56 protein-coding genes and 2 tRNA genes (2 of these 58 running past the window's edge) are annotated in these 55,569 nt (G+C 56.3%); 23 read left to right on the forward strand and 35 right to left on the reverse strand.

All coding sequences use genetic code 11. The features are described from left to right. The 9 genes from MFLA_RS02810 to napH all read left to right on the forward strand — a co-directional run. Positions 1 to 446 carry the 3' portion of a methylamine utilization protein MauF gene (locus tag MFLA_RS02810; protein ID WP_229407143.1) on the forward strand. The gene continues 406 nt to the left of window position 1, outside the view, so only the last 446 of its 852 coding nucleotides appear in the window; its start codon lies off the left edge, out of view; its stop codon occupies positions 444 to 446. A 61-nt stretch (positions 447 to 507) separates the two neighbouring features. Beyond that, on the forward strand, positions 508 to 1,710 hold the full coding sequence (gene mauB / locus MFLA_RS02815; protein WP_011478915.1) for a methylamine dehydrogenase (amicyanin) large subunit: 1,203 nt from the start codon (positions 508 to 510) through the stop codon (positions 1,708 to 1,710). A gap of 12 nt (positions 1,711 to 1,722) precedes the next feature. Beyond that, complete coding sequence (locus MFLA_RS02820; RefSeq protein ID WP_011478916.1) at positions 1,723 to 2,289, forward strand: MauE/DoxX family redox-associated membrane protein; 567 nt, start codon at positions 1,723 to 1,725, stop codon at positions 2,287 to 2,289. After that, positions 2,282 to 2,899, forward strand: coding sequence for a methylamine dehydrogenase accessory protein MauD (gene mauD, locus MFLA_RS02825; protein WP_011478917.1), 618 nt, complete (start codon positions 2,282 to 2,284; stop codon positions 2,897 to 2,899). Before MFLA_RS02820 ends, mauD begins: the two co-directional genes overlap by 8 nt. 23 nt (positions 2,900 to 2,922) lie before the next feature. Then, the gene (gene mauA / locus MFLA_RS14300) at positions 2,923 to 3,483 is read left to right on the forward strand and encodes a methylamine dehydrogenase (amicyanin) small subunit (protein WP_011478918.1); all 561 of its coding nucleotides are present in this window, start codon (positions 2,923 to 2,925) and stop codon (positions 3,481 to 3,483) included. 28 nt (positions 3,484 to 3,511) lie between these two features. Next, entirely contained in the window at positions 3,512 to 4,513 is a 1,002-nt protein-coding gene (mauG, locus tag MFLA_RS02830; protein WP_011478919.1) for a tryptophan tryptophylquinone biosynthesis enzyme MauG, read from the forward strand. A gap of 69 nt (positions 4,514 to 4,582) precedes the next feature. After that, on the forward strand, positions 4,583 to 4,993 hold the full coding sequence (locus tag MFLA_RS02835) for a methylamine utilization protein (RefSeq protein ID WP_195742059.1): 411 nt from the start codon (positions 4,583 to 4,585) through the stop codon (positions 4,991 to 4,993). A 9-nt stretch (positions 4,994 to 5,002) separates the two neighbouring features. Continuing rightward, on the forward strand, positions 5,003 to 5,707 hold the full coding sequence (napG, locus tag MFLA_RS02840) for a ferredoxin-type protein NapG (RefSeq protein WP_011478921.1): 705 nt from the start codon (positions 5,003 to 5,005) through the stop codon (positions 5,705 to 5,707). A 5-nt stretch (positions 5,708 to 5,712) separates the two neighbouring features. After that, entirely contained in the window at positions 5,713 to 6,564 is an 852-nt protein-coding gene (gene napH / locus MFLA_RS02845; RefSeq protein ID WP_011478922.1) for a quinol dehydrogenase ferredoxin subunit NapH, read from the forward strand. A gap of 132 nt (positions 6,565 to 6,696) precedes the next feature. Here the strand turns inward: napH and azu are convergent, their stop codons facing one another. Then, positions 6,697 to 7,143: an azurin gene (azu, locus tag MFLA_RS02850; RefSeq protein ID WP_048811529.1), complete on the reverse strand. Its 447-nt coding sequence runs from the start codon at positions 7,141 to 7,143 to the stop codon at positions 6,697 to 6,699. 267 nt (positions 7,144 to 7,410) lie between these two features. Between azu and yddG the strand changes: the two genes are divergently transcribed. Continuing rightward, on the forward strand, positions 7,411 to 8,328 hold the full coding sequence (gene yddG / locus MFLA_RS02855; protein ID WP_011478924.1) for an aromatic amino acid DMT transporter YddG: 918 nt from the start codon (positions 7,411 to 7,413) through the stop codon (positions 8,326 to 8,328). A 75-nt stretch (positions 8,329 to 8,403) separates the two neighbouring features. Here the strand turns inward: yddG and MFLA_RS02860 are convergent, their stop codons facing one another. After that, the gene (locus MFLA_RS02860) at positions 8,404 to 9,516 is read right to left on the reverse strand and encodes a DNA topoisomerase IB (RefSeq protein WP_011478925.1); all 1,113 of its coding nucleotides are present in this window, start codon (positions 9,514 to 9,516) and stop codon (positions 8,404 to 8,406) included. Positions 9,517 to 9,767: 251 nt separating this feature from the next. On the opposite strand from MFLA_RS02860, the gene MFLA_RS02865 reads away from it, so the two are divergent. After that, the gene (locus tag MFLA_RS02865) at positions 9,768 to 10,244 is read left to right on the forward strand and encodes an Hsp20 family protein (protein ID WP_229407146.1); all 477 of its coding nucleotides are present in this window, start codon (positions 9,768 to 9,770) and stop codon (positions 10,242 to 10,244) included. 264 nt (positions 10,245 to 10,508) lie between these two features. Here the strand turns inward: MFLA_RS02865 and moaA are convergent, their stop codons facing one another. The 5 genes from moaA to MFLA_RS02890 form a co-directional block, all read right to left on the reverse strand. Continuing rightward, positions 10,509 to 11,498: a GTP 3',8-cyclase MoaA gene (gene moaA, locus MFLA_RS02870; protein WP_011478927.1), complete on the reverse strand. Its 990-nt coding sequence runs from the start codon at positions 11,496 to 11,498 to the stop codon at positions 10,509 to 10,511. Continuing rightward, on the reverse strand, positions 11,498 to 12,865 hold the full coding sequence (locus tag MFLA_RS02875) for an FAD-dependent oxidoreductase (protein WP_011478928.1): 1,368 nt from the start codon (positions 12,863 to 12,865) through the stop codon (positions 11,498 to 11,500). The genes moaA and MFLA_RS02875 overlap by 1 nt, the downstream gene beginning before the upstream one ends. Positions 12,866 to 12,881: 16 nt before the next feature. Continuing rightward, positions 12,882 to 13,187: a ferredoxin family protein gene (locus MFLA_RS02880; RefSeq protein WP_011478929.1), complete on the reverse strand. Its 306-nt coding sequence runs from the start codon at positions 13,185 to 13,187 to the stop codon at positions 12,882 to 12,884. A 27-nt stretch (positions 13,188 to 13,214) separates the two neighbouring features. After that, the gene (locus MFLA_RS02885; protein WP_011478930.1) at positions 13,215 to 15,344 is read right to left on the reverse strand and encodes a molybdopterin-containing oxidoreductase family protein; all 2,130 of its coding nucleotides are present in this window, start codon (positions 15,342 to 15,344) and stop codon (positions 13,215 to 13,217) included. A 70-nt stretch (positions 15,345 to 15,414) separates the two neighbouring features. Then, entirely contained in the window at positions 15,415 to 15,789 is a 375-nt protein-coding gene (locus tag MFLA_RS02890) for a nuclear transport factor 2 family protein (RefSeq protein WP_011478931.1), read from the reverse strand. Positions 15,790 to 16,011: 222 nt separating this feature from the next. Between MFLA_RS02890 and MFLA_RS02895 the strand changes: the two genes are divergently transcribed. After that, the gene (locus tag MFLA_RS02895; protein ID WP_011478932.1) at positions 16,012 to 17,493 is read left to right on the forward strand and encodes a PLP-dependent aminotransferase family protein; all 1,482 of its coding nucleotides are present in this window, start codon (positions 16,012 to 16,014) and stop codon (positions 17,491 to 17,493) included. A 390-nt stretch (positions 17,494 to 17,883) separates the two neighbouring features. On the opposite strand, the gene MFLA_RS02900 is transcribed toward MFLA_RS02895, so the two are convergent. The 10 genes from MFLA_RS02900 to mog all read right to left on the reverse strand — a co-directional run bounded on the left by MFLA_RS02900 (position 17,884) and on the right by mog (position 26,208). After that, positions 17,884 to 17,960: transfer RNA gene (locus MFLA_RS02900), tRNA-Arg, on the reverse strand. Positions 17,961 to 18,040: 80 nt separating this feature from the next. Next, a tRNA-Ser gene (locus MFLA_RS02905) sits at positions 18,041 to 18,134 on the reverse strand. A gap of 64 nt (positions 18,135 to 18,198) precedes the next feature. Next, positions 18,199 to 19,425, reverse strand: coding sequence for an aspartate kinase (locus MFLA_RS02910; protein WP_011478934.1), 1,227 nt, complete (start codon positions 19,423 to 19,425; stop codon positions 18,199 to 18,201). A gap of 66 nt (positions 19,426 to 19,491) precedes the next feature. Next, positions 19,492 to 22,116 carry an alanine--tRNA ligase gene (gene alaS / locus MFLA_RS02915; RefSeq protein ID WP_011478935.1) on the reverse strand — a complete coding sequence of 875 codons (2,625 nt, stop codon included), beginning with the start codon at positions 22,114 to 22,116 and terminating at the stop codon, positions 19,492 to 19,494. Between the two features lie 64 nt (positions 22,117 to 22,180). Further along, positions 22,181 to 22,648: a recombination regulator RecX gene (gene recX / locus MFLA_RS02920; protein ID WP_011478936.1), complete on the reverse strand. Its 468-nt coding sequence runs from the start codon at positions 22,646 to 22,648 to the stop codon at positions 22,181 to 22,183. Continuing rightward, positions 22,629 to 23,663, reverse strand: coding sequence for a recombinase RecA (gene recA / locus MFLA_RS02925; protein ID WP_011478937.1), 1,035 nt, complete (start codon positions 23,661 to 23,663; stop codon positions 22,629 to 22,631). The genes recX and recA overlap by 20 nt, the downstream gene beginning before the upstream one ends. A 44-nt stretch (positions 23,664 to 23,707) precedes the next feature. Beyond that, the gene (locus MFLA_RS02930; RefSeq protein ID WP_195742060.1) at positions 23,708 to 24,211 is read right to left on the reverse strand and encodes a CinA family protein; all 504 of its coding nucleotides are present in this window, start codon (positions 24,209 to 24,211) and stop codon (positions 23,708 to 23,710) included. Beyond that, positions 24,187 to 24,678, reverse strand: a complete 492-nt coding sequence (locus MFLA_RS02935) for a phosphatidylglycerophosphatase A family protein (protein ID WP_011478939.1) — start codon at positions 24,676 to 24,678, stop codon at positions 24,187 to 24,189. Before MFLA_RS02935 ends, MFLA_RS02930 begins: the two co-directional genes overlap by 25 nt. After that, complete coding sequence (gene thiL, locus MFLA_RS02940; RefSeq protein ID WP_011478940.1) at positions 24,662 to 25,618, reverse strand: thiamine-phosphate kinase; 957 nt, start codon at positions 25,616 to 25,618, stop codon at positions 24,662 to 24,664. Before thiL ends, MFLA_RS02935 begins: the two co-directional genes overlap by 17 nt. A 2-nt stretch (positions 25,619 to 25,620) precedes the next feature. Continuing rightward, positions 25,621 to 26,208: a molybdopterin adenylyltransferase gene (mog, locus tag MFLA_RS02945; RefSeq protein WP_011478941.1), complete on the reverse strand. Its 588-nt coding sequence runs from the start codon at positions 26,206 to 26,208 to the stop codon at positions 25,621 to 25,623. Positions 26,209 to 26,324: 116 nt separating this feature from the next. Between mog and MFLA_RS02950 the strand changes: the two genes are divergently transcribed. Continuing rightward, entirely contained in the window at positions 26,325 to 27,080 is a 756-nt protein-coding gene (locus tag MFLA_RS02950) for a PDZ domain-containing protein (protein ID WP_011478942.1), read from the forward strand. 70 nt (positions 27,081 to 27,150) lie between these two features. Next, complete coding sequence (locus MFLA_RS02955; RefSeq protein ID WP_011478943.1) at positions 27,151 to 29,199, forward strand: site-specific recombinase; 2,049 nt, start codon at positions 27,151 to 27,153, stop codon at positions 29,197 to 29,199. An 8-nt stretch (positions 29,200 to 29,207) separates the two neighbouring features. Here the strand turns inward: MFLA_RS02955 and MFLA_RS02960 are convergent, their stop codons facing one another. From MFLA_RS02960 to yjgA, 7 genes are all read right to left on the reverse strand, one after another. Further along, complete coding sequence (locus MFLA_RS02960) at positions 29,208 to 29,576, reverse strand: Na+/H+ antiporter subunit G (protein WP_011478944.1); 369 nt, start codon at positions 29,574 to 29,576, stop codon at positions 29,208 to 29,210. Continuing rightward, the gene (locus MFLA_RS02965) at positions 29,573 to 29,842 is read right to left on the reverse strand and encodes a K+/H+ antiporter subunit F (RefSeq protein WP_011478945.1); all 270 of its coding nucleotides are present in this window, start codon (positions 29,840 to 29,842) and stop codon (positions 29,573 to 29,575) included. The genes MFLA_RS02960 and MFLA_RS02965 overlap by 4 nt, the downstream gene beginning before the upstream one ends. After that, positions 29,839 to 30,330 (reverse strand): Na+/H+ antiporter subunit E, encoded by a 492-nt coding sequence (locus tag MFLA_RS02970; protein ID WP_011478946.1) that lies wholly within the window; start codon positions 30,328 to 30,330, stop codon positions 29,839 to 29,841. Before MFLA_RS02970 ends, MFLA_RS02965 begins: the two co-directional genes overlap by 4 nt. After that, positions 30,327 to 31,859, reverse strand: a complete 1,533-nt coding sequence (locus tag MFLA_RS02975; protein ID WP_011478947.1) for a monovalent cation/H+ antiporter subunit D — start codon at positions 31,857 to 31,859, stop codon at positions 30,327 to 30,329. Before MFLA_RS02975 ends, MFLA_RS02970 begins: the two co-directional genes overlap by 4 nt. After that, complete coding sequence (locus MFLA_RS02980) at positions 31,856 to 32,185, reverse strand: Na+/H+ antiporter subunit C (RefSeq protein ID WP_048811530.1); 330 nt, start codon at positions 32,183 to 32,185, stop codon at positions 31,856 to 31,858. Before MFLA_RS02980 ends, MFLA_RS02975 begins: the two co-directional genes overlap by 4 nt. Then, positions 32,173 to 35,073, reverse strand: coding sequence for a monovalent cation/H+ antiporter subunit A (locus MFLA_RS02985; RefSeq protein ID WP_011478949.1), 2,901 nt, complete (start codon positions 35,071 to 35,073; stop codon positions 32,173 to 32,175). The genes MFLA_RS02980 and MFLA_RS02985 overlap by 13 nt, the downstream gene beginning before the upstream one ends. Positions 35,074 to 35,212: 139 nt before the next feature. Next, positions 35,213 to 35,755, reverse strand: coding sequence for a ribosome biogenesis factor YjgA (gene yjgA, locus MFLA_RS02990; RefSeq protein ID WP_011478950.1), 543 nt, complete (start codon positions 35,753 to 35,755; stop codon positions 35,213 to 35,215). 98 nt (positions 35,756 to 35,853) lie between these two features. Between yjgA and pmbA the strand changes: the two genes are divergently transcribed. After that, a complete protein-coding gene (pmbA, locus tag MFLA_RS02995) occupies positions 35,854 to 37,152 on the forward strand; it encodes a metalloprotease PmbA (RefSeq protein ID WP_011478951.1) in 1,299 nt (432 codons plus the stop codon). A 73-nt stretch (positions 37,153 to 37,225) separates the two neighbouring features. On the opposite strand, the gene MFLA_RS03000 is transcribed toward pmbA, so the two are convergent. Continuing rightward, on the reverse strand, positions 37,226 to 37,963 hold the full coding sequence (locus tag MFLA_RS03000) for an MlaA family lipoprotein (protein ID WP_011478952.1): 738 nt from the start codon (positions 37,961 to 37,963) through the stop codon (positions 37,226 to 37,228). A 212-nt stretch (positions 37,964 to 38,175) separates the two neighbouring features. Here MFLA_RS03000 and MFLA_RS03005 point away from each other — a divergent pair, with 212 nt between their 5' ends. Next, positions 38,176 to 39,171, forward strand: coding sequence for a class 1 fructose-bisphosphatase (locus MFLA_RS03005; protein WP_011478953.1), 996 nt, complete (start codon positions 38,176 to 38,178; stop codon positions 39,169 to 39,171). 404 nt (positions 39,172 to 39,575) lie between these two features. Here MFLA_RS03005 and MFLA_RS03010 read toward each other — a convergent pair whose 3' ends face one another. Then, positions 39,576 to 40,484 (reverse strand): AraC family transcriptional regulator, encoded by a 909-nt coding sequence (locus MFLA_RS03010; RefSeq protein ID WP_048811829.1) that lies wholly within the window; start codon positions 40,482 to 40,484, stop codon positions 39,576 to 39,578. Between the two features lie 236 nt (positions 40,485 to 40,720). On the opposite strand from MFLA_RS03010, the gene MFLA_RS03015 reads away from it, so the two are divergent. The 3 genes from MFLA_RS03015 to MFLA_RS03025 all read left to right on the forward strand — a co-directional run bounded on the left by MFLA_RS03015 (position 40,721) and on the right by MFLA_RS03025 (position 42,989). Continuing rightward, complete coding sequence (locus MFLA_RS03015; protein WP_011478955.1) at positions 40,721 to 41,464, forward strand: SDR family oxidoreductase; 744 nt, start codon at positions 40,721 to 40,723, stop codon at positions 41,462 to 41,464. A gap of 37 nt (positions 41,465 to 41,501) precedes the next feature. Beyond that, positions 41,502 to 42,359: an SDR family oxidoreductase gene (locus MFLA_RS03020; protein ID WP_011478956.1), complete on the forward strand. Its 858-nt coding sequence runs from the start codon at positions 41,502 to 41,504 to the stop codon at positions 42,357 to 42,359. Between the two features lie 72 nt (positions 42,360 to 42,431). Beyond that, a complete protein-coding gene (locus MFLA_RS03025; protein ID WP_011478957.1) occupies positions 42,432 to 42,989 on the forward strand; it encodes a flavin reductase family protein in 558 nt (185 codons plus the stop codon). Between the two features lie 515 nt (positions 42,990 to 43,504). Here the strand turns inward: MFLA_RS03025 and MFLA_RS03030 are convergent. Genes MFLA_RS03030 through panD form a run of 4 tightly spaced genes read right to left on the reverse strand, consistent with a single transcriptional unit; the run spans position 43,505 to position 46,169 of the window. Continuing rightward, positions 43,505 to 44,950, reverse strand: a complete 1,446-nt coding sequence (locus MFLA_RS03030; protein ID WP_011478958.1) for a cryptochrome/photolyase family protein — start codon at positions 44,948 to 44,950, stop codon at positions 43,505 to 43,507. Positions 44,951 to 44,953: 3 nt separating this feature from the next. Continuing rightward, positions 44,954 to 45,421 (reverse strand): 23S rRNA (pseudouridine(1915)-N(3))-methyltransferase RlmH, encoded by a 468-nt coding sequence (gene rlmH / locus MFLA_RS03035; protein WP_011478959.1) that lies wholly within the window; start codon positions 45,419 to 45,421, stop codon positions 44,954 to 44,956. 8 nt (positions 45,422 to 45,429) lie between these two features. After that, positions 45,430 to 45,789: a ribosome silencing factor gene (rsfS, locus tag MFLA_RS03040; protein WP_011478960.1), complete on the reverse strand. Its 360-nt coding sequence runs from the start codon at positions 45,787 to 45,789 to the stop codon at positions 45,430 to 45,432. Continuing rightward, positions 45,789 to 46,169: an aspartate 1-decarboxylase gene (gene panD, locus MFLA_RS03045; RefSeq protein ID WP_011478961.1), complete on the reverse strand. Its 381-nt coding sequence runs from the start codon at positions 46,167 to 46,169 to the stop codon at positions 45,789 to 45,791. The genes rsfS and panD overlap by 1 nt, the downstream gene beginning before the upstream one ends. 93 nt (positions 46,170 to 46,262) lie before the next feature. Here panD and MFLA_RS03050 point away from each other — a divergent pair, with 93 nt between their 5' ends. After that, positions 46,263 to 48,005, forward strand: a complete 1,743-nt coding sequence (locus tag MFLA_RS03050; RefSeq protein ID WP_011478962.1) for a DUF4153 domain-containing protein — start codon at positions 46,263 to 46,265, stop codon at positions 48,003 to 48,005. A 54-nt stretch (positions 48,006 to 48,059) separates the two neighbouring features. Here the strand turns inward: MFLA_RS03050 and panC are convergent, their stop codons facing one another. Genes panC through pcnB form a run of 5 tightly spaced genes read right to left on the reverse strand, consistent with a single transcriptional unit; the run spans position 48,060 to position 52,199 of the window. Then, positions 48,060 to 48,896 carry a pantoate--beta-alanine ligase gene (gene panC / locus MFLA_RS03055; RefSeq protein WP_011478963.1) on the reverse strand — a complete coding sequence of 279 codons (837 nt, stop codon included), beginning with the start codon at positions 48,894 to 48,896 and terminating at the stop codon, positions 48,060 to 48,062. A 4-nt stretch (positions 48,897 to 48,900) separates the two neighbouring features. Next, the gene (panB, locus tag MFLA_RS03060; RefSeq protein ID WP_011478964.1) at positions 48,901 to 49,689 is read right to left on the reverse strand and encodes a 3-methyl-2-oxobutanoate hydroxymethyltransferase; all 789 of its coding nucleotides are present in this window, start codon (positions 49,687 to 49,689) and stop codon (positions 48,901 to 48,903) included. A gap of 14 nt (positions 49,690 to 49,703) precedes the next feature. Then, positions 49,704 to 50,351: a deoxynucleoside kinase gene (locus MFLA_RS03065; RefSeq protein WP_011478965.1), complete on the reverse strand. Its 648-nt coding sequence runs from the start codon at positions 50,349 to 50,351 to the stop codon at positions 49,704 to 49,706. Next, positions 50,348 to 50,839 carry a 2-amino-4-hydroxy-6-hydroxymethyldihydropteridine diphosphokinase gene (folK, locus tag MFLA_RS03070; protein WP_011478966.1) on the reverse strand — a complete coding sequence of 164 codons (492 nt, stop codon included), beginning with the start codon at positions 50,837 to 50,839 and terminating at the stop codon, positions 50,348 to 50,350. The genes MFLA_RS03065 and folK overlap by 4 nt, the downstream gene beginning before the upstream one ends. Position 50,840: 1 nt before the next feature. Then, positions 50,841 to 52,199 (reverse strand): polynucleotide adenylyltransferase PcnB, encoded by a 1,359-nt coding sequence (gene pcnB, locus MFLA_RS03075; protein ID WP_011478967.1) that lies wholly within the window; start codon positions 52,197 to 52,199, stop codon positions 50,841 to 50,843. Between the two features lie 170 nt (positions 52,200 to 52,369). Between pcnB and MFLA_RS03080 the strand changes: the two genes are divergently transcribed. From MFLA_RS03080 to cas8c, 3 genes are all read left to right on the forward strand, one after another. After that, positions 52,370 to 54,607: a CRISPR-associated helicase/endonuclease Cas3 gene (locus MFLA_RS03080; RefSeq protein ID WP_011478968.1), complete on the forward strand. Its 2,238-nt coding sequence runs from the start codon at positions 52,370 to 52,372 to the stop codon at positions 54,605 to 54,607. Positions 54,608 to 54,713: 106 nt separating this feature from the next. Continuing rightward, positions 54,714 to 55,391 (forward strand): type I-C CRISPR-associated protein Cas5c, encoded by a 678-nt coding sequence (cas5c, locus tag MFLA_RS03085; protein ID WP_011478969.1) that lies wholly within the window; start codon positions 54,714 to 54,716, stop codon positions 55,389 to 55,391. Beyond that, positions 55,388 to 55,569, forward strand: the beginning of a protein-coding gene (cas8c, locus tag MFLA_RS03090; RefSeq protein ID WP_011478970.1) for a type I-C CRISPR-associated protein Cas8c/Csd1. It continues 1,633 nt past the right edge of the window; the window shows 182 of its 1,815 coding nt (coding positions 1-182); it begins with the start codon at positions 55,388 to 55,390; its stop codon lies off the right edge, out of view. The genes cas5c and cas8c overlap by 4 nt, the downstream gene beginning before the upstream one ends.

Raw genomic sequence — 55,569 nt, forward strand, 5'->3', positions numbered from 1 at the left:
TCTCGTCCCTGCCTTTCAGCTACATGGTCGCAGGCATGGCGGTGCTGGCGCTGGGATATGGCGCGCACCAGTTCGGCTTCATGAAGATGCCTTATCCGCAGCGCCGCGCGCAGGTGCCGCATGATGCCCGCTTCCGCTTCCGTTCTTCCGTGATCGGCCTGTTGTACGGCTATGCACTGGGCATGAATTACCTGACCTATGTGCAGACCCCGATCCTCTACATCGTCACCGGCGTCGCGCTGTTCTGCGGCGACGTGAAGACCGCGATCGTGATTATCGGCATCTTCAATATCGGCCGCTGCCTGCCTGTCGCCGTGAATTTCCTGCCGGTCAAGAACGTGACGGTGCAGGTATGGCTGGCCCGTTGGCAGGAACGCGCTGTCGAGGTGGACGGTTTCCTTCTGCTGTCTGTCGGCTCCGCTGCATTGATGCTGCTGGTGCTGTAAGGGCAGGGGTTTAGTGAAGTAGAAGTGCATTGATAAAACATTAATAATGTCTGGAGGAAATATGACAACATTCCAACCTGGTCGCCTGGCCGGGCAACTCGCTGCCACAGCACTGCTGGCAGCCACGTGTTCGGCATTTGCGGCTGATGCGCCGACGACAGTACCTAGCTCATTGGGTGCGATAGGCACGACTCCAACGCTGGATAACATCACGATGGAGCCAGGGCTTCCATCTGATGCCAAGCGTGTGTATGTGCTGGATCCCGGTCACTTCCATGTGACGACGACGGTCTACACCATTGATGGCAACAAGAACAACCTGCTGGGGATGACCGATACCGGCAAGCTGGCCAACGTGATGCTGAGCAGCGATGGTAAGTTCTTCGTGACCTCGAATACCACCTATAGTCGCATTGCCCGCGGCAAGCGCGATGACTATGTCGAGGTGATTGATGCGCAAAGCCATAAGGTGCTGGCCGATATTGACATTCCTGAAGGTCGGTTCCTCACGGGCGTGATGAATCGCATGGCATCTCTTTCCACCGATAATAAGTACATGCTGTTCCAGCAGTTTGCGCCGTCTCCTGCCGTTGGTCTGGTTGATCTGGAGAAGAAGAGCTTCGTCAAGATGATGGATATACCTGATTGCTACCAGATTTTCCCTGTGCCCAATCAGAGTTTCTATATGCACTGTCGTGATGGTTCCTTGCAACAGTTCGGCTATGACGATAAAGGTAATCTCAAGCCAATGAAGCCTACCAAGGTGTTTCATGGCGAAGATGATTATCTGTTCGTGAATCCTTATTACTCCAACGGTTCTGGTCGGCTAGTATGGCCCACTTATGAAGGCCGCATATTTCAGGCTAAGTTGACGGATAAGAAAGTCGATTTCATGAAGCCTTTCGAATTGTTCACTGAAGCGGAAAAGAAAGCTAATTGGCGGCCGGGGGGCTGGCAGGTGGTGGCATATCACAAGGCAAGAAATGAAATCTATGTGTTGGCAGATCAACGTGCCAAATGGACGCATGTGACTGCAAGCCGTTATGTGTTCGTTGTCGACGGCACCACCGGCAAGCGCCTGCGCCGCATCGACCTCGGCCACGAGATTGACGGCATCAGCGTCACCCAGGATGCCAACCCCAATCTCTATGCGGTGTCTGCCGAAGCCAAGACCCTGTTTACCTTCAATGCGGTGACCGGCAAGGAAACCGGCAAGGTGGACGAGCTTGGCCGCGCGCCAACCATTTCTCTGACAATGGATTAAGAGAGCGCAACCATGAGCTGGCTTATTAACGATCCAACTGCCGCGGTGCTGGCCTCGCTGTTCATCGGCATTGTCCTGGCGGCGGCGGCCATCCCGAAGTTTCGCCACCCGGATGAGTTCCAGGGGGTGGTGGCAAATTACAAGTTATTGCCATCGTTCCTGGTCGCGCCGGTTGCCAAGCTTCTGCCGCTGGTCGAGTTGCTCTGCGCAGTTGCCTTGATGATCCCGCCCGCCCGAGAAATTGCGGCATGCGTTGCGGCCGGGCTGTTCATCGTGTTCGCGCTGGCACTGGCCATCAACGTCGGCCGGGGTCGCACCCATATCGATTGCGGCTGCGTACGCCGCCCCACCAGCATGAGCCGCATCGGCATGTTCCATGTCATGCGGGCCATCGCGCTGGCGGGGGTAAGCCTGTATGTGGCTGCTGTGCCCGTGGAGTTTTCCAGGATTTCAATCGAATCCGGACTGATGGGATTGGCTGCCGCGGCGATGCTGGCCTTGCTGTACATGGGAGCGGACATGCTGGTGGGCTTCCCCAATTCAAAGAACGACTTACTCAAAGGAAATACAAATGACTAGTGGAATTATGATTGCATCCAACGTGCTGCTATGGGGGGCTTTCCTCGCCCTGGCGGCGCTCATGCTCGGCGTCATCAGGCAAATCGGCCTGCTGCACGAGCGCTCGGCTCCGCTCGGCGCCATGATGATCGATCACGGCCCGGATATCGGCGAGCGTTCGCCGGTGTTCAGCATGACGACCATCGACGGCGTGCCCGTGACCGTGGGCCGCGCAGTGTCGCCAGGCCGTCCAAGCCTGCTGATGTTCACCGGCCCTTCCTGCCCGATCTGCCAGAAACTGCTGCCCATCATCCGCTCTGTCGCCGCTACCGAAGGCGCCGACGTGATCCTGATCAGCGACGGCACGCAGGCCGAGCACCGCGAGTTCCTGCGCAACCATCCACTGGACGGCGAACACTACGTCGTTTCCGCCGAGATCGGCATGCGCTACCAGGTCTCCAAGGTGCCGTACGGCGTGCTCCTGGACAAGGACGGCGTCATCCAGGCCAAGGGCCTTTGCAACACCCGCGAGCATGTCGAAAGCTTGTTCGAGACAACGCGCGTCGGCCACTCGACTTTGCAGAACTTCCTTAAGCACGGCGTAGAAGATGCGTCGAAACATGTGCATTAATTGACGGAGAAGGGAAACAAAATATGAAAAAAAATACAGGATTTGATTCGGGCATCGAAAAACTGGCCCGTAAAACCGCCAGCAAAACAGGACGCCGTAGCTTTATTGGCAAACTAGGGGGCTTTTTAGTTGGCTCAGCCTTGTTGCCCTTGCTGCCGGTGGACCGCCGGGGACGCATGAATGAAGCGCACGCGGAGACCAAAGGCGTGCTGGGCAGGGAGGGCTACAAGCCACAGGATAAGGACCCCAAGTCTTGCGATTACTGGCGTCATTGCTCAATTGATGGCAACTTGTGTGACTGCTGCGGTGGTTCTTTGACATCTTGCCCTCCGGGCACAGAGCTGTCGCCAAGTTCATGGGTAGCAAGTTGTTTCAATCCAGGCGACGGTCAAACTTATCTGATAGCGTATCGTGATTGTTGTGGTAAGCAGACTTGTGGTCGTTGCAATTGCGTGAACGTGCAGGGTGAGCTTCCAGTCTATCGACCAGAGTTTAACAACGACATCGTCTGGTGCTTCGGCGCCGACAACGATGCCATGACCTACCATTGCACGGTCTCCCCGATCGTCGGTAAGGCCAGCTAAGCAGACAATGTGAAGGGCTGTGCCAGGTATGCGTTTTTGCAGTGTGTTTCTGGTGTTTGGTCTGGCGGCGGCGATGGGTGTCAGCCACGCCGCTGATCTTCCTCCGCGGGAATCCTATCAGCGTCCGGCTGACATTCCATCGCCGCCGGACAATCCATTGACCATCGAAAAGGCCGCCCTGGGCAAAACCCTGTTTTTCGACCCCCGTCTCTCGCGGGACGGGTCCATGTCTTGCGCCACCTGCCACAACCCGGGCATGCGCTGGAGCGACGGCCGGATATTGCCGCTGCGGGCGGATGGCGTGGAACATGCGCGACGCACGCCTACCGTGCTCAACAGCGCCTGGCTCACTACCCTGATGTGGGATGGCCGGGCGACATCGTTGGAGGATCAGGCGATTCTGCCAATTACCACGGCACATGAAATGAATTTTGAAATGCCTTTGCTGTTAAATAGGTTGAAGGACGTGGCAGGGTACGCGCCCTTGTTTGCCAGGGCATTCGGAGATGCGGAAATTACTGAAAAGCGTCTAACCCAGGCGTTAGCCAGTTTTCAGCGTACATTGGTTTCCAAGCTAGCTCCGTTTGATGTCTGGGTAGAAGGCGACGAGAGTGCAATGAGTGAACGTGCCAAGCGCGGATTTGCCGTATTCAAAGGAAAGGCACGGTGCGCAACCTGCCATTCGTCCTGGCGATTCACTGACGATAGCTTTCATGATATTGGGTTGCCCAGCCTTGATCCAGGGCGTGGCGCAAGGGTGCCACCGCAAGTCACGATCATGCAACATGCTTTCAAGACACCCACTCTCAGAGATTTGCCTCGCAACGGACCTTTTATGCATGATGGATCGATGCATAGCTTGGATGAGGTTATCAGGCATTATGAGCAAGGTGGCCTTCAGCGCCCTAGCATTTCTGCGGAAATGAAAAGGTTTGAACTTACCGAAACCGAGCGGGAGTACTTGATCGAATTTATTCATACATTGGATGGTGGCCTGCTGGATATAGAGCCTCCCCAACTCCCGGAGTAATGATTGATGTTGAGAAATAGAACTGACGCTGTGCATGACCGAGTGCGGTTCAGTATCGGTACGCGTGTCATGAGCAGTTGGAGCATCGTGGTCTGGATGTTTCACCGGCAAACATGGCAATTCTTATTGACTACTGGTTTTATCCTTTGCATTTCTTCCATCGCCTGGAGCGCAGAAGTGCATCAAATGGAGCTGACTCACCATGAATTCGAGCCTTGGAGTTTCGTGCCAAAACCTGGTGACCGCATTGATATCCACAACCATTCTGATATCGTGCACGCGATTTACGTTACATACCCGAACGGAATTGTTGTCAATCTGAGTGAAACTGCTGCACAGCTGCCCGGCATGACCGTGTCGTGGACCGTGCCGGAAGACGCGGAGGATGGCGACGAGTATGTATTGCAATGCTGGATACACACCATTATCCGGGCTGCTCTGAAAGTGAAGGCTCCCTTATCTCAGTTACCAGAACCATGATGGAGATCCATGATGGCAGAGGAAGGAAACAGAAATAAATCGACGTCAACGATAGAAAAGCCTGAGCGCAGGCTGATGTTCAAGCAGCTGACGCGCCGAGTGGGTGTGGCCGTAGTAGGCTCTATCTTTGGCAGCGCCTTGCTCAGGTCGCGACCTGCGCCCGCGGCTACAGTTTTGCGACCTCCCGGCGCATTGGCGGAAAAAGATTTCCAATCGGCTTGCGTGCGTTGCGGCCTATGTGTGGAAGATTGCCCGTTCGACATCCTCAAGCTAGCCAGCTGGGCTGATCCGGCGCCCATGGGTACGCCATTTTTCACTGCGCGGGACGAGCCGTGCCGCATGTGCCAGGACATTCCTTGTGTGCGCGCTTGTCCGACCGGTGCGCTAAATCCACTGCTGACAGACATACGCAAGGCCGACATGGGCGTCGCGGTGCTGGTGGACCATGAAACCTGCCTCAACTACAAGGGCCTGAACTGCAGCATCTGCGTCCGCGTCTGCCCGATCCGCGGCGAGGCGATCTCGCTCAAGCCGATCCAGAACGAACGCGGCCTGTTGCAGATTCCGACCGTGGACAGCACTAAATGCACCGGTTGCGGCACCTGCGAGAAACATTGCGTGCTGTCGGAGGCCGCCATCCGTGTCCTGCCCCGCGAGCTTGGCCTCGGGGTCTCCGGCGCGAACTCCGCCGGACGGACGCCGGTATGGAAATAGCGGCGATGACAAACATGGGCGCAATCCGCGCTGCGCTGTATCGGCGCCGCTGGCTGTTGAGCCGGCGTGTCGTGCAGATGTTCATCGTCCTGGCGTTCCTGGTGGATTGGCCTGAAGTCGGGCGTATCGCGCATGGCAACCTGTCTTCCAGCCTCTGGCTCGGCGTTCTGCCGCTGACGGACCCCTTCATTGCACTGCAATCGCTGTTTTCCGGCACGATGCTGGCGAAAACCGCATTGGTTGGCACCGTCATCGTCGCCGGTTTCTATTTTCTGTTCGGCGGGCGCATCTATTGCAGCTGGGTCTGCCCGATCAACATGGTGACCGACCTGGCCTACTGGCTGCGGCAGAAGCTCAATCTCAAAGGTAATATGACCATGTCGCGCGAGTTGCGCATGGCGGTGCTGGGCATGTCGCTGATACTCACCGTGCTCAGCGGCACATTGGCCTGGGAGAACTTCAACCCCATCACGCTGTTCCAGCGCGAACTCATGTGGACTTCCGTTGCGGGCAGCATGGTCCTGCTCAGCCTGTTTCTGTTTGATTTATTGATCACGCGCCGCGGCTGGTGCGGCCACCTGTGCCCGGTCGGCGCTTTTTATGCCGTGCTGGGGCGCTATGGCCGCCTGCGCGTCACCGCCGAGCAATCAGGCTCATGCGCGGGCTGCGGTTCCTGCATCCGCGTCTGTCCCGAGCCCCACGTGCTGGCGCCCGTGGTCTCCCTCAAGGCCAATACCGTCACCCACGGCGATTGCACCCGTTGCGGCGCTTGCCTGGACCAGTGCGCGACTGGCGCCCTTGCCATGAAGCTGGACCTGGGCAAATCCTTCCGCGGCATCCCCATCGTCAGAAAGTAATCGCCGGTTCTTCTTGCCGTTTTCCTGCCGTTTCCGGCGAATACCAACAATAATCAAAAAAAATCCGGTGGATTACGCCACCGGACCAAGGGACAAGGAGTGAACAAACCAATTTGCTGGGTTACAACGACATTAATCGACCAGCTTCACCGTACCGCGCATCATGAAGGAATGAAACGCGAAGGAGCAGTAGAATGAGTAGGACTCGCCATCCTTCAGGATGCTGGGCTTGAAGGTGACAGATGTTTTCTCACCGCCGCCTACCAGCGGGGTGTATGCCAATACGCGCGGGTCGTTAGGCGGAATGAAGTTCTTGTCTATGCCGGCTTCCACGCCGGCCTTCGCCAGGTCGTTCACGTCGGCGCTGCGGGCCAGCACCCAGTTGTGGCCCATGCCGGCCTTGGATGCCGTGCCTGTGTGGGCGAAGTTGACAGTGAACTCCTTGCAGCTTTTGGGGATGTCGATGGAGCGTGTATTGAACGCCATGCTATCGCCGGCGCTGACATTGACTTCGCAGTTGCTTGCAGCGGCTGCAATGGTGGGAATGAATGCCAGGGCAAAAAGAAGTTGATTACGCATAAACGATCCGAATTGTGAATGTAATGGGGAGACAATTCTAAGTGTCTGGCTTGGCTTTTTATGGTAAGAATTGGCAAGACATTGAGGGCATGCGACGAATTGGTGGCCGCAGGGTTTCACCTTGATTTGTATATCGATTTCGTATCGAACCATTGGCTAAATAAGGCCTTGGAAAAATACCTTCCTCAACGCTTTTTGCAGAGAGCGATTGCTGGGAATTAACGAACAAAGCTTGAATACATATAAATAGAAACTGAACACCGCCTCATGAACCCATCCAAACCCAACAACAACTTGCCCACCCTGGTGGGCCTGTCCGCAGTCGTCATGTGGAGCGCCACGGTCGGCCTGTTCAGGAGCGTGTCCGAGATATTCGGCGCCACCGGAGGGGCCGCGCTCATTTTCACGGTGGGCGGCCTATTGGCCTGCCTGGTGCTGGGCTTCCCAAAGCTCAAGACATTTCCTCGTCCCTACCTATGGATAGGCGGGGCGCTGTTTGTCGCCTATGAAGTGGCCCTGGCGCTGTCCATCGGCTTCGCCCTCAACCGGGAGCAGGCGATCGAGCTGGGCATGATCAATTATCTCTGGCCTAGCCTGACCATCCTGTTTGCCGTGCTGGCCGGGCAGCAGCGCGGGTCGTGGCTGTTGCTGCCCGCCTTGCTCAGCAGCTTCTGCGGTATTGTGCTGGTGGTGAAAGGGGACAGCGCCTGGAGCGTGCAAATGCTATGGCAGAACATGGCTAGCAACCCGACCGGCTATGGGCTGGCGTTCTTTGCCGCCGGGACCTGGGCGGTGTATTCGGTCTTTACCCGGCGCTTCGGCAACGGCGTGAACGGCGTGCCGCTGTTCTTGGTGGCGACGGCAATCGTGCTATGGGGAAAATATGCACTGGGCAACGAGCCTGCATTGTCCCTTCATATCGGCGGCTTATTGCAGGTGGCGGTGATGGGCGCATTGATGGCGGCCGCCTATTCGTGCTGGAACCACGGCATACAGCACGGCAACATCACGATATTGGCTACCATGTCGTGCTTTACCCCCGTACTCTCGGCGCTGATAGCCAACCTATGGCTGGGAACCACCCCAAGCACGGGCCTGGTATACGGCGTGGCAATGGTCACGGCCGGGTCGTTCCTGTGCTGGGTGGTAACCAGGAGGAACGCGCTTGATCCTGGCAAGCATTGACGCGCCTTCCTCTTCAACTTGATCCCAGCGATTCGCAGGATGCCGCCTTGCAAATGCCTGCAACCGCCGCCGGTATCAGGCAGGCTGTTTCACCCCGGCGTGGCGCTGCAGCAACGCCAGCACGTCCTGCTCGGCGGCCTGCCAGGCATCGAGCTGTTGCGGCTGGCTGTGTTTGCGCAGGGCTGCGAACAGTTTCCCGGTCATGTAGATATCGATGATGAGCGGATGCACATAACACTTGCGGCAGATGCTGGGCGTATTGCCGAGCTTGCGCGCGGCTTCGGTAATCGCGGCCAGCACGTTCTTCTTGGCCTGCGACTGGTTCTCGAACGGCTCGGCGGCCGATAGCGTGTGGAAGGTCTGCACCGTGCCCGACCAGGTGCGGAAATCCTTGGCCGTGTAGTCGCGCCCGGTAATGCGCTTGAGGTAGTCGTTGACATCGCTGGAGTCGATGGCATGACGCTTGCCGTCGTCATCGATATACTGGAACAGCTCCTGCCCAGGCAACTCCGTGATCTTGCGCACCAGCCGCGCCAGCCTGGCATTCTGAATCTCGATCGCATGTTCTACCCGGCTCTTGCCCTTGAAGCGAAAGGCGATCCGTCCTCCGTTGACCTCCACGTGGCGGTTGCGCAGGGTGGTCAGTCCGAATGAGCGATTGCTGCGCGCATATTCGTCGTTACCGACGCGTATCATCGTGGTTTCCAGCAAGGAAACCACCAGGGCCAGTACCTTGTCACGGGTCAGACCGGGTTGCGCTAGGTCGGCATCTATGTGCTCCCGGATGGCCGGCAGGTGCAGGGCAAAATCGATGATGTGCTCGAACTTGGCTTTATCTCGGATCGCTCGCCATGCCTTGTGGTAGCGGTACTGCTTGCGTTGCCGGGCGTCGTAGCCGGTAGCTTGCAAGTGCCCGTTGGCATAGGGGCATATCCACACTTTTTCCCAGGCCGGGGGGATGGCAAGCGAGCGGATGCGGGCCAGCTGCTTTTCGTCCTTGATCGGTCGGCCCTGCGTATCCACATAGCGAAATCCCTTCGCTGTCCGCTTGCGACCAAAGCCGGGCTTATCATCCTGCATATAGCGCAGACGCGCGGCTTGCGCTGACAGCGCCATGTCGCCATGCAGCTCGCTGCCCAGCGTTTCACTGAGTTGTGTTGCACACTTCTCCTTCTTGATATCCGGCATCACTCAACTCCGCAAGGTGGTGGGCAGAGATAATGACCGGTAAAGGTATTAAAAAGTGCCAGGCAACCCGATGATCAAGTATTGAGCTTCAATGGTGCGGACAGGGGGAGCGAATGCAACAGCGCCTGGAATCAATTCCGGTTCAATTTCGTCGCGAACACCCTCTTGAAAAATAAATGACGATCCCTATTGTGTAAACCAAGCAGATGCTCTTTACGGGGTCTGCCTGTTCAATCGCTTAATCAGAAAGGATGGATGACATCATGCGTACATTTGATTTTTCGCCACTGTATCGTTCTGCTATTGGTTTTGATCGATTGGCCCAATTAATTGCTGAGGCCCAGCGTAGCGAGAATGACATCAGCTACCCACCTTACAATATTGAACTGATTAGTGAAGATAAGTACAAAATCGTGATGGCCGTAGCAGGATTTGATGAATCAGAGCTACATATCGAAACTGAGCAGCAAAAGCTCAAGATCCGGGGTCGTCAGGTCAAGGACACTGAAGAAAAGTCACGTAATTACCTGCACCAGGGAATCGCCGCCCGCGACTTTGAGCATACCTTCCAATTGGCTGATCATGTGAAGGTGACCAATGCTTCATTGAACAAGGGCTTGTTGACGATTGAACTGGTGCGCGAAGTGCCCGAGGCCCTCAAGCCACGCAAGATCGACATCAAGGTGGAGAAGGAGCCAAAGCTGCTGGAAGAGCGCCAAGCAGCTTGATTCTTCCGTTCTCCGGAAAACGTAAGGGCTAGCATTTGCTGGCCCTTTTTATTTTATGCAGTGGATAAAAAAGCCTTGAGCCACGTCCATGCATTAGCATTGTCCTGATGATGGTAGTTCGTCACGTAACCAAATCCAATGGCGGCCGATTGCCCACTTTTCCAAACAGCCCTATCAATCACGTCCGAGGTGTCAGAGCAGACTACACCTACTTCACCAAGGTTTTGCGCAATAAAGCGGCATTTTTACAACTTAAGATGAATATTAACCGCCAGTCTTCGCCATGATCCGAATGATTTTATCTGGATGCTCATTGAATTCATGACGTTCGGGTTTGTAGGTCACTGCCAGACGAATCGCTTCCATCAGGTCCTCATCGGATATCCCAGAGCGAAGCAGTGGCCTCAGCTCGTATTTATCATTCTGGCCTAAGCACAGATAGATGGTGCCATCGACAGATAGTCTGACCCTATTACACGTGTCACAAAAGTGGCTGGACATCGGGGTAATAAACCCCATTTTGAATTTTCCATCGGCCGAGACCAGATATTTAGCGGGACCAGGGCCACGATCAATCGATTCCACCAGATTGTATTTTGATTGACAATGCTTTTTGACCCTATCCAAATGCGTTGGGCCGGTGCTCCGTCCAGTGTTACCCACTGGCATCACTTCAATGAGCCTCAAAGTGAAGCGGTTTCGGATTGAATATTCAACAAGGTTTTCTATTGTTTCAATGGATGTGTTAGGCGAGTAGACAGTATTGATTTTGATCAAGTCAAATTCGGATTCTTGCGCCGCCGTTAACCCCATTAAGACTTTATTTAGCACGTCTCGACCACATACGTTGCTAAACTCAATGGGGTCCAAACTATCCAGGCTTACGTTGATGCGATGGAGGCCGGCAGTCTTGAGGTCCTTAGCATATCGAGCAAGTTGTGTTCCATTGGTGCTCAGGGAGATATCAGACAAACCATTGATTCTTGAAAGATTGGAAATGAGAGTGGCTAAATCTTTTCTAAGCAATGGCTCACCGCCAGTGACCCTGACGGCGTTAACGCCGAGCTTTGCAAATGCATTGACCACACGCTCGATTTCTTCAAATGTTAGCCAGTTATCTGGTATTTCATAATCAGAAAACCCAACCGGCATGCAGTAATGACACCGCAGATCACAGCGATCAGTGACTGACAGTCTTAAGTAATTAATTCTGCGCCCAAAAGGGTCTGTTAAATGAGATGCTGAATCAACCATTAAATGCAGGCGAGCATATCCGCAACAGAGGTGAATTTTTCGCGAGGTTTGCCAAGGGATTTTCCCCTTTCTATCTCTTTAGCATTAATCACCTTCCAGTCGCTAAATGTCACACATTGGATATTCCGCTCACCCAACAGGCTGACCAGAGCAGGATGCCCTGGTTTGGGGGCTTTGATCAGCTGATCGATATCCTCCATGATATGGACGACGGTGTCTTGTGCACATTCCCTATTGGTACCCACCACTCCCTGCGGGCCTCGCTTAGCCCAGCCAGCAGCATACAGGCCGGGGATTTTAACCCCGAGTTCGGAAAGGAGCCCTGATCGTGAATGTTTCAGTGCACCATTAGCCTCGCTAGTCATCAGTCCGGGAAACGCAGTCCCTTTGAAGCCTACACAGCTGAAAGCTAAACCTGCATGAATATCTGATGTTTTCCCTGTTGCAATGACGGACTGCTTGAATGCAGGTCCTTCTAGCGAGGTAATGTCGAACCGGACAGTTTGCAACTTGTTTTCGCCAATAAATGCTTTGGGCTTCATCATGAAGTCGATGACAATTTGTTTTTTATCGCTGCTTAATCCGAAATGCTTGCCAAATTCTTGGAAAATTGAAAAATTCTTCCTTCCCAAGGCATTCGTGACATCATTCAGTTCGACGGAACTTGACAGGTTGATATCCAGATGCTTCGGGTCAATTGAAACTAAGCAATTCTCGAGCTTGCCTAGCTCATGGATTTCTTTTGGTGTGAATTTAGCCTGTACGGGGCCGCGTCGGCCGACAAGATGGACCGTCTTGATCTGGCTTTCCGCGAGTACGGAAAGTGCAGCCTCGGTCATATCGGATTTTCGCAGTTCATCAATCGATTTTGAAAGAATTCTAGCCACATCGATTGCCACATTGCCATGACCGATCACTACGGCCGCTGGCGAAGCCAAGTCAAATGATGTGTCCTGGAAGTCTGGATGGCCGTTGTACCAACCTATAAAACTGGTAGCGGGGTGAACACCTGGTAAATGTTCTCCTGGGATACCAAGGCTAGTACTGTTTGGCATCCCTGTAGTAAGTACGACGATGTGGAAAAAACTTTGTAATTCCTCAAGACTAATATCCTGTCCAAGCGTGACATTGCCTAGATATTTCACCTGTGGATATTCAGCGATTGCATCTAATGTCGAGGTGACTGACTTTAATTTCTGGTGATCCGGTGCAACCCCATATCTTACTAGTCCATAAGGGCAGGGTAGCTTTTCAATCATGGTGACTTCAACATCTGTGCACTGATTGGCAAATGCTTCTGCGACATAAAATCCACTGGGCCCGGCTCCGATGACTGCGACCTGCGTCTTGCTGTTGGGTCCTGTCATTTCTTTAATACTCTCCCTAAAAGCCTAACGACTGCTTGCGATCCAGGGCGCCTTCGAGCGGAACATCCTTGGCAGTAATTTTTGGCCATAACTTGGCTTCTGAAGCATTGATATCTATCCATTGCAGCATGTCTTCCGGAAGATCAAGGTCCTCGTAGATTGCCTGCACCGGGCATTTGGGGACACAGGCTCCGCAGTCAATACAGGTTTCAGAGTCAATATACAGCATCTCAGGACCTGCCCGGAATGCTGATACCGGGCAAGAGGTCACACACTCGGTAAATCTACACTTCAGGCAATTATCGGTAACAACGGTAGTCATTATATTCACCTCATTCTGGCTTTAGGTTTATGCAGCGAGCTCTACTTGGACGAGGTTGTCGGAGAAGCTAGGAGCATGGCCCAGATTGGAAAATTCGCTAGAGCTGATAGCGTTGACTGCTGAACCATGATTATGCTCATGCCAATAACCCAGAAATGCCACCACCATACCAGGCAAAGTATCGTCGCTGATCACGGCTTTTCCTTTAAAGCTACCGCGCTCATTGAAAACCCGGACCATTTCCCCGCCGTTGATTCCTCGAGCCTCGGCATCCAGAGGGTGAATCGTGACCGTCTGTTCTCCTTGTCTGTGTCTTTGATTAGGCTCGTTGGCATACTGTGAGTTTAGAAAAGCATGCGCCTTAGGTGTGACGATGTTTAAAGGGAATTTCTTGGCCAATTCAGGGTTGGAGATCGGGGATTCACGCATGGGCAACCACTCGGGCAATGGGTCGATGGGTTCGCCCGGCTGCATTCCCTCATACATGGACCGCCAGACGGGAACGACGAAGTTTCCCTTGTCGGCTTGTGTAGTCAGAAACTCGCATTTGCCAGATGGTGTGGGGAAGTTGCCCTCAGCATGAGGTAGTCGCTTGTCAGGGGCGGCACCTGCCAAACTTACGTAGCCAGCTTCACGCAGCTTTTCCATATTCCAGCCTTGCAGTTTGGGAGAGGACCAGTCGATAAAATCATTTAACATCTCGTAATCGGTCCGGTCCCAATAGCTATCTTGGAACCCCATTGCTTTTGCAAGCCTGCGGAACAGCTCCGAGTTAGAAACACATTCGCCAGGCGGTTCAATAGCCTTCTCATTGTAAGTGAGATAAAAATGACCCCATGTCAGCATCACCTCCAGTTGCTCTGCCTGCATGGCTGCTGGGAGTAGAATGTCTGCGTATTTAGCGGTATCAGTGATGAAATGTTCGCTGACAACCACGAATAAATCTTCTCGCTTAAGCTGCGATTCTAATCTGAATGAATCCCCGGCTTGAGAGACCGGATTTGAGTTATTCACAAACAGTGACTTGATCGGTGGATCCTTGAATTCTTCAAGGACTTTACCTAATTGCGTAAGGTTGGCGACACGAGTGCCCGGCTTGATAAAGTCTGGTCGGCACATCTCCTCATACTTGAGTGGAAATTCCCAAAGCGGCATTTCCAGCAAGCCGCCGCCTACGTGACGCCATGCGCCTACTAATGCCGGTAAGCTGCATATCGCACGGATGGATTGACCGCCATTACGATTGCGTTCAGGAGCAACACCCAGGCGAATTACCGATGGTTGTGTCCCTGCATATTCTCTTGCGAAGTGTTGGATAGTTTCTGTTGTAAGCCCAGTAATATTGGCGACGCGTTCTATACCGTAATCTGCTAATACGCGTTGTTTAAGTTCAGCATATCCGTGTGTGTAGCGATCGATATAATCCTGATCAACCAGGTTTTCTGTGATGAGCACATTCATGACCCCTAAGGCAAATGCAGCATCAGTACCGGGTCTCAAGCGAATATGGAGGTCAGCATTTTTGGCAGTCCGTGTTCGTTGAGGGTCAATCACCACAATTCTCGCGCCATTGGCTCTGGCTTCCTGGTAGATTGGCCACTGATGGAGGTTGGTGGACATCGTGTTTTGTCCCCAAATGACGATCAGCTTCGAGTGAACGAAGCTTTCAGGATCGACCCCTCCTGTAGGACCTACTGTCATCAAGTAACCTGTGGAGGAGCCAGAAGCGCAGAATGTTTTTTCGGAGATGGTGGCTCCCAAGCGATTAAAGAATGCATCGCCCGACGTCAGGCCGTTGATGATGCCTTGATTGCCTAAATAGCAGCAATTGAGAATTGCCTCTGAACCGAAATCCTCAATGATGCCTTTCCATTTTGAAGTGATTTCATCTAATGCTTCAGTCCAGCTGATGCGTTCATATTGGCCTGAACCCTTTGGGCCAACACGACGTTGCGGATAGATAATACGATCAGGGTTGTAATGGTGCTTCGCAAAATCTTTGAGTTTGACACACAAGCCCCCTCGCGTAATTGGATGCGCCGGATCACCGGTGACGCTTTTGAGAACACCATCTTCCACCGAGTAAATCATTGCACAGGTGTCAGGGCAGTCTTGCGGGCATCCGCCTTTGAAGATTTTAGTTTCGCTAGCCATCATATTTCTCCAGTCAACGAGTACATCCGAACGAAAAAGCCTACGCCAGTATTGAATGGAATAGGCCGACGCACTATGCGTGCAAATGGAATACTTTATTTACAATGGTCCACTTTCCATCAAGCTTTAATAGCAGGAATAGATCACTGAATTTAAAATTGGTCCAGTTTTCAGCTTCAACTCTCGCATGAGCAACTGTTCCGACGATGTCAATATTTGTGATGCGGCTTTGGACATTCTTTGCGGGGCCATTCGAGTTATGCCAGTCATACAGATCCTTGATTGGACCATTAAAGGCAAGTTTGTCACCTACATAACCAAAGATGGTGGCATCTTTGTGAAAAGCTGCTGACATCTCTTCGCCAGTTCCGGATTCCGCAGCATTCATATACACGTTTAAGACTTCTGTAATTCCGTCAATGTCATCCACACTTACTTTTACACTCATGGCACAGCTCCTCTAGAATAGGCAACACGTTCTCAATGCGACCATCAGAATGATTTGATGAGTTAATTCACTTGATCACGATATGGATATTATTGGCAGGATGATGATGGCAACAGTGCCAGAGCATCATTAATCGATAGGGCCAGTTGCAGGAAAGGGATGTTGTCAAATGGAGAGGTGTAATATTGATGCTCAATCTAAACATTGAGGGTTAGACCTAAGATGCAGTTGGTTCTCAGTATCGATCCCGCCAGCAATCTCACACTGAAATCACAGCTTATAGCGCAATTCCACAACTTGATAAGAAGTGGGCACTTACAGCCAAGCTCATCCCTGCCAAGCACTCGAGAGCTGAGCCTGCAACTCAAGGTTTCTCGAAACACCATTTCCGAAGTATATGAAACCCTCATTGAGGAAGGGTACCTGGTGACCAAGTACAAGGTAGGGACGTTTGTTGCCAGCCAGCTTCCTGCAGACGCCGTATTTGTGCCAGAGATAGTGCAAGTTAGCGATGAATCCAAGAGCCGTGTGAATCTTCCTCTGCCGTATTCAGGGAGAGGGCAGTCCGGCTTGCATCGGTCGTTCGATGCGAAGCTGCTATACGACTTTACTCTTGGGAAAACCGATGCCCATACTTTCCCAGAAAAAGCCTGGCGAAGACTGCTGATCGACCGGCTGGGCGGAGCAGCAACAAACATGAGTCAGTATCTTGACCCAGCGGGTTTGCTGGATTTGCGGCAGCTTATTGCCAATTTTCTTGGCCCCACTCGGGGTATTGTGGTTTCGCACAAGCAAGTATTGATTGTTGCAGGCTGCCAGCAAGGCTTGAGCCTGGTTGCTCACCTGTTTATTGATAGCCATACGCCCATCGTGGTGGAAGCTCCCTGCTATAGAGGTACGGCTTATTTGTTCGAGAGCTATGGTGGCAAGATCATCCAGGTGCCAGTCGATGAGCATGGCATCGACGTGAGTCAGCTGCCCAAGCACCCGGTTAAATTGGTGTATGTCACCCCATCCCATCAGTTTCCCACGGGGGGGACGATGGGTTTGCAAAGAAGGATTGAATTGCTGGAGTGGGCTGAAGAATCAAATGCTTATATTGTTGAAGTTGATTATGACGTGAATTACAGATATGAGGACTCACCTTTACCCTCATTATGGTCATTGGACAAAAACAATTGTGTGATCTATATCAGCTCGTTTTCCAGGTCCCTTGGACCTGGATTAAGGCTGGGGTATATCGTCGTACCTCCAAACCTCATTGAGCCTGCCACCAAGGTACGCAGCTTGATGGACAATGGATCGCCCTGGCTCGAACAGGCGACGCTCTCACAGTTCATCATGAGCGGAAGCTTTGAGAATCACTTGCTCAAACTAAAGTACAACAATCATAAACGGCGCGACGCGCTGATAGCAGCATTGAGGGACAATTTTGGAAACGTCAAGATTACAGGCGCCGAGGCTGGCATACATTTGCTCTGGCACGTGGATAAGAGCGGGCCAAATGCCATGGAGATTCAAGCAATAGGTAAGCGTTGCGGGGTAGGGGTTTATCCACTACAAGATAGTCCAGCCTGCTATTACGAGAACATGCCGAACTATGATAGGGTCGTCATGCTAGGGTATAACCACTTGGACGTTGATCGGATACAGCGAGGCATATCAACCTTGGCTTCAGCCATGAGGAATCAATCTTTCCCATGAACGGGTCGGATTTAACGTTGAAGTTTTCATTGATTGCCCAGGCATTGGCGATTGATGGGAACAAGACTGGTCCGTGCTACTTACTAAACGGCAATACTTGGTGGGTTGATTTCGTTGTCCCATGGCAAACGAATATGCAGAACGACAGGGACTGAGCAATAAACGCTCGCGTAAGAGTTCCGTGACAGGCTGGGGGGGGGCTTTTACTGCGGCAGTAAACTGTGTAGTAAAAGCATTGCGGGCCATCTTGAGGATGGTTTGTGAATGAGTGGAAATGGCTTGATAAGCGCCTTCATCAGGATACTGAAAGAGCCAAGCTGACACATCTGCTACCTGACTCAAGGTGCAAGAAAAACAAAAGGGCTAGCCTAAGCTAACCCTTTGTTTATTTGGTGCGCCCGAAGAGATTCGAACTCCTGACCCCTTGGTTCGTAGCCAAGTACTCTATCCAGCTGAGCTACGGGCGCGTATGTGAGGCGTGCATTATACGTGAAGATGAAATTAATGCCAGCATAAATTTCATCTCACTGACACACTGCCTTAAAAGTGGCGGAGAGCGAGGGATTCGAACCCTCGATACAGGTTTAAGCCCGTATGCTTCCTTAGCAGGGAAGTGCCTTCGACCACTCGGCCAGCTCTCCGCACGAGGGCGTAACAATACTTGATTACGCCGCAAAAATCAACGCTGAAGCAATGTATTGTTGATTAAACTTCTTCCAGCCCGAAAGCCTTGTGCAGGACGCGTACGGCCAATTCCATGTATTTCTCGTCGATAACGACAGAGATCTTGATTTCGGAAGTGGAGATCATCTGGATGTTGATGCCCTCTTCGGCCAGGGTACGGAACATCTGGCTGGCGATGCCGACGTGCGAGCGCATGCCAACGCCAACGACGGAAACCTTGGCTGTTTTGTCGTCGCCAATGATTTCACGGGCACCGGTGTGAGGCTGTACTTTCTCACGCAGGATATTCAATGCTTTTTGCAGGTCGTTTTTATGGACGGTGAATGTGAAGTCAGTGGTGCCATCTGCGCCGACGTTCTGAATAATGATGTCGACGTCGATGTTGGCGTCTGCCACTGGGCCCAGGATTTGATAGGCAATGCCTGGACGGTCTGGCACGCCCAGTACGGTGATTTTGGCTTCGTCGCGGTTGAAGGCGATGCCTGATATTACAGGTTGTTCCATGTCTTTGTCGTCCTCAAAAGTAATCAGCGTGCCTTCGCCTTCTTCCTCGAAGCTGGAAAGCACGCGCAGTTTGACCTTGTACTTGCCTGCAAACTCGACTGAACGGATTTGCAGCACCTTGGAGCCCAGGCTGGCCATTTCCAGCATTTCCTCGAAGGTGACCGATCTGAGTCGGCGCGCCTCGGGAACGATGCGTGGATCGGTGGTGTAGACGCCATCGACATCGGTATATATCTGGCACTCGTCAGCCTTGAGCGCGGCTGCCAGCGCGACGCCGGTGGTGTCCGAGCCGCCCCTGCCCAGCGTGGTGATGTTGCCTTGCTCATCCACGCCCTGGAAACCGGCGACGACGACGACATAGCCGGCATCGAGGTCCTTGCGGATGCGCTCTTCATCGATCTTGAGGATGCGCGCCTTGGTGTGGGCGCTATCGGTGACGATGCTGACTTGGCCACCCGTGTAGCTTTTGGCCTTGACGCCAAGCTCCATGAGCGCCATGGAGAGCAGGGCGATGGTGACCTGTTCTCCGGTGGAGACCAGCACATCCAGTTCGCGTGGGTCGGGGTTGGGCATCACTTCCTTGGCTAGGCTGATCAGGCGGTTGGTTTCGCCTGACATGGCGGAAACCACGACCACGACCTGCTGCCCAAGCGCCTTGTGGCGCGCCACGCGGCGGGCGACATTGCCGATGCGCTCTGGATTGGCGACCGAAGTGCCGCCATATTTCTGTACGATAAGTGCCATATCTGTGTCGGTATCAAAGGTGCATCAATAAAACACCGGCGCCCGTCATGCAGGTGCCGGCGGCTGTTACTTCAGTCTTTCCTCTACCCAGCCAGCAACGCTGGCGAGTGCCCGGGGCAGCTGGCTGGGGTCGCTGCCGCCTGCCATGGCCATGTCCGGTTTGCCGCCGCCCTTGCCGCCTACCTGCGCCGCAACGAAATTCACCAACTCACCGGCCTTGATCCTGGCAGTCGTATCGGTGGTCACGCCCGCAGCCACGCTGACCTTGTCGCCATTGACGCTGGCGAGCACGATGGCGGCAGTCTTGAGCTTGTCCTTGAGCTTGTCCATGGTTTCGCGGAGGGTGTTGGCATCTGCGCCTTCCAGCGTGGCCGCCAGCACCTTGATGCCACCGATGTTCACGGCCTGGCTGGCGAGTTCGTCACCTTGTGAGGAGGCTAGCTTGGATTTGAGGCGGGCAAGTTCTTTTTCCAGTGCCTTGATCTGCTCCAAGGTCTGGCTGATTTTGCCGGCCAGCTCAATGGCAGGAACCTTGAAGGAGGCTGCCGCATCGGCGAGCAGCTGCTGCTGTTGCTGGATATGGCGCAATGCCACATCGCCTGCAGCGGCTTCAATGCGGCGCACGCCTGCGGCGACGCCGGATTCTGACACGATCTTGAACAGGCCGATGTCGCCGGTGCGGCTCACATGGGTGCCGCCACAGAGTTCGCGCGAGGTGCCGATGTCGAGCACGCGCACTTCGTCGCCGTATTTCTCGCCGAACAGCATCATGGCGCCGGTCTTCTGTGCCTCGTCGATGGGCATGACGCGTGCCAAGGTGGGTGTGTTGGCCAGAATCTCGGCATTGACGATGTCTTCAATGCGGCGGATCTCATCGGCAGTCACTGGGGCATTGTGCGAAAAGTCGAAGCGCGTCTTGTCAGGATCTACCAACGAGCCTTTTTGCTGTACGTGGCTGCCGAGCACTGCACGCAATGCCTTGTGCATGAGGTGGGTGGCGGAATGGTGACGCATGGTGCGGTGGCGCGACAGAAGGTCGACGCGTGCGCTGACTTCGTCGCCCACGCGCAGGGTGCCGGTGCTCAATACGCCATGATGGCCGAATACACTGGCCTGGATTTTCTGGGTGTCTTCCACCTGGAAAATGCCTTCCGCACCTTTCAATATGCCTTGATCGCCGACCTGGCCGCCGGATTCAGCATAGAACGGGGTGTTGTCGAGTACCACCACACCCAGTTCGCCTTCATTGAGGGCTGGCACTGCGCTACCGTCTTTGTACAGCGCGAGTACCTTACCTTGCGCTTCGAGGGTGTCGTAGCCATGGAAGGTGGTCGCATTGCCTGTGTATTCCAGGTTGGCTGCCATCTTGAACTTGCCTGCCGCGCGGGCCTGTTCCTTCTGGCGCGCCATGGCAGCGTCGAATGCGGCAGAGTCCACGCTCACGCCACGCTCGCGGCATACGTCGGCGGTCAAGTCGAGCGGGAAGCCGAAGGTGTCGTGCAGCTTGAAGGCGGTCTCGCCGTTGAACACGTGGTTGCCGGTCTTCGCCATTTCCTCGAGCTCGGCCTCGAGGATTGCCATGCCGTGCTCAATGGTCTCGAAGAAGCGGTCTTCTTCCTGACGCAGGATGCTGGTGATACGTTCTTCCCCGCTCTTGAGCTCGGGATAGGCGTCGCCCATTTCGTTCACAAGGGCAGAAACCATCAAGTGGAAGAAAGCTTGTCTTGCTCCAAGTTTGTACCCATGGCGGATCGCGCGGCGGATGATGCGGCGCAGCACATAGCCGCGGCCCTCGTTGCCCGGGATGACGCCGTCGGCGATCAGAAAGCTGCAGGCGCGGATATGGTCCGCCAGCACCTTGAGTGACGGGCTGTCCAGGTCTGTGGTATTCGTGACGCGGGCGGCGGCCTTGATCAGGTTCTGGAACAGGTCAATTTCGTAATTGCTGTGTACGCCCTGCAGCACGGCGGCAATGCGCTCCAGGCCCATGCCGGTATCGACGGAAGGCTTGGGTAGCGGGTGCATGACGCCTTGTTCGTCGCGGTTGAACTGCATGAACACGTTGTTCCAGATTTCGATGAAGCGGTCGCCGTCTTCATCAGGTGAGCCGGGTGGGCCGCCCGGGATATGCTCGCCGTGGTCGTAGAAAATCTCGGTACAGGGGCCGCAGGGACCGGTGTCGCCCATCATCCAGAAATTGTCGGAGGCATAGCGCGCGCCTTTGTTGTCGCCGATGCGGATCACACGCTCGGCAGGCACGCCGATTTCCCTAGTCCAGATGTCGTAGGCTTCGTCGTCCTCGGCATAGACGGTGACGGTGAGTTTATCCGCTGGAAGCTTGAAAACCTGGGTGAGCAATTCCCAGGCATAGTGGATGGCGTCGCGCTTGAAATAGTCACCGAAACTGAAGTTGCCGAGCATCTCGAAAAAGGTATGGTGGCGCGCGGTATAGCCGACGTTTTCGAGGTCGTTGTGCTTGCCACCCGCCCGTACACATTTCTGTGATGAGGTTGCGCGGGTGTAGGGGCGCTTGTCGAAGCCGAGAAACACATCCTTGAACTGGTTCATCCCGGCGTTGGTGAAGAGCAGGGTGGGATCGCCGGCCGGAACCAGCGAGCTGGAGCTGACGATCTGGTGCCCCTTGGAGGCGAAATAGTCCAGGAATGCCTGGCGAATCTGGTTGCTCTTCATCGATGTGTATGCTTGCTCAAAACGTTAAATGTCAAAATGCCATGTGCACAGTCTATAGCCGGCATCATTCAATATCTTCAGGGCTGCCACGCAGCACCTGGCGTATCACTTCAAAACCGAAGCCGCGCCCTTGCAGGAAGCGCGCCTGTTTGGCCCATTCCTCCCGTGATTGCGGCGGTTGGGGAAACTTCTTGCGGTAAACCGCCGTGGCGGCTTCCAGTTCGTTCGGGGCCATCTCGGCCACGGCCTTGCCTATCAGCTCGTCACTGATGCCATGCTGCCTGAGCTCATGCGCCACGCGCAGGCTGCCGTAGCGGCCCTTGCGGGCATGTACGATCTGCTCCGTATAACGGGTATCGGATAACCAACCGCGTTTCTTGAAGTCTTCCAGCAGGGCAGGGAGGTTGTCTTCCTCTCCCGCATGGGGGCTCAGCTTGTGCAGCAACTCCTGATAGGAATATTCTCGTCGTGCCAGATATGCCAAAGCCCGCTCTCGCAGGCTGGTGGTAGGCTTATTCGTCGCTTTCTTCATCCGGTGCCGTCGTCATCGCGGCGTTGGCCAGATTGGAATGCTCGCGAATCTTGGCGTCGATCTCATTGGCGATTTCCGGGTGCTCCCTGAGGAACTCGCGCGCGTTGTCCTTGCCCTGGCCGATCTTCTCGCCCTTGTAGCTGTACCAGGCACCGGCCTTCTCGATCAATTTAAGGTTGACGCCGAGTTCGATGATTTCGCCCTCGCGCGAGATACCTTCGCCATAGAGGATGTCGAATTCCGCTTGCTTGAACGGAGGGGCCACTTTGTTCTTCACTACCTTGACCCGGGTTTCTGATCCCGTGACCTCGTCCCCCTTCTTGATCGCGCCGGTGCGGCGGATGTCCAGGCGCACGGAGGCGTAGAACTTGAGTGCATTGCCGCCGGTGGTGGTCTCGGGGTTGCCGAACATCACGCCGATCTTCATGCGGATCTGGTTGATGAAGATGACCAAGGTGTTGGTGCGCTTGATGTTGGCGGTGAGCTTGCGCAGTGCCTGCGACATCAGGCGGGCCTGCAGGCCCATGTGCGAGTCGCCCATTTCGCCTTCGATTTCGGCCTTGGGCGTCAGCGCAGCGACGGAGTCGACCACCACGACATCTACCGAGCCGGAGCGCACCAGCATGTCGGCGATCTCGAGCGCCTGTTCGCCGGTGTCGGGCTGGGAGATGAGCAGATCGGAAACATTGACACCGAGCTTCTGCGCGTAGACCGGGTCGAGCGCGTGTTCTGCGTCGATGAATGCTGCCGTGCCGCCCAGCTTTTGCATCTGCGCGATCACAGACAATGTCAGCGTGGTCTTGCCGGAGGATTCCGGGCCGTAAATCTCGACGATGCGGCCGCGCGGCAAGCCGCCAATACCCAGGGCGATGTCCAGGCCCAGGGAGCCGGTAGAAACTGCCTGGATGTCAGCAGCGACATCGGTGTCGCCCATGCGCATGATAGAGCCTTTGCCAAATTGTTTCTCGATTTGCGAGAGGGCGGCGGCTAGCGCTTTGCTTCTGTTTTCATCCATCAGTGAATACCTTTTCGAGTTGCCTGCTAAAGCCTGCAATTATTTCATAAATCAGTGGGTAAAGTAAGCTGCAACAAGCCGGTTAATGCGGTTTTGACAGACTGTCTGCGCACGGCGTCTCTGTCGCCCAGGAAGTGGTGGGTTTGGGTGATGATCCGGCCATCGCGATGGGCCCAGCCAAAGCATACGGTACCGACCGGTTTTTGCTCGCTTCCGCCATCCGGCCCAGCGATGCCCGTGATGGAAGCACTAATGTCGGCGGTGCTGTAGGCCAGCGCGCCCAGGGCCATCTCCTTGGCGGTTTCCTCGCTGACTGCTCCGTGCTGGCTCAGCGTGTCGGCGCCCACGCCGAGCATTTGCTGCTTGGCCTCGTTGCTGTAGGTGACGAAGCCGCGGTCGAAACAGGACGAGCTACCCGGCACGGCTGTCACGCACTGCGAGGCCCAGCCGCCAGTGCAGGATTCTGCCAGTGCGAGCCTGAGGCCCTGCTTGATCAGGGTATCGCCCAGTTTGTGCGAAATTGTCAAAAGCTCTGCATCATCCACCATTGTGCTCCTTTCAATACGGCAATTGCATAGATTGCGGCCAACAGGTCGTCCAGCATGACGCCGAGACCGCCGTGTACTTGTCGGTCCAGGGTTCGGATCGGGAATGGTTTCCATATGTCGAACAGCCGGAACAGCAGGAACGCGTACAGCCACCATTCCCAAGCGTTAGGGGTAAATTCCAGCACCAGCATGAAAGCCACGATCTCGTCCCAGACGATGCATCCATGGTCGTCGACGCCCAGGTTGCGCCCGGCGATGCCGCAGAGCGGGATGCCAGCCAGGAACAGCGCCGCCAGGATGGGAAGGTGGCTTGCCTCCGGCAGCAGCATCAATAGCCCGAATAGTGGCAGGGCAATCAATGTGCCACAGGTTCCCGGGCCCTTGCGCGCCAGCCCGCTGCCGAAGCCCAGGGCAAAAAAGTGGGCTGGGTGCCGCAGCAGGAAGTGTCGGTCAGGCAAAATGGTCAAAACCGTGCTCCTTGAGGGTCAGTGGTGCATCGTCCAGGCCGTGGATGACAAGTTGCTGCGTATCGGTGATGCGGCCAATCACGGCCATGTCCAGGCTCAATTGCCGACCAATGTCGGCAATCTGCTGCCGGTGTTGTGTGGAGGCGGTAAAACATAACTCATAGTCATCGCCGCCGGATAATATCATTTTCTGTATTGCTACTTCTTGAGAGTGTGCGCTTACAACTTCTGATTTGGGAATCGCCTTTAGCCAGACCTCAGCGCCCACTTGCGAGTGTTCCAGGATATGCCCAAGGTCAGCCAGCAGTCCATCGGAGATGTCCAGCGCGCTATGCGCCAATCCGCGTAGCGCCTGTCCCAACACCACCCGCGGCTGGGGCTGGTGCAGGGCCTTGCCACATGCCGCGAGCTCTGTGTCGCTGAGCGGATAACGGCCCTGAATGGCGGCCAAGGCTAATGCGGCATCCCCCAGCGGACCTGATACCCAGATGTCGTCGTCCGCGCGTGCAGTGCTGCGCAGCAAAGATGCGCCGGGTGGCGTCTCGCCCATGATCTGCACGCTGATGGTGAGAGGGCCGCGCGTGGTGTCGCCACCGATTAGGGCGATGTCGAATTGCGCGGCGCAGGCAAAGAAGCCTGCGGCGAACTTGCTGATCCAATCTTCATCTGCTTCTGGCAATGCAATGGTCAAGGTAGCCCAACGTGGCTGCGCGCCCATGGCAGCCATGTCGGAAATATTCACTGCCAGCGATTTCCATCCGATCAGCCATGGATCGATATTGGGATAAAAGTGTGTGTTTGCCACCAGCATGTCGGCAGACACGGCGAGCTCCATGCCTGGCGATGGTTGAATCAGCGCTGCATCGTCACCCACGCCGAGCACAGCCGAGGGGTGAGCGCGCCGAAAATAGCGCTGGATCAAGTCGAATTCCGATGCCATGGTCAGGCGGGTTTTTGTGCTGACTTGGGGCGGAAAGCCTGCACGATATCGGGGTTGGTGTCGATATGCGGGGCTTCAATCAAGTCCAGGCAGTAAGGCACAGCAGCGAAAATACCGGGGATGATGGTTTTCCCGTGCGCGTCCTTGAGGCCCTCGAGCGTCTGCGCGATGGCCTTGGGCTGGCCCGGCAGGTTGATGATCAGGCAGCGCTTGCGGATGACAGCAACCTGGCGCGAAAGAATCGCGGTCGGCACGAATTGCAGGCTGATCTGACGCATTTGTTCGCCAAATCCGGGCATGACCTTGTCCGCCACCGCCAGGGTGGCGTCTGGCGTGACGTCACGCACGGCTGGCCCGGTGCCGCCCGTCGTCAGCACCAGACTGCAGCCTTCGACGTCAACTAAGTCGCATAGGGTGGATTCAATGACTGCCTGCTCGTCAGGGATGACGCGCAATATGCTTTCCCACGGGGTGGCGAGGGCTCTGCCCAACCATTCCTGCAGGGAGGGAATGCCTTTGTCTTCATATACGCCGCTGAAGGCGCGGTCGCTGATGGAGACCAGGCCGATGCGGATAGTGTCTGTTGCCATGGATGTGCTTCTAGGGATTTAGGTCATAATGATCCCGTCATCATTAACATGCCGGGAATGAAAAAAACGTGGTTTCATCATACCATTGTCACCAGGAAAAACGAGGAATAGAGAATATGCGCCCATATTTCATCGTACTGTTGCTTGTCATGCTGGCAGCGTGTAGCAGGCCGGTAGTCAAGGAGCCAGTACCTGAGCCGGTGGCGCCTGGACCGGCAGTGCAGTTGCCACAGGAGGATAACCCCTATGCACAGCACTATGTCGCGCGCCAGCTGCATGGTATCAAGCTCAGTCAGGGGGCGGGCGAGCCCACGATCTATCAGGGAGGGAAAGAGCTGGATGACTACCAGCACATGCTGAATGATGGATATCAAATGCTCGGGTATACGAGCTTCGAGGCACCCGAGCTATCCTTCTCATACGCTGCAGCCCATGCTGCGGAAGTCCAGGCAGATGCGGTGGTGGTATACAAGAAGTTGATCACGGCGCCGATGGCGACCATGGACTTGCAGCCAGTCAAGACGCAGGTCAGTGCCCAGCCACATGCAGGCGCTGCCGCGGATATTTACAGCTATTTTGCCACCTACTGGGGCAAGCTCGCGCCACCGGTGCTGGGGGTGCACGTGATGCAACGCAGCAACAATGATGCCGGACCAGGACTGACTGTTTTGGCAGTGATCACGCACTCTCCCGCAGCCAAGGCGGGAGTGGCGGTGGGGGATGTCTTGCTCAGCCTGGGGGGAGAGGCACTTTCGTCGCCGCAAGTGCTGCAACAAGCAGCACATCGCCATGCCGGGCAGGAGGTGGAGCTGGTATTGCGCCGGGTCAATGCCGAGAAGAGGGTGCATGTGGCATTGGGAACGGCATTATAGTGCTGAAATAACAGTCACCATGCTTTACGATGAAGCGAAATAAGCTCATCCTTGAACAGATTATGTAAACATGACCGATCGAAATATGCTGATGGAAGATATCCTGCGAGATTACGCACAACACCACACCAATGCCGCGCGCCTGATTGCCGACCTAGTGGCGGAGATCCGCCCACGTCATCAAAGTGATGCCGGGCACGCTGCTCATGCAGTGCAGGCGCTGTGCCATGTATTGAATAGCGATCCTGGCAAGGCCGCCTTGTTGCGGGATGCGATCGTCAGTCTGCTGGTCGGGCGCAAACCCATATCGCTGTATGTGGATTCAGGCATTCAGCCAAACAGCGGGTTTTTTACCGAGCTTTCACGCCGAATTGGGCACAAGATGTTGCCGGATGCCATCAACCCCGCCTACCTCAAGGATTTGTTCGGGCAGATATTCCCCAAGAAGGGTGATGAAATCTGGGTGGCTGCGGTACCCGACGAGGTCTGGGTACAGCTCGTGCATGCCCTGCGTTTTCACGAGTTGTCGGACGATAAAGTGGCAGAATGCCAGAAAAGCTTGCTGGATGCAGCGCAGGTGTTGTCCTATCGCCTGGCTGCTTCGGGGTTGGAGCCAGAGCTGATCCGCAACCATCCCGAGATCGAATATCACGACTCTCCCTTCATCACCCAGAGCGTCGAGCTCCAGGCGCTGCTCGCCATGCCGTTGGAGCAGCAGCATGATGTCGGACATATCCTGGTGATGCTGGACCAATGCAGGGAAGTGATCGCCAAGATACGGCGCAACAGTTCGCAGACCGGGACCAGCGTCCATCTCACTTTCCTATTGCAGCGAATGAGTCAGCAGGTGAGGCGCCTTGAGAGCTTGCTGGTAATCCTCAAGCTGGTGCGCAGCGATGCGGATGCCGGGGTGGCGATTGTGCAGTTGTTCAAGACGCTGGTTTCCGCCGAGCGGCATAAGAATGACGTGCGGCAGCATTTCCGCGAGAATGTCGAGCTGATGGCCTTGCGTGTCACGGAAAATGCCAGCCGCACCGGAGAGCACTACATCACCGAAACGCGCAGCGAGTACTTTGGCCTGATGCGGTCCGCCATGGGGGCAGGGGTAATCATCGCGCTCATGACCATGCTCAAGATCATTGCGGCCAAGCACCATTATGCGCCGCTGACCGAAGCGATCCTGTTCAGCCTTAATTACGGCCTTGGGTTTGCGCTTATCCATATTCTGCATTTCACTGTGGCAACCAAGCAGCCGGCAATGACGGCTGCCGCGATTGCGGCCAGTATTGATGCGAGTGACCGCAAGAACAAGAATCTGGACAAGCTGGTGACGATCATTGCGCAGACGTTCCGCAGCCAGACCATTGCCATCTTGGGCAACGTCATGATGGCAGTTCCCGTGGCGATGCTGGTGGGCTGCCTGATCCTGTTGGTGACGGGACAGCATTTCATCACGCCGGAAAAAGCCCATGACTTGCTGGATGCTAACGATCCCTTCCACAGCGGTGCGGTATTCTATGCCGCCGTCGCCGGGGTTTGCCTGTTCCTTTCGGGCCTGATCGCGGGCTACCACGACAACCTCGCGGTTTATAACAAGATCCCGCAGCGCTTGCGGGCCCTGGGCTGGTTGGAGAGGCTGCTGGGCCCGTCGCGCCTGGACCGTGTGGCGCGCTATGTCGAAAACAATCTAGGCGCCTTGGCGGGCAATTTCTATTTTGGCTGTCTGTTGGGTGGGATGTCCGGACTTGGCGTGCTGCTCGGATTGCCTATCGATATCCGCCACATTGCGTTTGCATCGGCTTTCACCGGGTATTCCTTTGTTGCACTGGATTTCCTGTTTTCATGGCAGGTATTGGTCACCGCGATTCTGGGCATCTGGTTGATCGGCACGACCAATCTTGTAGTGAGCTTCAGCCTCGCGCTGTATGTGGCAATGAAGTCGCGCAAGGTGACATTTGCCCAGTGGCGTCTGTTGCTGAAGACCCTGGTCAAGCGCTTTTTCCAGAATCCGGGCTTGTTTCTCCTGCCTCCCAAGCGCGATAGCACGTTGGAGGCAGAGGATCTGCAACTGGCTGCGAGTGGACAGGCCAACGCAAACAAGCCGCCGTCGGCGCATTGATGCCCTCGCTAGTCCAGGGTCTGGTAGGGCTTGTGCTGGCTGTTCTTGCGTGCAATAGCCTCATCCGGCAAGGGGACCAGTGATTCCACCTTGAGGTGCAGTGCTGCTTTTGCCAGCAAGTGTGCGCTGATCGGTGCAGTGATGAACAGGAATAGCGTGATCAGGATTTCATGCAGGCTGACGCCGTCGCCCTGGACGCTGAAGAAAATGGAGGAGGCAATCAATAGGCTGCCGACACCCAGCGTCGTGCCCTTGGTCGGGCCGTGTAGGCGGGTGTAAAAATCGCGCAGGCGCGCCAACCCGAGCGAGCCGATAAAGGTGAGCAAAGCACCGGTGACGATCAGTAGCGAGAGGAGGATTTCTAGCACGATGTTCATTCGATGATGTCTCCCCGCAATAGATACTTGCACATGGCGATGGTGCCGATGAACCCCATGAGGGCGATCAGCAATGCGGCTTCGAAGTAGACCATGCTTTTGATGTAAATGCCGAATACCACCAGCAGGGCAATGGTGTTGATATAGAGCGTATCCAGGGCCAGGATGCGGTCAGGCGCACTGGGGCCGATCAGCAGGCGCCAGGCATTCAGCGCAAGTGCTGCCGAGACCAGCACGAATGCAATATGGATGGCGATTTCTATCATTCTTCGAAAATCTCCTTTAGTGGCAGTTCGTAACGTGTTTTGATGGTGTGGATGAAGGCGTCGACATCCCCCACGTCTATCGTATGCACCAGGATGCTTTTGCGATCAGGGGCAAGCAGAGCCGAGAGCGAGCCTGGCGTCAGGCAAGTCGTGTTTGCCAGTATGCTCATCGCAAAGTCGGAGTTGAGGTCTATGGGGACCACGATAAATGCCGGGCGCAGCTTTTCGGGCTTGCCCAGAATGCGCATGGCAACGATGAGGTTGGCCTCAATGATGTCATATAGCAGGATGAAGCTGAACCTCAGCAGGGTAAGCGGCTTGTGCACCTTGAGCTTGTCGGGCCAGAATTGCAGGGCAAAGAACGGGATGGCCCAGCCCAGCAGCAATCCAAGGACAATCTGTCCGGGCGCTATGCTGTTGGTGAGCAGCAGCCAGATGATGCCCAGGGCGACGGTCAACAGCGGGTGTGGCAGGAAGCGTTGCATCATGGTTCTCCTCTTCCGAGCACGGCATGAATGTAGGATTGCGTATCCAGCAACTGGTTGGCTGTGTCCAGACAATAACGATTGATGGGACCTGCCCAGAAGGTCATGAGTACGCATAGTGACAATAGTGACAGGATGGGCAGCAATTCGCGCACCCGCAGCCGCTCGGGTGCGCCCTGCTTGATGTAGGTGTTGGTGGATGTGTCCACGGCATGGGCTTCGAAGAAGAACAAGGTGCCGGTGCGCGCCATGGCAATCACAGTCAGCAGGCCATTGGTCAGGATAATCGCCATGATGTAGGGCAGGGCTGGATGTTCCAGCGCTGCGCGCAGCAGCATGAACTTGCCGAGGAAGCCCGAGAGTGGTGGCAGCCCGGAGGCGATGATGGCCAGAATGAAGAAAGTGGCGCCGAGAAATTTCTGTCTGGTAATCACCAGCCCGGCTTCCAGCCGGTCTTCAATCTGGTCTCGCCGCTGGACGATCAGGTCGGCAAGCAGGAACAACGCGGCAGTGGCAAACGTAGTGTGCGGCAGATAGTACAGTCCGGCGGCAATCCCGGCTTGGGATTCCAGGCTGAAGCCCGTCAGCAGGGTGCCTGCAGAAATCACGACCAGGTAGGCAATTTGCTGACGCAGGCGCTTGCTGCCGAGCAAGCCGAAGCTGCCGATGACGATGGTGGCGAGTGCCATCCCCAGCAGCCATCCATCCAGCAAGTTGGCGAGGGGACCTGCCTCGTTGCCGAAAATCAGGGTATAGACGCGGAGGATGCTGTAAGCGCCTACTTTTGTCATGATGGCAAATAACGCAGCGGCAGGGGCGCTGGTTTGTGAATATGCCGAAGGCAGCCAGAGGTAGAGGGGCAACAGTGCTGCTTTCAAGGCAAAGACCACGAAAAGGAGCAGGGCGGCCGCCTTAATCAGGCCGACATTGTCTGGACTGACCTGGGTGACCTTGACGGCAAGGTCGGCCATGTTGAGTGTGCCGAGAATGCCGTAAAGCACGCCAGCGGCAATCAGGAACAGCGAGGATCCAACCACGTTGATCACGACGAAGTGCAGGCCGGAACGGATGCGCTTGCGTCCGCCGCCGTGCAACAAGAGGCTGTACGAGGCGAGCAGCAGTACTTCGAAGAACACGAACAGGTTGAACAGGTCTCCCGTGAGGAACGCGCCGTTGAGCCCGAACAGTTGCAGCTGGAACAGGATGTGGAACTGGCGCCCCTGCCTGTCCGTACCGCCCATGGCATATACCAAGGCAAACAGCGAGAGCAAGGAGGTGGTGAGTACCAGCAGCGCGGCAAGACGGTCCGCCATGAGGACGATGCCGAACGGGGCGGGCCAGTTGCTCAACGAATAGACCAGAATGTTGCCGTCGCTGACCGTGCACAGCAGGGTAGCGGCCACGGCGATCAAGGCAATGCTGCTGATGCCGGAAATGGCACGCTTGACGTAGATGCGTTGCTCACGCAGCAGCAGCAGGAAAATGCCGGTAAACAATGGCAGAAGCAAGGGGATGATGGCAAGGTGGCTCAACGGATTTCCTTTCCATCGACATGGTCGTTGCCCATTTCGGTGCGTGCCTTGAGCGCGAGCACAATGATGTAGGCAGTCATCGCAAAGCTGATGACGATGGCCGTCAGTACCAGTGCCTGCGGCAGCGGGTCGGCATAACTGCCGGCTTCATCGCTGATGATGGGAGGCTTGCCAATGACTAAACGTCCCATCATGAAGAGGAACAGGTTCACAGCGTAGGAGAGCAGGGTCAGGCCGAGTACGACCGGAAAGGTATGGCTGCGCAGGCAGAGATAAACGCCTCCTGCGGTGAGTATGCCGATCAGGATGGAGATCAACGCTTCCATGACATGTCTTCCTGTTTTTTCATTGCGAGCTTTTCAGGCTTGTTGGCCATTGTGGCGGCGGAGGCCGGTTTCGCCTCTTTCCCTCCGGTGGGCTTGCTGGCGCGAGGCAAGTAGCTGACCTGATGGATCATGCCCAGGTTGATCAGGATCAGTAGTGAAGTGCCGACGACCACTAGGAATACACCGATGTCGAATGCCATGGCAGAAGCCAGTTCGAATTCTCCCAGCACCGGCAAATGCACGTGGTCAAACGTCGAGGTAAGGAAGGGGTAGCCGAAATACCAGCTGGCCACGCCGGTGCTGGCCGATGTCAGCAGGCCATAGCCGATGAGCGGATGGGTATTGGCAGGCAGTTTGGTGCGTGTCCACTCCACGCCATTGGCGAGATATTGCACGATGAGTGCCGCGGAGGTGATGAGCCCTGCAATGAAACCACCGCCTGGCAGGTTGTGCCCCCGCAACAGGATGAAGACCGCAACCAGCAGGGCAAGTGGCAGCAGGATGCGGCTAAAGGTCGCCAGGATTAGCGGGTGGGTATCAGGGTTCCATGGACGGCCTTCGGCATCCTGCTTGGGGCTGAGTAGCTGGAGCTGGTCCAGCATGGCGTAAATGCCCAGGCCGGCTAATGCCAGCACCGTGATCTCGCCCATGGTATCGAAGCCGCGGAAGTCCACGAGCAACACATTGACAACATTGGCTCCACCGCCGCCACTCACGCTGTTCTCAATGAAATAGTCGGCAATGGTTTCATATTCCCGGGTCAGCACGGCATAGCTCAGCGCGGCAACGCCAAGACCAGCCAAGACGGCAATCACGATATCACGTGTCTGGCGCAGGCGATCCTGCTCATCCGGCGTTGTCTGCGGCAGGAAGAACAGAGCTAACAGCAGCAACACGGAGGTGATGAATTCCACAGCAAGCTGCGTCAATGCGAGGTCGGGTGCGGAGAACTTGACAAAGGTCAATGCCACACCCAGGCCGACTGCACCGACCAGAATGAGCGAAGTAAAGCGTTGCTGGTGCATGACCACAGTGGCAATGGTCGCTGCTATCATGATGATGGCGACCATTATGCTCATGGGGTCAACCGGGAGCATGGCGCGGCTGCCCACAAGGCTGCCCTCGCCGCTGATAAAGCCGTATCCACCCAACACGATCGCCGTGACGAACAATATCCATAGCATGCGCTTCTGAGAAAGGTTGTCCGCATTCATGGTAATGGCGCCTGACCAAGCAAACAGCCTTCGCATGGCGCCGTTATACATGATCTTGGCATCTATCCTGCCGTCGACAAGGGTTTGCAGGGAGAAAAACGCTTCGCGCTGCCGATACACCAAGATACCCCCTGCCAGTGCAATGGCGCTCATCCACAAGGCAGGCGTCAGGCCGTGCCAGATCGCAAGATGAAAGGCTGGAGGTGCAGTTTGAAGGGTGCTGGCTGTGACCAATGTCACCAGTGGCTCTGCAATCGCAGGGAGCACGCCTACTGCAACGCAGGCGGCGACTAGGATGGCAACTGGAATTTGCATGCCGCTTGAGGGATCGTGGGGCGCCTTGGGTAGGTCATCAGGCTCGCTGCCGAAAAAGACGCTATGAGCAATGCGAATGGAATAGGCTGCCGAGAACACTGCGCCAGCTGTTACGATTGCTGGCAACAGCCATTGGTGAGGGAAGGTGTTGCCGTGGGCAACGATCTGGTCAAGGAACATTTCCTTGGAAATGAAGCCATTGAGGCCGGGAATACCCGCCATGGCTGCTGCAGCGATGACCATCAACACTGCGCTGTAAGGCATGTAGCGCCGCAGGCCGCCCAGGTGACGTATATCACGGGTGCCGGTCTCGTGATCTACGATACCGGCCAGCATGAATAGCGAGGCCTTGAAGGTTGCATGGTTGATGATATGAAAGATACCGGCGACCACTGCCAGCGGGGTGCCAATGCCAAACAGGGCGACGATCAGGCCCAGGTGGCTGATGGTGGAATAGGCCAGCAGCGCTTTCATGTCGTGCTTGAACAGGGCGATGTAGCTGCCTGTGACGAAGGTGGCAATACCGACGCCGGAAACGATCCAGGTCCATTCCGGTGTACCCGAAAGCGCAGGAAACAGGCGTGCAAGCAGGAATATGCCGGCTTTGACCATGGTGGCGGAGTGTAAATAGGCTGACACCGGAGTAGGCGCTGCCATGGCATTGGGCAGCCAGAAATGGAAAGGAAACTGTGCCGACTTGGTGAACACGCCAAGCAGGATCAGCAGCAACATGAGCGGATAATGCTCGTGGCTGCGGATGGCATCGCCTGCCAGCAGGATGTCGCTGAGGTCGTAGCTGCCCGCCATATTGCCCAGCAGCAGGAAACCGCCCAGCATGGCAAGTCCGCCGCCGCCAGTGATCGTGAGGGCCATGCGTGCACCACGGCTGGCTTCTTCGCGCTGTTGCCAATAGCTGATCAGCAGGAATGACGACAGGCTGGTGAGCTCCCAGAACATCAGGAGCTGGATGATGTTTTCCGAAAGCACGACACCCAGCATTGAGCCCATGAACAGCAGGAGGTAGGAATAAAAACGCCCCATGCTGTCGCGCGGGGACAGGTAATAGCGTGCATAAATCACCACGATCAGGCCAACCAGCAGAATCATCAGGCTGAACAGCAGGGACAGGCCATCCAGCCGGAACGCGAGGCTGATACCCAGCTCCGGCATCCAAGGCGTGATGCGCTGGATCACGGTATTGCCCTGCCATGCCTGCATTGCCAGCGGCCATAGCAGGAAGAGTGACAACATCGCGGAAAGAATGGCGACCCAGGCAGACGAGTAGCGGCCCAGTCTGGTGCTGAGTTTAGTGAAGATCGCCCCGATAAAAGGGATGAGTGTTAAATAAGCTAGGCCCATGTGGTTCAACAATATGTCATCAAAGTTTGTGTTTCCTGCACAATCATGTGGGTTCGGTATCGATTTGCGCCTGGGGGTGTCGGGCAGCCAGACATCACATCGGGGCCGGCCTTACCCACCTGTCATGGCACTGATCTGATCAGTCAGCGCTGAGTTCAGTGCCGGGAGGTGGCGCTTCCGTAATACTGCGCAATAACTTGAACAGCTCGCGGCTGCTCTTGGGCGGCTTGCCTGCAGCATGCTCGCGTCTTGCATTGCGGATGAGGTTGCGTACCTGTTGCGCTTCCGTATTGGGGAATTCACTGATGAATTCCGACAACGCAGACTCATCTTCAATCAGGCGGTTACGCCATTGCTCCAGTCGGTGAAAGCGTGCATTTTCTTCAGTGTGCGAGCCTTCCCAGCGTTGCAGCTGCTCGACAATGGGGTCGGTATCGATATCGCGCATCAGACGGCCAATATATTGCATCTGGCGGCGCAATGCACCGTTCGATGTGATGCGCTTGGCTTCGTTGACGGCATCCAATAGGGCTTCCGGTAGGTCCAGCTTGTTGAGCTTGTCCCTTGGTAGCTCGGTCAATGTCACGCCGATGGCTTGCAGGGCATCGGCCTCAGCCTTGCGCTTGGTTTTGCTGACAGGCTCAATGCCATGTTCGGTGTTTTCTGTCTTGTCGGGTTTCATGCTGATGTATGATAGCAGTTTTTTGCAAAGAGACTCCTGTGAACGACCAGACAGAGCATGGTTCTCGCTTTTCATACACGCTGGATGAGCTGCAAGGCATGAGTGAAGAAGTCTTGCGCCTGGCAAAGGTGGCGGGCGCAAGCTCGGCGGAGGCCGAAGTCAGCTTGGGGATAGGTCAGAATGTCTCGGTCCGTATGGGCGAGACCGAAACCATCGAATACAACCGCGATAAAGGCATGTCGGTGACGGTTTATTTCGGCCAGCAAAAGGGGCATGCCAGCACTTCGGACCTCAGCGCCAGCGCACTCAGGGATACCGTCGCCGCGGCTTGCAATATCGCGCGCTACACGGCCCAGGATGAGTTCTGCGGCCTGGCCGACCCTGCCTTGTTAGCGCGTGATATTCCCGATCTGGACTTGCACCATCCGTGGGATATTAGCGTAGACGAAGCCTTGGCATTGGCGCTGGAGTGTGAGCAGGCGGCCCGTTTTGCCGATCCGCGCATTACCAATTCTGAGGGGGCTTCGGTCTCGACTTACGAAGGCCTGTTTTCTTATGCCAACAGCCATGGATTCAATGCCGGCTACCCCAGCTCGCGCCATGGTCTCAGCTGTTCGGTGATCGCCGAGTCGGGCGACAGCATGCAGCGCGACTATTGGTACACCAGCGCACGCCATCCCGGCGACCTGGATTCGGCACGCGCTGTCGGCTTGCGCGCCGGCGAACGCGCAGCGCGCCGGCTGGGACCGGGCAAGATCAAGACCTGCCAGGTACCCGTTCTTTTCGAGGCCCCGTTGGCATCTGGGCTGATTTCGCACTTGGTTTCCGCCATCTCCGGCGGCAGCCTGTACCGTCAGTCTTCCTTCTTATTGGACAGTCTCGGTAAACAGGTCATGTCCTCCCTCATGAGCATAGAAGAGTTGCCTCATATTCCCAGAGGCCTTGCCAGCTCGCCATTTGACAACGAAGGCGTGGCAACCCGCGGCAGGCTACTAATCAATAACGGCATCCTGGAAGGCTACATGCTCGGGAGCTACTCTGCCCGCAAACTCGGCATGCAGACCACGGGCAATGCGGGAGGCAACCATAACCTGGTCGTCCGCCATGGCGATCTTGACCTAGCCGGCCTGCTCAACACTATGGGAACGGGATTGTTGGTGACTGAGTTGCTCGGGCATGGGATTAATATGGTCACGGGAGATTATTCCCGCGGTGCGGCAGGGTTCTGGGTGGAGAATGGCGTGATTGCCTACCCGGTCGAGGAAATCACGATTGCGGGCAATCTGGCTGAAATGTTCATGAATATCGTGGCGGTGGGTAATGATGTGCTGGTGCAGGGGTCGAAGCAGACAGGTTCCATCCTCATCGAGCGCATGACGGTGGCAAGCGGCGAATAGTTTTCCTGATTCATGTTGCCTTAAATGAAAAAGCCACGCGGTGCGTGGCTTTTTCATTGGGTGTCGCAATGATTTATTGGGGCTCTGGCGGCGTTACTTCCTCGTCATCGTCGTCGAAATCATCGAATGACGATGCCTCGCCGGTGACGAACTGATGCCTGCGCTCCAGGTAGGCCTCGCGCATAAAGATGTAAGGATCCAATGCGGCATCGTCGATCAGGTCGCTGGCTGGCAAATACTGTGAGCGCAAGTCAATGAAGCTCAACATGCGCAGCTGGTTGCGCTCGCGCACATGGTTGGTATATTGGATCGGATCGAAGTAAAGCGTATCGATTGTCAGGCCTGCCGTATCGCGCAATGTGCTCGGGCCGAGGAAAGGCAGCACCAGGTAGGCGCCGCTACCCACGCCCCATTTGCCCAGGGTCTGGCCGAAGTCAGCCCTGTGGTTGGGCACGCCATCCATGGAAGCAACATCCACCAAGCCGCCAATCCCGATAGTGGAATTGATGAGCAGGCGCCCGGTGTTGTCCATGGCCTTGCCCAGTTCCAGCTGCAGAATATTGTTGACTAGCGACGTGAATGTACCGAGGTTTGTGAAGAAGTTGTTGACGCCCGTGCGGATCGGGCTCGGCAGGACTGCCTTGTATGCGCCTGCGATTGGTTTGAGAACGGCTTTGTCGGCAGTATCATTGAACTTGTAAATGCCCCGGTTCATACTTTCCAGTGGGTCTTTATTGGCTTGGGTCGCACAGCCTGCCATGCTGAGCGCAACTGCGACACTGATCGCAATCCCTGAAAATTTAACGCGCATACATCTGTCCTAAATTATTATTGAGTGTCTCTAATTCGACACAAACGGAATTCACTTTAACCGAGCGATTTTTAGTTGTCTATTGAATTCAACATAAGTCGGGCGCTAGCCAGTGCGACAGTTGCAAAAATGAAACAACTTCCCGTCGATTGGCAACTCAGTGTCGTCGTTGGAGAGATTGTGTCGACCTTATGAAAAGGATGTAGGAAAACATGCTGAAGCTTTCGGAATTTCTGGTCCAGCAGGAAAGGCAACATGCCGTTGCCGATAATGTCCTGACGCTGATACAGGATATCGCAGCCACCTGCCAAGCGGTAGCCCGTGAAATCAGATATGGTGCATTGCGGGGCAATATGGGAAGTGCTGGTCGCGAGAATGTGCAGGGTGAGGAGCAAAAAGCGCTGGACGTGATCAGCAACGACATTTTCACTGCGATGGCGTCAAAGCAGCCTCATGTCGCGGCTGTCGCTTCCGAGGAAATGGCGCAGGCGCAGGTGTTTGCCGGAAAGCAGGGCAAATACCTGTTGGTATTCGACCCTCTGGATGGGTCGTCCAATGTCAACCTCAATCTCTCCGTCGGCAGCATTTTCTCCATCTTGCCCGCGCCAGAAGGCTCGGTAGACGAAGCCTCGTTCCTGCAGGCCGGCAGTCGGCAGCTGGCTGCCGGTTATGCGTTGTACGGCACCTCTACCATGCTGGTGTTGACGATGGGGCATGGCGTACATGGCTTTACCCTGGATCCTGACCAGGGCGAGTTCTATTTGACGCACCCCGGCCTGACCATCGCCGCCAGCACTGAGGAATTTGCGATTAACATGTCCAACCAGCGCTTCTGGCAGCCGCCGGTGCAGCGCTATATCGCAGAATGCATTGCGGGCAGCAGCGGTCCGCGCGGCAAGGATTTTAATATGCGTTGGGTCGCTACCATGGTCGCGGAGGTCCATCGCTTGTTGGTGCGGGGAGGTGTATTTCTCTATCCGCTGGACAGCCGCGCTGTAGGAAGGGGTGGTCGCCTGCGCCTTCTTTACGAGGCCAATCCCATGAGCTTGCTGGTAGAGCAGGCAGGAGGGCTTGCTACGACTGGGCACAGGCGCATCCTGGATGTGGAGCCTGCGGGTCTGCATCAACGTGTGGCGGTGATGATGGGAGCGCGCGAAGAAGTGGAGCGCCTGCAGGATTATCATTCGTTCACCGATCCGACGGCGTAGCGTAAGTCCCTGGTCCTTACGGGGGGCGATGACTCCAGCCCGGCACTTCGCTGGACTGTGCCCAAGCCCGCCACATCAGGTCTATCAAGAACTTGGGCGCGTCCATCATATTCTACGCAGCCTGCCGATCCTGAACAGCCTGCTCGGTTACTTTCTGGGCCTGGTTGCCTGGTTCGCCGTCCATCTGGAATCCTCCATGCAAAGCCTCGCGTAATTGTTAACTGAGGGCATGGTCGGCTCGGCCGCCGGCTGGATATCGCACATGATCTCGCTTCGCCTGTTCAAGCCGGCTCAGGGATCAGCATGAGCCGAAAGCTCGGTACGCGGCCCTTGCAAGCCCTTGTCTGCATCTCAGCGCTCTCAAACAACGCCCATCTACCCTCGCCATGCAACCGTATTAGCCATCAGTGGGTCGCTGCGGCCGCCTCAAGCTGAGCCGGCTCCATCAAGGCAAAGGCCGAACGCATTTCACGTGCTTCCTCGCCGGGGCTGCGGCCAAACAGCCGCTTGAACTCACGATTGAACTGCGAAGGGCTTTCGTAGCCGACGCGGGCTGCGGCGCCCGCCGCGGTCACATTGTCGCGAATCATCATCAGCCGTGCCTGGTGCAGCCGCACCGACTTGATGTACTGGATGGGGGAGGTGGCAGCCACGGCCTTGAAATGCGCATGGAAGGCCGGCACGCTCAGCCCCGCTTCGCGCGCCAGCGTGTCCACGTCCAGCGGCTGGGCGTAGTCGTTGTGGATGCGCCGCAGCACGCGCGCGATGCGACCGAAGTTGCCGTGGTTGGCCAGCGCGGCGCGGATGGCGCCGCCTTGCTCGCCAAGCAGCACGCGAAAGCATAGTTCCCGCACGATGGCCGGGCCCAGCACCCGCGCTTCCAGTGTTGAGCGCAAGGCCCGCAGCAGGCGCACCGTGGTATCTGCCAGTGTGGCATCCAATGGCGTTGAAACGATGCCCGCAGGGGCGGCAGGCACCGGGCTGGCCTGTTGATCGACCTCGATGACCAGATCGGCCACGGCCGTCATGTCCAGCCGCACGGATACCGCCAGCAGGGGCTCCTCGGGGCTGGCATCGGTTTCGCTGGAGAAGGGCAGCGGTACCGACAGCACCAGGTAGTGCTGAGGATCGTAGTGGTAGACCCGGTCGGCCAGGTAGCCACGCTTGTGGCCCTGGCAGACGATGACGATGCTCGGTTCGTACAGTACCGGCGTACGTCCCAGGGGTCGGTCGGCACGCATCAGGCGCACGCCGTCGAGCAGCGAGCGGGTATGGCCTTCGTGTGGGGCCAGTTGTTGGATCAATTCGGACATTTCTGCCTGCCGCGACAGGTCGGGTTGTGTATGGGGCATCTCAGCACTGCCATCTATTAATGAAACGACGATGATTTTGCAGGATAAGGCCTGTTTAAGATAGGTGATAAATAGGATTAGGCAATGATGCAAGAGATATCGACCTAGTCCATTCAGCCTCTCGTCTCTACGATTTCACCTTGTTCACAATCTCTTGGCCGGCCCCTGCGCTGGCCAGGAAGACACAAGGAGAAATCATGTCATCCACCCCATCGGGCACCGCCAAGGTCATCGTGCTTACCGGCGCCAGCAGCGGCATCGGCGAGGCCACGGCGCGCCATCTGGCTAGGTTGGGCCACCATCTTTTCATCGGCGCGCGTCGCCTGGACCGGCTCACCGCGCTGCAGGACGAACTGCGCGCCGAAGGCTGCCATGTCGAAGTGATGCAACTGGACGTCACGCGTCTCGAAGACCTGCAAGGCATCGCCTCCCAGACGCATGCCACGCATGGCCGCATCGACGTGCTCATCAACAATGCCGGCGTCATGCCGCTGTCGCCGCTGGCTGCGCTCAAGATCGACGAGTGGAACCGCATGCTGGACGTCAACGTGCGCGGTGTGCTGCACGGCATTGCCGCTGCGCTGCCGATCATGCAGGCGCAAGGCCACGGACACATCATCAATATCGCCTCGATTGGCGCGTACCAGGTCTGGCCGTCTTCGGCCGTGTATTGCGCAAGCAAGTTCGCGGTGCGCGCCATCTCCGATGGCCTGCGCCAGGAGACTGATGCCATCCGCGTCACGCTGGTCAGCCCCGGTGTGGTCGAGTCCGAGCTGGCCGATCACATCACCGACGAGACCGCGCGAGCAGCCATGCGCGAGTTCCGCCGTATCGCCTTGCCGCCGCAGGCGGTGGCGCAGGCGATTGCCTACGCGATCGCGCAACCCGATGGCGTGGACGTGAACGAGCTCATCGTGCGCCCGACGGCCAGCCCGTACTGATCGCTGTTCTTAACAACGCTCACAGGAGTTTTCATCCATGCAAGCACAAGTCCCTTCCTCCAAAATCTGGTTCATCACCGGTGCCGCTCGCGGCATCGGCCTGTCGCTGGCCCGCCAGGCCCTGGCGCGCGGCGACGCCGTGGCTGCCACTTCGCGCACGCTGGCCAGCCTGCAGCAGGCCTTCGGCGGCGACAACGAACGGCTGCTGCCGCTGCAGGTGGATCTGGTCAGTGAAGCCAGCGTCCAGGCCGCCATCGACAGGACCGTCGCCACCTTCGGCCGCATCGACTACGTGGTGAACAACGCGGGCTATGGCCAGCAAGGCACCATCGAGGCGCTGAGCGACGCCGAACTGCGCCGCAATTTCGACGTCAACGTATTCGCGCCGTTGCACGTGCTGCGCCATGCCCTGCCGCATCTGCGCGCCCAGCGCAGCGGGCATGTGTTCAACGTGGCGTCCATCGTCGGTTTCCAGGGCAGCTATGCAGGCTGGGGCAGCTATGTGGCGACCAAGTTCGCGCTGGCGGGCCTGACCGAAACGCTCGCAGCCGAACTTGCCGAACTGAACATCAAGGCGACCGTGGTGTACCCCGGCCCGGTGCGCACCGGCTTCCTGTCCAAGGACACGCTGGTCGTGGCCGAGCGCTCGATCGCCGATTACACCGAGGCCAAGGCCTCACTGGACTTGCATCTCAATGGCATGGACGGCAAGCAGGCGGGCGATCCGGAGAAAGTGGCAACGCTGATCCTGCAGGCGGCCAGCGTTGCTGAACCACCGGTGCACCTGTTCGCCGGCAAGATTGCCAACACGCTGGCCGAGCAGAAGATGCAGACCGTGCAGCAGGACCTTCAAGCCTGGCGCGGCGCATCCGATGCCACGGATTTTGCTGAGTAATTCTGTGAGAAGGCGCGCTACGCGGCCGGGTGCAGCGTAGCCACCGATCAAACCGCTTCAGGAGATCACACCATGCGCAATGAATTGCCTCCGGAAAATGCCTACCGCATCCTCGAATCTGGCCCCATCGTCCTGGTGTCCACGCGCGGCGCGGATGGTCGGGCCAATCTGATGACGATGGGCTTTCACATGATGATGCAGCATGAGCCGCCCTTGGTCGGTGCGATCATCGGGCCGTGGGACTACAGCCATCAGGCACTGTCGGAAACAGGCGAATGCGTGCTGGCAGTGCCGACGGTGGACCTGGCCGAGACTGTGGTGGACATCGGCAACTGCTCGGGCGATGCGCTGGACAAGTTCGGTCACTTTGGCCTGACACCCGTGCCTGCGCAGACGGTGGATGCGCCGCTGGTGCGCCAATGCTGGGCCAACCTGGAATGCCGGGTTGTGGATGACGGCTGGGCGCGCCGCTACAACCTGTGGGTACTGGAGGTCCAGCGCATCTGGATCGACACCGCACGCAAGGAAACGCGGCTGATCCATCACCAGGGCGATGGCCGCTTCAGCGTCGATGGCGATACGCTCGACCTGGGCGAGCGCATGACGAAGTGGCGCCACTTGATGGGCTGACGTCCCAGGCCGCTCGGGCGGCGACATGCCGGCATCGCAAGACGAGCTCAACATCCTCGCAGCCGGCGACGCGGTGGCATTGCTACACCTCCAGACGCTGCTGGACGTGCTCGGCAGGTACGCTTGCCTGCTCGGGGATCACGCGGCGGTGCGCATGCGGCCAAGACCGCCTGCTACATGATGATGGTGGACTACGCCCTTGCGAATAACACGTCCGCCAAGGTGAGGCTGAGGCCAACGTCGCACCGCCGGCCTTGAAGTCGGGCTGATGATGGTTTGCGCTGGGTGGTGATCCCCCCGAACGGACATAACTTTGTGCTCTTCACACTGCATAGCAGCTGCTACTCGGACCATGATGCTGTCATACGGCAGCGGTTTGTTGGCAATCGCGCCCAGACTTTCTACAACAATGCTCTTATGTAGCTCCTAGCCCACGACGCGACAGCCTTGCCAAGCAGGCTCTGAAGTAGAGCTTTACCCGCGTCCCATATGGACCACAGGCCGGCAGGCTGTTTTCACAAAACGCTTGATGCCGGCCATTTTTTTCGACTGCTTGCCTGTCTGTAAAGCGACAATACCTGCTCCCGGCGCATGGCGTGGTCGACGACGGGAGCAGGGTAGTCTTTGCCGATCACTAGTCCTAGCGCCTGCTGCCGCAGTGGCGGGATCAGCCACGGCGCGTGGATCTCCTTGTCGTCGCATGGCTGGAGCTCGGGCACGTATTTGCGGATGAATTTACCCTCGGGATCGAATTTTTCCGATTGCGTTACCGGATTGAAGATGCGGAACCATGGCTGCGCGTCGCAGCCGGTCGAGGCCGCCCATTGCCAGCCGCCGTTGTTCGCGGCGAGGTCAAAGTCAATCAGCTTTTCCGCGAAGTAGCGTTCGCCCCAGCGCCAGTCGATCAGCAGGTCCTTGACCAGGAAGCCGGCTGCAACCATGCGCAATCGGTTGTGCATGTAGCCGGTCTGGTTGATCTGGCGCATGGCGGCGTCGACCAGCGGATAGCCGGTACGACCTTCGCACCAGGCCTTGAACAGGCTTTCACCATTGGGGAACGGGATATGCTCGAACTCCGGCTTGAAGCTGTGCCCCTCGGCCACTTGCGGATGGTGGTACAGCACCTGGAAATAGAAATCGCGCCACAGTAGTTCGTTGAGCCAGGTTTCCGCACCCGCACCGCCTTGCTGCCACGCCGTCCGTGCCAAATGACGGATGGAGACGGTACCGAAGCGCAGATGTACCGAAAGGTAGGAGGGGCCTTTTAGTGCAGGGAAGTCGCGCGCATCGCGGTAGCGCGGCATACGCTCGCTGAAGTCCTCGAACAGGGCCATGCCGCCCGACATGCCAGTAGGTAGCCTGAGCTGCTTGAGGTTGCTGCGCGCAAAGGCTAATGACTCCAAGGAGGGCATCGGCTGGGGTGCGGACTGCGCCAAGTGGTGTATATAGCGGTCCACCGGGTAGGCCTTGAGGTGGAAATCGTCCAATTTTCTCAGGCAGGCGTTCTTGTAAGGCGTGAAGACGCTGAATGGGGTGCCTGACTTGGTCATGATTTCGTCACGCTCGAAAATCACCTGGTCCTTGAAGCTCTTGAACGCGATACCTTGCGTGCCCAGTTGCTGACTGACGGTGTCGTCCCTTTTTACGGCTGCCGGTTCATAATCGCGATTGCAGTAGACGCATTCCACGCCCAACACGCTTGCGAGCGCCGGGATTTCCTCAGTAGCCTTGCCGTGGCGCACCAGCAGGTCGCCGCCGCGTTCCTGCAGGGCAAGCTTGAGTTCACGCACGCTTTCCCAGATGAATTCCACCCGGCGGTCATCCCTGGGCAGGCCATCGAGGATATCCGTGTCGAAGACGAAGGCGCACACGACCTGTTCGGAATCCTTCAGGGCATGGTAGAGCGCGGCGTGGTCGTAGTCACGCAGGTCGCGGCGGAACCACACCAGGGATTTTGTCATGGGTTATTCGCGGTGGTAAGGATGGTTGTTGATGACGCTTAAGCCACGATAGAGCTGCTCGCTAAGCATCACGCGCACCATGCCGTGCGGCATGGTGAGTTTGGACAGGCTCCACAGCCAGTCTGCCTTATGCTTGAGGCTATCATGCAGTCCATCGGCGCCGCCGATCACCAGACTGACATCGCGGCCACTTTCCATCCATCCACGCATCTTGTCGGCCAGTTGCAATGTGGTGACTTCCTGGCCGTGTTCGTCCAGTGCGACCAGGTAATCGCGGCCTGCAGCTTCGAGGATGCGCTTGGCTTCGGCTTCCTGCACGGCTTCAGCATTCTTGCCCGAAGCGCGCTTGTCGGGCTTGATTTCGACGATTTCCACATTCATTTCGCGCGGCATGCGCTTGGTGTATTCGGTGCATGCGGATTGCACCCAGTCCGGCATTTTATGGCCGACAGAAATGATCCGCAGCTTCAAGAGGGCAGTTACTCTGTGGCTTTGATATGGCCGCGGCGGCTTTCGGCCTCGCCCCAGAGTTGCTCCAGGTTGTAGTAGGCGCGGGTTGCGGGCACCATGACGTGCACGACGATCTCGCCCAGGTCGACCAACACCCATTCACCTTCCTTCTCGCCTTCGGTCCCCTGGATGTTGGCGCCTTTTTCCTTGAGCTTCTCGCGGACATTATCCGCAATCGCCTTGGCCTGGCGCGTGGAATTCGCGCTGGCGACGATCATGTAGCTCGTCAGGGAGGTGAGCTTGCTCACGTCCATCACGGTGATGTCAAAGGCTTTGATGTCCTCCAGCGCGTCGACGACGGCCAGCTTCATTTGTTCTAGATCTAGCATTAGGCAGCTTGTACGGGGATGTGCTGGCGTTGGTTTTTGATGCGGTTATCGGCATCGACATACACCAGCTGGGGTTTGAATTGGGCCAGTTCTGCTTCAGTATAGCTGGCGTAAGTGGCAATGATCAGCAGGTCACCAGGGCTGGCTTTGCGCGCAGCAGCACCGTTTACCGAGATAATGCCGGAATTGCGCTCGGCGCGGATCGCATAGGTGGTGAAGCGCTCGCCGTTGTTGACATTGTAGATGTCGATCTGCTGATATTCCTTGATGTCGGCTGCTTCGAGCAACGCTTCATCGATGGCGCAGGAGCCCTCGTAGTCCAGCTCCGAGTGCGTTACATGCACGCGGTGCAGCTTGGATTTGAGCATAGTTCTTTGCATGGCCAACCAATGTGAAAAAACATGACCGACTATTATAGTGGAAACAACACGCTGAATAAATGAAGATTTATTGCCAAGGGGGATATCAAGGTCATGAGCAGGCAAGAACGTAGCTGGATTATCGCCTGGGCGACCCTGCAAGGGATAGGCCTGTGGCTGCTGCACGAGTGGTTGATCAGGCTGGTCGGTAAAGGCCAGTATTTGAGCGTGATCTGGCCTTGGTATGCATTGATCGTGACATTGCCGCTGAGCCAGATGATGCTTTCCCCATACCGCAACAAACCGGCGTTGTGGTGGATGTCCGCGGGCTTCTCCCTGGTGTTGGCGGCTTCTGCGGCCTACATGGGTGATCAGGCCTGGGTGGCCGATCTGCCGGTGCGCAGCGTCGAGCTGCGCGGCTTCTCGCTTGGTGCCATGGGGCTGGGTAGTTGGTTTGTCTTGCTGCCGTTTGCCGAGCACAAGTTGCTCACGCGTCGCTGGTTCGGCGATTATTCGCTGTTGTTTTCCGCCGCCTGGCGCAATCTGGTGAAGCTGGTACTGGCAGCATTGTTCACTGGGCTGCTGTGGATATTGCTGTTCTTGCTGGCCGGTCTGTTCAAGGTTCTCAACATCGGTTTCCTCATGGACCTCTTCACCAGCCGCATATTCGCCTATCCTGTCACGGCGATCGCCTTTGGCATCGGCATTTCCCTCTATACAGCGAAAGAGGAGGCGCTGGTGGGCATCTATCGCGCCAGCCTGAATATCCTGGGCTGGCTGCTGCCTGTAGTGAGCCTGATCCTGATTCTGTTCCTGGTGGCTTTGCCGTTCCAGGGCCTGGCCCTGCTCTGGAAGACTGGCTACGCTACCAGCCTGATGCTGTGCCTGCTGGCATGGACCGTGTTCCTGTTCAACGCCGCCTGGCAGGACGCCTCGGGCGAGCAGCGCTTTCCCCGTTGGCTGCTGCGTTTCATCAGCCTCGGCCTGCTGGTGATGCCGGTTTATATTGCCCTCTGCGCCTATTCGCTCGGCCTCCGCGTCGCGCAATATGGCTGGAGTGTGGACAGGATATGGGCGGTACTGGCCATCGTCACCATGGCGGTCTACGCCCTGGGCTATGCGTTCGCGGTGCTCAGGCGCAACGCTGTCTGGATGCTGGAAGCCAGGCAAGTGAATATCGCTGCGGCGCTGTTCACGGTAGCACTAATGGTATTGACCATGACGCCGGTACTCGACCCGGCCAGGGTGGCGGTGAGTAGCCAGGTGGCTAGGCTGCTGGATGGGCGTATACCCGTCAGCGATTTTGATTTCGAGTATTTGCGGCTGCAAGGCGGGCGTTACGGCAACCAGCGTCTCCAGGAGCTTGCCCACAATGCCACGCATGAACATGCGTCATTGATCCGGCAGAAGGCGGCAGGTGCATTGAAAGTGACGTATCGCACGTTCAAGCCCAAAGGCCCTGAACCGCTGACGCGCGAGCAATTGCACGGGCGCTTGACGCCTTATCCACACGATGCCGGACTTGATCCGTCATTTCTGGATTTCCTGCTCGGGCAACACAATGCTGGCGATATTTACTTTAACTGTAGCGACAACAAACCGTGTCCGGTATTGATGCTGGACCTGAACGGCGATGGCGAGCGGGAGCTGGTGCTGCTGGCCGGCTACGGTAGCCGCATCTTTTCCCAGGAGCAGGGGGTATGGAAGGTGGTTGGCCGGTTGGCAGGCAAGGATATGGATGCATTGGGTGCCGCCAGGATGCAGGGCGCGCTGGAAGCGCTGGATTTCTCCGCCAAGCCTAACGCCTGGCGTGAACTGTGGATAGGCGACATGAAATACCAGGTGGATGCGCAGTAAGCGCGCAATATGTCATGTTCGTGCTTCAGTGCCTTGATCGCGGGGCTGGGGCGCTCAGACGGAAAACTCGATATTGTCGATCAGCCGGGTGTTGCCTTGCCTCGCTGCAGCAAGCACTACCAGGTTGTGATCGTCCAGGCTGGCAGGCAGGAGTGTCGTGCTGGAGCGGATGGAGATGTAATCCACGATCCAGCCCAGCTGGGTGAGGTATTGACTGCTTTGCGCCTCGATTGCGGGGTAGTCGCGGTTACCTTGCTGCACGTTGTCCACGATCAGCTTCAATGTGCGGTAGAGCCTTTGCGCTTCCAGCTTCTGCCCTTCATTCAGATAGCCATTGCGCGAGCTCAGGGCCAAGCCGGTGTGTTCCCGCTGGGTCTCGCCCGCGATGATGTCGATGGGCAGGTTGAACTGGCGCACCAGCTCGCGGATGATGAACAGTTGCTGAAAATCCTTTTTGCCGAACACGGCAATATGGGGCTGCACAATATTGAACAATTTCATCACCACGGTGGCGACACCGTCGAAATGACCGGGCCGTGCTGCGCCGCATAATTCATTTGCGATTGGTGGTGGCGTGATGCGCATGGTTTGCGTAGTGGGATACATTTCCTGCACCGATGGCGTGAATACGATATCCGCGCCGGCTGCCTGCAGCTTTGCGCAATCTTCCGCCAGCGTACGTGGATAGTTGTCCAGGTCTTCGTTGGCACCGAATTGCAGCGGATTGACGAAAATGCTTGTTACCACGCATCCAGCACGCTGCCGTGCAAGCTCCACCAAATGAATGTGCCCGGCATGCAGGTTGCCCATGGTCGGGACCAGGGCAATGCTGTTTTCGCCCGCTAGGCGGGCACGCAGACTCGAGATCTCGGGAATGATTTGTAACGTCATGGTCTTACTCGAAAGTGTGTTCAATGCCGGGGAAGGTTTGTGCTTTCACTGCGGCAACATAATCGCAAATGGCCTGCTCTATGCTGCCGGCGCCTTGCATGAAGTTGCGAACGAAGCGCGGCGACTTGCCTGCGTAAATGCCCAGCATGTCCTGCAGCACCAATACTTGGCCGTCGCAGTATTTGCCCGCGCCGATGCCGATCACGGGGATATGCACGGCCTGGCTTACCGCGGCCGCGAGTGCTGCGGGCACCATTTCCAGTACCAACATGCCTGCCCCGGCGGCGGCCAGCGCCTTGGCATCGTCTAGCAGTTGACGTGCGGCGGCTTCATCCCGGGCTTGGACTCTGTAGCCGCCAAACTGGTGCACTGATTGCGGGGTCAACCCGAGGTGCCCACAGACAGGGATGCCGCGCTCTACCAAGAAGCGCACGGTTTCCAGCATGATGGCGCCACCTTCAACCTTGACCATCTGCGCACCTGCTGCCATGAGCAGGACGGCATTCTCGAATGCCTGCTCAGGGGTTTTCTGGAAGCTGCCGAACGGCATGTCGGTAACGATGAAGGCATGCTGTGTGCCGTTGGCAACGCACCGGGTATGGTATTCCATGTCGCGCAGCGATACCGCCAGGGTGTTGGCATGGCCTTGCATGGTCATGCCCAGCGAATCGCCGACCAGCAGTACGTCGACGCCTGCCTTGTCGCTGAGCGCTGCAAAGCTCGCATCGTAGCTGGTGAGTACAGCGATTTTTTCGCCGCGCTCCTTCATTTGCTGCAGTGTCAGGAGGTTCATGCGGAACAGGCTCCTTATTCCAGGTTGGGGTTGAAAAACTCGCGTCGGCTGCGCATTTGCATGATGCGGTCCAGAAGCATCTGAATGGCGCCTTGCTTTTCCGTGATGTCGAGTTTCTCATTATTGACGATGAGCACGGGGGCGCCATCGTATCGGTGGAAAAAATCGCTGTATGCATCCGACAGGCGGGCGAGGTATTCGCGTGGTATTTCCTGCTCGTAGGCATTGCCGCGCTGATTCACACGCTCATGCAAGGTTTCCACCGGCGATTGCAGGTAGATCACGAGGTCGGGCGTGGGCACTTGTACATGCAGGTGCTTGTACATCTGGCGGTAAAGCGCATATTCCTCGTCGTTGAGGTTCATTTGCGCAAACAACGGGTCCTTCTCCAGAAAGAAGTCTGCAATCGTTGCCTGGTTGAACATGTCGCGCTGGATGAGGTCACGAATCTGCTCTACGCGCTGGAACAGGAAGAACATTTGCGTGGGGAGGGCATAACGCGGCGCATCCTGGTAAAACTTGGGCAGGAATGGGTTGGCGCCTGCATTCTCCAGCAGTAGATTGACTGGGAACATATCCGCCAGCTTGTTTGCCAGCGTGGTCTTGCCGCTGCCGATCGGGCCTTCGACGACGATATAGTGGAAACGGTCGAAAATGCTCATGTACTCTGTTCCTGCAGCAACACCACGCCCTGATCCGCGCACTGCTTCGCCAGGTCGGCTACGCTGCCGTAGCCGGCAATATGCAGCTCTGGCGCAATTTCCGCCAGCGGCAGCAGGACAAAGCCGCGCTGGTGCATCCTGGGGTGCGGTAGCGTCAATGCCGGAGTGTTCATGACCACTTGTTCATAGAGCAACAGATCAAGGTCAAGCACACGAGGGGCATTGGGGAAGGGCCGCTCCCTGCCATGCCGGTTTTCCAGGTCGAGGATGGCCTGCAGTAACGCCATCGGCTCCAGGCCGGTGTCTATTGCCGCCACGGCATTGATGAAGTCGGGCTGGTTGTCATAGCCGACAGGCGCGGTGCAGTAAAGCGAGGATGCTTTTACCAGGCGGGTTTCTGGCAAGGTATCCAGCTCCGTCATGGCTTGGCCGACCTCGTGCATGGGGTCGCGAAGATTGCTGCCGAGAGCGATATAGGCAAGCGCCATCCTATTCCTCCGCTGCAGACGAGGACGGCTTCCTGGAGCGGCGGCGCCTGCGTTTGCGTGGCGCGGTGTCGGGCAGCAGCATGGCCTGGCGTTGCTCGCCGTCGGCATTGGCGAAATCCGTCCACCATTGGCCGATTTCGTTAGGCAGCTCACCGGATTCGCAGCGCAATAACAGGAAGTCGTAACCGGCACGGTAGCGCGGGTTTTCCAGCAGGCTGTAGGGGCGTCTGCCTGCCCGCTGCTCAAAGCGGGGCTGCAGGCTCCAGATTTCGCGCATCGTCACACTGTAGCGCTTGTGAATGGCCATTTTTTCGGCCTGGATGTCGCAGACCTCATCCATTGCCATATGCAATGCAGGGATGGGCTTGTTCCCTTGCTGTTCGAATTTCTTCCATGCCAGCAGCACCTCGTGCCATAACAATGCGGCGAACAGGAATCCGGGCGAAACAGGTTTGTCAGCCAGCACGCGCTCATCCGTGTTCTTTAATGCCAGCCGGACGAAACGCTCGCCCATCGGCTGCTCAAGCACAACATCCAGCAACGGCAGCAAGCCATGATGCAACCCATGCTGCCGCAAGGCGTTGGCGCTTTCGATGGCATGGCCGGAGAGGAACAACTTAAGCATTTCATCGAATAAACGCGAGGGAGGCACATCATGCAGCAACTCGGCCAATTCCAGGATTGGCCGTTCGGTTTCGGGGGCCAGCTTCAAGCCTAGCTTCGCCGAGAGGCGGACTGCACGCAACATGCGCACCGGATCTTCGCGGTAGCGCGTGACCGGGTCGCCAATCATGCGCAATACACCGGCCTGGAGGTCGGCCACGCCACGATGGAAGTCCAGAACCTCTTCGGTCGAAGGATCGTAGTAGAGCGCATTGGCAGTGAAGTCGCGCCGCGCGGCGTCTTCCTCCTGGCTGCCAAACACATTGTCACGAAGGATGCGACCGCTGTCCGTTACCTTGGCATCCCCTGCTTCCGCAAGATGACTGCCACGGAAAGTGGAAACCTCAATGGTTTCGTCGCCGAACATGACATGAACGAGGCGGAAGCGCCGCCCGATGATGCGCGAACGGCGAAAAATGCGGTGAACCTGCTCAGGCGTGGCATCGGTTGCGACATCAAAATCCTTGGGCCGTTTTTTAAGCAAAAGGTCGCGTACAGCCCCTCCAACGATAAAGGCCTCGAACCCTGCTTTTTGCAAAGCGTCAGTGGTCTTGATCGCAGCATTGCTGATGAGCCTGCGATCTATGCGGTGCACTGCGGCAGGAATACGCTCGATATTGGCCTGGGAATGGACCGGGGTGGTGGAGGCAGGTTTTTTAGGGGATTTAAAAACGCGTTGCAGCAGTTTTTTGATCATTATATTGAGCTAGCCAGTCTTTTGGTGTGCAATTCAAGCAACTTGATATTCCCCACATTATATCGCATACACAATCGTAGGGATCAGATGCAGAATTGGGCCGTGAGAAAGATATTATAAGTTTTGTGGTTGAGTCGGGAGTATCACCATCAAGGTTTAAGGGAGGGGTAATGGCGTATTTTGCACATTCTGGGATAGCAGAGGATTTGTCTGATGGACAACGACTTGCTGATCATTTGCATGCAGTAGCCAAATTGGCAAGAGAGTCGGCAACCTGGTTTGGATGGCAGGATTGGGCCTATATTGCTGGGTTATTGCATGATTTGGGCAAGTATTGCCCGGAGTTTCAGGCTAGACTGCATGGCAGTCTCAAACGGGTTGACCATGCCACAGCAGGTGCCAAGCAGTCGGTGGAGCGATGGGGGAAAAGCGGTAAGTTGCTGGCATATTGTATTGCAGGGCACCACACGGGTTTGGCGAATGGTCGGGAAGGGGGGCAGGATCGATATGCGTTGGACAAGAGATTAAGTACGGAATATGGCAAGCAGTTGCCAGTGCTTGACCCGGTGTGGCAAGAAGAGCTCAGTTTGCCGGAGCACTTGCCGATGGCTGAGTTCATATGGCATCAGTCTCCTGCGCAAGCGGGTCTGCAATTGGCTTTGCTGACGCGCATGATTTTTTCTTGCCTGATTGATGCAGACCGCACTGACACTCGTCGCCATTATGACAAGTTGGATGGCAAGCAAGTGACAACACATTCCTTGCCTACATTGGAGCAGCTGCGTGAAGCGCTAGATGCCACGTTGGATTGTTTCAAGGCTGTACCGGCGCCTGAAGGTTCAGTCAATCAACTGCGGCAGGAAATACTTGGCCATGCCAGGTCGCAGGCATTGCAAAAGCCGGGGCTGTTTTCTCTGACAGTACCGACCGGGGGAGGGAAGACCTACACCTCTATGGCGTTCGCACTGGATCATGCCATTGCCCACGGCATGAGGCGTGTGATTTATGTGATCCCTTTTACCAGCATCATTGAGCAGAATGCCAAGGTGTTGCGTGAAGCATTTGGCCCGCTGGGCGATGATGCAGTGTTGGAGCACCATAGCGCATTCGATGCAAGCAAACTACCGACTCAAACCGCACGGGATCACTTAAAGCAAGCAATGGAGAGCTGGAATAAGCCGGTTGTCGTGACGACGGCAGTGCAGTTCTTTGAATCCTTGTTTTCGGACCGGCCATCCCAATGCCGTAAATTGCATAACATTGCAGGCAGCGTAGTGATTTTGGATGAGGCACAGGTGCTGCCTCTCAAATTGTTGCGCCCCATCATGGCCGTGATCGACGAGTTGGCACGCAACTACAAATGCAGTGTGGTGTTATGCACGGCAACGCAGCCGGCGCTGAAGAAGGATCAAGGGTTTATCAACGGCTTTGATGGGGTGCGCGAAATTGTCCCTGTACCTGAGGCATTGTTCAAAAAATTCAAACGCACCGAGGTGAAGAGCATTGGCTTGCAGCAGGATGAGGACTTGGTGCGGCATTTGACGGAGCGAGAGCAAGTGCTGATGATCGTCAATAATCGTCGCCATGCGCGGGCACTATACGATGCGGTTGCGCATTTGCCTGAGGCAATGCACTTAACTACCTTAATGTGTGCCAGGCATCGATCGCAGGTATTGGCGCGGGTGCGGCTAAATTTGCGGGATGGGAAGCCTTGCCGGTTAATCTCTACCTCATTGATAGAAGCTGGAGTTGATGTTGATTTTCCATGTGTCATGCGCGCTGAGGCCGGGCTGGATTCGATTGCGCAAGCAGCAGGGCGATGTAACCGGGAAGGTAGGCGTTCCCCGGAGCAAAGTGAGGTGCTGGTTTTTCAAAGCCCGGAATGGAAGGCGCCGCCTGAGCTTGATCAACTGGCTGGCAATATGCGTGAAGTGATGCGTAACCATGCGGGTGACTTGTTGGCTCCTGAAGCTTTGACTATGTATTTCAAGGGTGTGTACTGGGCGCAAGGAGCAGAGCTTGATAGCAAGCGCTTGCTCGAGATACATCGTGAGCATGCCCGGGACTTTAGCTTTCCATTCCAGGATATCGCACGTGATTTCTGCATGATAGAGGCGCATATGAAACCGGTGATCGTGCCATTTGATGATGAAGCCAGAGAGTTGATCGATGCGTTACCGCATGCAGAACATATTGGTGGGATTGCACGAAAACTACAGCAGTATCTTGTACAGGTGCCGGAGAAAAGTTTTGCGGAGTTAGTGAAATCTGGCAGCGTGCAGGCGATTGCGCCGGAGGTGCTGGGGGATCAGTTTTGGCGACTAGTGAATGAGAGTTTGTATGATGCTGAAGCTGGATTAAGCTTTGACAATCCATTTTATATAAAGGCAGAAAACCTTGCTATTTAGTGAATTGTAACAGTGATTTTTAGTATAGATTTAGTATTCACTAATCAATAGTAAATGTTGGATGTTATCAAACTATTGGTGCTGAGAATGTAATTCGGGGAGGAGTATGGCATACGGTGTCAGATTGCATGTTTGGGGAGATTACGCGTGTTTTACACGCCCTGAAATGAAAGTGGAGCGGGTGTCATATGATGTGATGACGCCATCGGCGGCACGCGGCATATTGACTGCTATTCACTGGAAGCCCGCTATTCGCTGGGTTGTGGATAGCATCCATGTTTTGAAACCCATTCGGTTTGAGTCTATCCGTCGTAACGAAGTGGGGAGTAAGGCTTCGGCTAGTAAAGCCAGCGGAGGGATGGCGAGAGGTTCGGTGGAAGGTATTTACACGTTGATCGAAGAGGATCGCCAGCAGCGTGCCTCAACCGTACTGCGCGATGTGGCTTATGTCATTGAGGCGCATTTCGAGCTGACCGAGCTGGCTGGCGAAGGCGATAATCCCGGCAAGCATCTTGATATTTTCAATCGCCGCGCCCGTAGGGGGCAATGCCATCACCAGCCCTGCATGGGCGTGCGGGAATTTCCAGCATTTTTTTCCTTGATTGAGCCTGAAATGGCTTTGCCGGCCTCGATTCTAAGCGATGAGCAGAAAAGCCGTGATCTTGGCTGGATGCTGCATGATATTGATTTCGATCATGGTGCGACTCCGCGGTTTTTCAGGGCAGCATTAGTAAATGGGGTGATGAGCGTGCCGCCGTTCCATAGCGAGGAGGCCAAGTCATGATCTTGAGCGCACTGGTGGGGTATTATCAACGCTTGCTTAATCATCCCGACCCCAATACTGGTCAGCCCAAGGTACCTGCCTATGGGTATAGCGCTGAGAAAATTGCTTACGTAATTTTGTTATCACGGGATGGGGAGGTTGTTGATGTGCAAAGTAATTTAGATACCACTGGGAAAAA

It is taken from the genome of Methylobacillus flagellatus KT, assembly GCF_000013705.1.
Classification (GTDB): Bacteria; Pseudomonadota; Gammaproteobacteria; order Burkholderiales; family Methylophilaceae; genus Methylobacillus; species Methylobacillus flagellatus.

What these genes read in the sequence shown, in the direction of transcription:
- mauB (WP_011478915.1), top strand. Translation starts at nt 508, where the DNA reads ATGACAACATTCCAACCTGGTCGCCTGGCCGGGCAACTCGCTGCCACA.
- MFLA_RS02820 (WP_011478916.1), top strand. Translation starts at nt 1,723, where the DNA reads ATGAGCTGGCTTATTAACGATCCAACTGCCGCGGTGCTGGCCTCGCTG.
- mauD (WP_011478917.1), top strand. Translation starts at nt 2,282, where the DNA reads ATGACTAGTGGAATTATGATTGCATCCAACGTGCTGCTATGGGGGGCT.
- mauA (WP_011478918.1), top strand. Translation starts at nt 2,923, where the DNA reads ATGAAAAAAAATACAGGATTTGATTCGGGCATCGAAAAACTGGCCCGT.
- mauG (WP_011478919.1), top strand. Translation starts at nt 3,512, where the DNA reads ATGCGTTTTTGCAGTGTGTTTCTGGTGTTTGGTCTGGCGGCGGCGATG.
- MFLA_RS02835 (WP_195742059.1), top strand. Translation starts at nt 4,583, where the DNA reads ATGAGCAGTTGGAGCATCGTGGTCTGGATGTTTCACCGGCAAACATGG.
- napG (WP_011478921.1), top strand. Translation starts at nt 5,003, where the DNA reads ATGATGGCAGAGGAAGGAAACAGAAATAAATCGACGTCAACGATAGAA.
- napH (WP_011478922.1), top strand. Translation starts at nt 5,713, where the DNA reads ATGACAAACATGGGCGCAATCCGCGCTGCGCTGTATCGGCGCCGCTGG.
- azu (WP_048811529.1), bottom strand. Translation starts at nt 7,143, where the DNA reads ATGCGTAATCAACTTCTTTTTGCCCTGGCATTCATTCCCACCATTGCA.
- yddG (WP_011478924.1), top strand. Translation starts at nt 7,411, where the DNA reads ATGAACCCATCCAAACCCAACAACAACTTGCCCACCCTGGTGGGCCTG.
- MFLA_RS02860 (WP_011478925.1), bottom strand. Translation starts at nt 9,516, where the DNA reads ATGCCGGATATCAAGAAGGAGAAGTGTGCAACACAACTCAGTGAAACG.
- MFLA_RS02865 (WP_229407146.1), top strand. Translation starts at nt 9,768, where the DNA reads ATGGATGACATCATGCGTACATTTGATTTTTCGCCACTGTATCGTTCT.
- moaA (WP_011478927.1), bottom strand. Translation starts at nt 11,498, where the DNA reads ATGGTTGATTCAGCATCTCATTTAACAGACCCTTTTGGGCGCAGAATT.
- MFLA_RS02875 (WP_011478928.1), bottom strand. Translation starts at nt 12,865, where the DNA reads ATGACAGGACCCAACAGCAAGACGCAGGTCGCAGTCATCGGAGCCGGG.
- MFLA_RS02880 (WP_011478929.1), bottom strand. Translation starts at nt 13,187, where the DNA reads ATGACTACCGTTGTTACCGATAATTGCCTGAAGTGTAGATTTACCGAG.
- MFLA_RS02885 (WP_011478930.1), bottom strand. Translation starts at nt 15,344, where the DNA reads ATGATGGCTAGCGAAACTAAAATCTTCAAAGGCGGATGCCCGCAAGAC.
- MFLA_RS02890 (WP_011478931.1), bottom strand. Translation starts at nt 15,789, where the DNA reads ATGAGTGTAAAAGTAAGTGTGGATGACATTGACGGAATTACAGAAGTC.
- MFLA_RS02895 (WP_011478932.1), top strand. Translation starts at nt 16,012, where the DNA reads ATGCAGTTGGTTCTCAGTATCGATCCCGCCAGCAATCTCACACTGAAA.
- MFLA_RS02910 (WP_011478934.1), bottom strand. Translation starts at nt 19,425, where the DNA reads ATGGCACTTATCGTACAGAAATATGGCGGCACTTCGGTCGCCAATCCA.
- alaS (WP_011478935.1), bottom strand. Translation starts at nt 22,116, where the DNA reads ATGAAGAGCAACCAGATTCGCCAGGCATTCCTGGACTATTTCGCCTCC.
- recX (WP_011478936.1), bottom strand. Translation starts at nt 22,648, where the DNA reads ATGAAGAAAGCGACGAATAAGCCTACCACCAGCCTGCGAGAGCGGGCT.
- recA (WP_011478937.1), bottom strand. Translation starts at nt 23,663, where the DNA reads ATGGATGAAAACAGAAGCAAAGCGCTAGCCGCCGCCCTCTCGCAAATC.
- MFLA_RS02930 (WP_195742060.1), bottom strand. Translation starts at nt 24,211, where the DNA reads ATGGTGGATGATGCAGAGCTTTTGACAATTTCGCACAAACTGGGCGAT.
- thiL (WP_011478940.1), bottom strand. Translation starts at nt 25,618, where the DNA reads ATGGCATCGGAATTCGACTTGATCCAGCGCTATTTTCGGCGCGCTCAC.
- mog (WP_011478941.1), bottom strand. Translation starts at nt 26,208, where the DNA reads ATGGCAACAGACACTATCCGCATCGGCCTGGTCTCCATCAGCGACCGC.
- MFLA_RS02950 (WP_011478942.1), top strand. Translation starts at nt 26,325, where the DNA reads ATGCGCCCATATTTCATCGTACTGTTGCTTGTCATGCTGGCAGCGTGT.
- MFLA_RS02955 (WP_011478943.1), top strand. Translation starts at nt 27,151, where the DNA reads ATGACCGATCGAAATATGCTGATGGAAGATATCCTGCGAGATTACGCA.
- MFLA_RS02960 (WP_011478944.1), bottom strand. Translation starts at nt 29,576, where the DNA reads ATGAACATCGTGCTAGAAATCCTCCTCTCGCTACTGATCGTCACCGGT.
- MFLA_RS02965 (WP_011478945.1), bottom strand. Translation starts at nt 29,842, where the DNA reads ATGATAGAAATCGCCATCCATATTGCATTCGTGCTGGTCTCGGCAGCA.
- MFLA_RS02970 (WP_011478946.1), bottom strand. Translation starts at nt 30,330, where the DNA reads ATGATGCAACGCTTCCTGCCACACCCGCTGTTGACCGTCGCCCTGGGC.
- MFLA_RS02980 (WP_048811530.1), bottom strand. Translation starts at nt 32,185, where the DNA reads ATGGAAGCGTTGATCTCCATCCTGATCGGCATACTCACCGCAGGAGGC.
- MFLA_RS02985 (WP_011478949.1), bottom strand. Translation starts at nt 35,073, where the DNA reads ATGGGCCTAGCTTATTTAACACTCATCCCTTTTATCGGGGCGATCTTC.
- yjgA (WP_011478950.1), bottom strand. Translation starts at nt 35,755, where the DNA reads ATGAAACCCGACAAGACAGAAAACACCGAACATGGCATTGAGCCTGTC.
- pmbA (WP_011478951.1), top strand. Translation starts at nt 35,854, where the DNA reads ATGAGTGAAGAAGTCTTGCGCCTGGCAAAGGTGGCGGGCGCAAGCTCG.
- MFLA_RS03000 (WP_011478952.1), bottom strand. Translation starts at nt 37,963, where the DNA reads ATGCGCGTTAAATTTTCAGGGATTGCGATCAGTGTCGCAGTTGCGCTC.
- MFLA_RS03005 (WP_011478953.1), top strand. Translation starts at nt 38,176, where the DNA reads ATGCTGAAGCTTTCGGAATTTCTGGTCCAGCAGGAAAGGCAACATGCC.
- MFLA_RS03010 (WP_048811829.1), bottom strand. Translation starts at nt 40,484, where the DNA reads ATGTCCGAATTGATCCAACAACTGGCCCCACACGAAGGCCATACCCGC.
- MFLA_RS03015 (WP_011478955.1), top strand. Translation starts at nt 40,721, where the DNA reads ATGTCATCCACCCCATCGGGCACCGCCAAGGTCATCGTGCTTACCGGC.
- MFLA_RS03020 (WP_011478956.1), top strand. Translation starts at nt 41,502, where the DNA reads ATGCAAGCACAAGTCCCTTCCTCCAAAATCTGGTTCATCACCGGTGCC.
- MFLA_RS03025 (WP_011478957.1), top strand. Translation starts at nt 42,432, where the DNA reads ATGCGCAATGAATTGCCTCCGGAAAATGCCTACCGCATCCTCGAATCT.
- MFLA_RS03030 (WP_011478958.1), bottom strand. Translation starts at nt 44,950, where the DNA reads ATGACAAAATCCCTGGTGTGGTTCCGCCGCGACCTGCGTGACTACGAC.
- rsfS (WP_011478960.1), bottom strand. Translation starts at nt 45,789, where the DNA reads ATGCTAGATCTAGAACAAATGAAGCTGGCCGTCGTCGACGCGCTGGAG.
- panD (WP_011478961.1), bottom strand. Translation starts at nt 46,169, where the DNA reads ATGCAAAGAACTATGCTCAAATCCAAGCTGCACCGCGTGCATGTAACG.
- MFLA_RS03050 (WP_011478962.1), top strand. Translation starts at nt 46,263, where the DNA reads ATGAGCAGGCAAGAACGTAGCTGGATTATCGCCTGGGCGACCCTGCAA.
- panC (WP_011478963.1), bottom strand. Translation starts at nt 48,896, where the DNA reads ATGACGTTACAAATCATTCCCGAGATCTCGAGTCTGCGTGCCCGCCTA.
- panB (WP_011478964.1), bottom strand. Translation starts at nt 49,689, where the DNA reads ATGAACCTCCTGACACTGCAGCAAATGAAGGAGCGCGGCGAAAAAATC.
- MFLA_RS03065 (WP_011478965.1), bottom strand. Translation starts at nt 50,351, where the DNA reads ATGAGCATTTTCGACCGTTTCCACTATATCGTCGTCGAAGGCCCGATC.
- folK (WP_011478966.1), bottom strand. Translation starts at nt 50,839, where the DNA reads ATGGCGCTTGCCTATATCGCTCTCGGCAGCAATCTTCGCGACCCCATG.
- pcnB (WP_011478967.1), bottom strand. Translation starts at nt 52,199, where the DNA reads ATGATCAAAAAACTGCTGCAACGCGTTTTTAAATCCCCTAAAAAACCT.
- MFLA_RS03080 (WP_011478968.1), top strand. Translation starts at nt 52,370, where the DNA reads ATGGCGTATTTTGCACATTCTGGGATAGCAGAGGATTTGTCTGATGGA.
- cas5c (WP_011478969.1), top strand. Translation starts at nt 54,714, where the DNA reads ATGGCATACGGTGTCAGATTGCATGTTTGGGGAGATTACGCGTGTTTT.